54 protein-coding genes, 1 pseudogene and 1 riboswitch (1 of these 56 cut by a window edge) are annotated in these 55,081 nt (G+C 73.2%); of the genes and pseudogenes, 28 read left to right on the top strand and 27 right to left on the bottom strand.

The genetic code is table 11. From position 1 onward, the window contains the following. Positions 1 to 645, top strand: the 3' portion of a protein-coding gene (locus ABD198_RS19190; RefSeq protein ID WP_344003169.1) for a hypothetical protein. The gene continues 147 nt to the left of window position 1, outside the view; the window shows 645 of its 792 coding nt (coding positions 148-792); the start codon falls outside the window, past its left edge; its stop codon occupies positions 643 to 645. Positions 646 to 802: 157 nt separating this feature from the next. Here ABD198_RS19190 and ABD198_RS19185 read toward each other — a convergent pair whose 3' ends face one another. Then, a complete protein-coding gene (locus ABD198_RS19185) occupies positions 803 to 1,642 on the bottom strand; it encodes a GntR family transcriptional regulator (protein ID WP_344003166.1) in 840 nt (279 codons plus the stop codon). 215 nt (positions 1,643 to 1,857) lie between these two features. Between ABD198_RS19185 and ABD198_RS19180 the strand changes: the two genes are divergently transcribed. Together ABD198_RS19180 and ABD198_RS19175 are read left to right on the top strand one after the other, a co-directional pair. Next, entirely contained in the window at positions 1,858 to 2,706 is an 849-nt protein-coding gene (locus ABD198_RS19180; RefSeq protein ID WP_344003163.1) for a (2Fe-2S)-binding protein, read from the top strand. A 242-nt stretch (positions 2,707 to 2,948) separates the two neighbouring features. Next, entirely contained in the window at positions 2,949 to 3,995 is a 1,047-nt protein-coding gene (locus tag ABD198_RS19175; protein ID WP_344003160.1) for a DUF2637 domain-containing protein, read from the top strand. A 118-nt stretch (positions 3,996 to 4,113) separates the two neighbouring features. Here ABD198_RS19175 and ABD198_RS19170 read toward each other — a convergent pair whose 3' ends face one another. Together ABD198_RS19170 and ABD198_RS19165 are read right to left on the bottom strand one after the other, a co-directional pair. Then, positions 4,114 to 4,587, bottom strand: coding sequence for an ATP-binding protein (locus ABD198_RS19170; RefSeq protein WP_344003158.1), 474 nt, complete (start codon positions 4,585 to 4,587; stop codon positions 4,114 to 4,116). A gap of 231 nt (positions 4,588 to 4,818) precedes the next feature. Then, positions 4,819 to 5,448 (bottom strand): hypothetical protein, encoded by a 630-nt coding sequence (locus ABD198_RS19165; RefSeq protein WP_344003155.1) that lies wholly within the window; start codon positions 5,446 to 5,448, stop codon positions 4,819 to 4,821. Positions 5,449 to 5,762: 314 nt separating this feature from the next. Here ABD198_RS19165 and ABD198_RS19160 point away from each other — a divergent pair, with 314 nt between their 5' ends. After that, positions 5,763 to 7,448 (top strand): helix-turn-helix domain-containing protein, encoded by a 1,686-nt coding sequence (locus ABD198_RS19160; RefSeq protein WP_425580508.1) that lies wholly within the window; start codon positions 5,763 to 5,765, stop codon positions 7,446 to 7,448. Positions 7,449 to 7,519: 71 nt separating this feature from the next. Here ABD198_RS19160 and ABD198_RS19155 read toward each other — a convergent pair whose 3' ends face one another. Then, positions 7,520 to 9,262 (bottom strand): pyruvate dehydrogenase, encoded by a 1,743-nt coding sequence (locus ABD198_RS19155; RefSeq protein WP_344003152.1) that lies wholly within the window; start codon positions 9,260 to 9,262, stop codon positions 7,520 to 7,522. A 28-nt stretch (positions 9,263 to 9,290) separates the two neighbouring features. Further along, complete coding sequence (locus ABD198_RS19150) at positions 9,291 to 10,970, bottom strand: protein phosphatase 2C domain-containing protein (RefSeq protein WP_344003149.1); 1,680 nt, start codon at positions 10,968 to 10,970, stop codon at positions 9,291 to 9,293. 153 nt (positions 10,971 to 11,123) lie between these two features. Between ABD198_RS19150 and ABD198_RS19145 the strand changes: the two genes are divergently transcribed. Continuing rightward, positions 11,124 to 11,606, top strand: coding sequence for a DUF456 domain-containing protein (locus ABD198_RS19145; RefSeq protein WP_344003146.1), 483 nt, complete (start codon positions 11,124 to 11,126; stop codon positions 11,604 to 11,606). Positions 11,607 to 11,649: 43 nt separating this feature from the next. On the opposite strand, the gene ABD198_RS19140 is transcribed toward ABD198_RS19145, so the two are convergent. From ABD198_RS19140 to ABD198_RS19120, 5 genes are all read right to left on the bottom strand, one after another. Beyond that, positions 11,650 to 12,144, bottom strand: a complete 495-nt coding sequence (locus tag ABD198_RS19140) for a methylated-DNA--[protein]-cysteine S-methyltransferase (protein ID WP_344003143.1) — start codon at positions 12,142 to 12,144, stop codon at positions 11,650 to 11,652. Next, the gene (locus ABD198_RS19135) at positions 12,144 to 13,682 is read right to left on the bottom strand and encodes a bifunctional transcriptional activator/DNA repair enzyme AdaA (RefSeq protein WP_344003140.1); all 1,539 of its coding nucleotides are present in this window, start codon (positions 13,680 to 13,682) and stop codon (positions 12,144 to 12,146) included. Before ABD198_RS19135 ends, ABD198_RS19140 begins: the two co-directional genes overlap by 1 nt. Positions 13,683 to 13,700: 18 nt before the next feature. After that, a complete protein-coding gene (gene rsgA, locus ABD198_RS19130) occupies positions 13,701 to 14,825 on the bottom strand; it encodes a ribosome small subunit-dependent GTPase A (RefSeq protein ID WP_344003137.1) in 1,125 nt (374 codons plus the stop codon). A 327-nt stretch (positions 14,826 to 15,152) separates the two neighbouring features. Then, the gene (locus ABD198_RS19125; RefSeq protein ID WP_344003134.1) at positions 15,153 to 16,652 is read right to left on the bottom strand and encodes a cellulose binding domain-containing protein; all 1,500 of its coding nucleotides are present in this window, start codon (positions 16,650 to 16,652) and stop codon (positions 15,153 to 15,155) included. 358 nt (positions 16,653 to 17,010) lie between these two features. Next, positions 17,011 to 18,366, bottom strand: coding sequence for a radical SAM protein (locus tag ABD198_RS19120; protein WP_344003131.1), 1,356 nt, complete (start codon positions 18,364 to 18,366; stop codon positions 17,011 to 17,013). Positions 18,367 to 18,472: 106 nt separating this feature from the next. Between ABD198_RS19120 and ABD198_RS19115 the strand changes: the two genes are divergently transcribed. Then, positions 18,473 to 19,735, top strand: coding sequence for a D-arabinono-1,4-lactone oxidase (locus ABD198_RS19115; protein WP_344003128.1), 1,263 nt, complete (start codon positions 18,473 to 18,475; stop codon positions 19,733 to 19,735). A gap of 140 nt (positions 19,736 to 19,875) precedes the next feature. Then, on the top strand, positions 19,876 to 20,448 hold the full coding sequence (locus ABD198_RS19110) for a TetR/AcrR family transcriptional regulator (protein ID WP_344003126.1): 573 nt from the start codon (positions 19,876 to 19,878) through the stop codon (positions 20,446 to 20,448). Here the strand turns inward: ABD198_RS19110 and ABD198_RS19105 are convergent. The 4 genes from ABD198_RS19105 to ABD198_RS19090 form a co-directional block, all read right to left on the bottom strand. Continuing rightward, a complete protein-coding gene (locus ABD198_RS19105) occupies positions 20,417 to 21,193 on the bottom strand; it encodes an isocitrate lyase/PEP mutase family protein (RefSeq protein WP_344003123.1) in 777 nt (258 codons plus the stop codon). The genes ABD198_RS19110 and ABD198_RS19105 overlap by 32 nt on opposite strands. Continuing rightward, entirely contained in the window at positions 21,190 to 21,663 is a 474-nt protein-coding gene (locus ABD198_RS19100) for a hypothetical protein (protein ID WP_344003120.1), read from the bottom strand. The genes ABD198_RS19105 and ABD198_RS19100 overlap by 4 nt, the downstream gene beginning before the upstream one ends. 284 nt (positions 21,664 to 21,947) lie before the next feature. Further along, on the bottom strand, positions 21,948 to 22,394 hold the full coding sequence (locus ABD198_RS19095; RefSeq protein ID WP_344003117.1) for a DUF7144 family membrane protein: 447 nt from the start codon (positions 22,392 to 22,394) through the stop codon (positions 21,948 to 21,950). 93 nt (positions 22,395 to 22,487) lie between these two features. Then, positions 22,488 to 22,919, bottom strand: coding sequence for an SHOCT domain-containing protein (locus tag ABD198_RS19090; protein ID WP_344003114.1), 432 nt, complete (start codon positions 22,917 to 22,919; stop codon positions 22,488 to 22,490). Positions 22,920 to 23,196: 277 nt separating this feature from the next. Here ABD198_RS19090 and ABD198_RS19085 point away from each other — a divergent pair, with 277 nt between their 5' ends. Continuing rightward, on the top strand, positions 23,197 to 24,600 hold the full coding sequence (locus ABD198_RS19085; protein WP_344003111.1) for a DUF2252 domain-containing protein: 1,404 nt from the start codon (positions 23,197 to 23,199) through the stop codon (positions 24,598 to 24,600). Positions 24,601 to 24,673: 73 nt separating this feature from the next. Here the strand turns inward: ABD198_RS19085 and ABD198_RS19080 are convergent, their stop codons facing one another. Next, positions 24,674 to 24,871: a hypothetical protein gene (locus tag ABD198_RS19080; RefSeq protein ID WP_344003108.1), complete on the bottom strand. Its 198-nt coding sequence runs from the start codon at positions 24,869 to 24,871 to the stop codon at positions 24,674 to 24,676. A 107-nt stretch (positions 24,872 to 24,978) separates the two neighbouring features. Continuing rightward, on the bottom strand, positions 24,979 to 27,684 hold the full coding sequence (locus ABD198_RS19075) for a winged helix-turn-helix domain-containing protein (RefSeq protein WP_344003105.1): 2,706 nt from the start codon (positions 27,682 to 27,684) through the stop codon (positions 24,979 to 24,981). 168 nt (positions 27,685 to 27,852) lie between these two features. Here ABD198_RS19075 and mmuM point away from each other — a divergent pair, with 168 nt between their 5' ends. Further along, positions 27,853 to 28,767 carry a homocysteine S-methyltransferase gene (gene mmuM, locus ABD198_RS19070; protein WP_344003102.1) on the top strand — a complete coding sequence of 305 codons (915 nt, stop codon included), beginning with the start codon at positions 27,853 to 27,855 and terminating at the stop codon, positions 28,765 to 28,767. Here the strand turns inward: mmuM and ABD198_RS19065 are convergent. Beyond that, complete coding sequence (locus tag ABD198_RS19065) at positions 28,751 to 29,215, bottom strand: ATP-binding protein (protein ID WP_344003099.1); 465 nt, start codon at positions 29,213 to 29,215, stop codon at positions 28,751 to 28,753. The genes mmuM and ABD198_RS19065 overlap by 17 nt on opposite strands. 83 nt (positions 29,216 to 29,298) lie before the next feature. On the opposite strand from ABD198_RS19065, the gene ABD198_RS19060 reads away from it, so the two are divergent. The 3 genes from ABD198_RS19060 to ABD198_RS19050 all read left to right on the top strand — a co-directional run bounded on the left by ABD198_RS19060 (position 29,299) and on the right by ABD198_RS19050 (position 31,106). After that, a complete protein-coding gene (locus ABD198_RS19060; RefSeq protein WP_344003096.1) occupies positions 29,299 to 30,111 on the top strand; it encodes a helix-turn-helix domain-containing protein in 813 nt (270 codons plus the stop codon). Further along, positions 30,108 to 30,404 (top strand): DUF397 domain-containing protein, encoded by a 297-nt coding sequence (locus tag ABD198_RS19055; RefSeq protein ID WP_344003093.1) that lies wholly within the window; start codon positions 30,108 to 30,110, stop codon positions 30,402 to 30,404. The genes ABD198_RS19060 and ABD198_RS19055 overlap by 4 nt, the downstream gene beginning before the upstream one ends. A 114-nt stretch (positions 30,405 to 30,518) precedes the next feature. After that, entirely contained in the window at positions 30,519 to 31,106 is a 588-nt protein-coding gene (locus ABD198_RS19050) for a hypothetical protein (protein ID WP_344003091.1), read from the top strand. Between the two features lie 9 nt (positions 31,107 to 31,115). Here ABD198_RS19050 and ABD198_RS19045 read toward each other — a convergent pair whose 3' ends face one another. Further along, entirely contained in the window at positions 31,116 to 31,529 is a 414-nt protein-coding gene (locus ABD198_RS19045; protein ID WP_344003088.1) for a VOC family protein, read from the bottom strand. A gap of 165 nt (positions 31,530 to 31,694) precedes the next feature. On the opposite strand from ABD198_RS19045, the gene ABD198_RS19040 reads away from it, so the two are divergent. Then, a complete protein-coding gene (locus ABD198_RS19040) occupies positions 31,695 to 32,270 on the top strand; it encodes a dihydrofolate reductase family protein (RefSeq protein ID WP_344003085.1) in 576 nt (191 codons plus the stop codon). Positions 32,271 to 32,325: 55 nt separating this feature from the next. Here ABD198_RS19040 and ABD198_RS19035 read toward each other — a convergent pair whose 3' ends face one another. Next, positions 32,326 to 33,873: a carboxylesterase/lipase family protein gene (locus ABD198_RS19035; RefSeq protein ID WP_344003082.1), complete on the bottom strand. Its 1,548-nt coding sequence runs from the start codon at positions 33,871 to 33,873 to the stop codon at positions 32,326 to 32,328. A 300-nt stretch (positions 33,874 to 34,173) separates the two neighbouring features. Here ABD198_RS19035 and ABD198_RS19030 point away from each other — a divergent pair, with 300 nt between their 5' ends. Beyond that, positions 34,174 to 35,493, top strand: coding sequence for an NAD(P)/FAD-dependent oxidoreductase (locus tag ABD198_RS19030; protein WP_344003079.1), 1,320 nt, complete (start codon positions 34,174 to 34,176; stop codon positions 35,491 to 35,493). Between the two features lie 144 nt (positions 35,494 to 35,637). Here ABD198_RS19030 and ABD198_RS19025 read toward each other — a convergent pair whose 3' ends face one another. Beyond that, positions 35,638 to 36,333: a hypothetical protein gene (locus ABD198_RS19025; protein ID WP_344003076.1), complete on the bottom strand. Its 696-nt coding sequence runs from the start codon at positions 36,331 to 36,333 to the stop codon at positions 35,638 to 35,640. A gap of 81 nt (positions 36,334 to 36,414) precedes the next feature. Here ABD198_RS19025 and ABD198_RS19020 point away from each other — a divergent pair, with 81 nt between their 5' ends. After that, positions 36,415 to 36,810 (top strand): VOC family protein, encoded by a 396-nt coding sequence (locus ABD198_RS19020; RefSeq protein ID WP_344003073.1) that lies wholly within the window; start codon positions 36,415 to 36,417, stop codon positions 36,808 to 36,810. Here ABD198_RS19020 and ABD198_RS19015 read toward each other — a convergent pair. The 4 genes from ABD198_RS19015 to ABD198_RS19000 all read right to left on the bottom strand — a co-directional run bounded on the left by ABD198_RS19015 (position 36,747) and on the right by ABD198_RS19000 (position 40,650). Continuing rightward, a complete protein-coding gene (locus ABD198_RS19015) occupies positions 36,747 to 38,051 on the bottom strand; it encodes an MFS transporter (RefSeq protein ID WP_344003070.1) in 1,305 nt (434 codons plus the stop codon). The genes ABD198_RS19020 and ABD198_RS19015 overlap by 64 nt on opposite strands. 72 nt (positions 38,052 to 38,123) lie before the next feature. Continuing rightward, complete coding sequence (locus ABD198_RS19010) at positions 38,124 to 38,819, bottom strand: helix-turn-helix domain-containing protein (RefSeq protein ID WP_344003067.1); 696 nt, start codon at positions 38,817 to 38,819, stop codon at positions 38,124 to 38,126. A 9-nt stretch (positions 38,820 to 38,828) separates the two neighbouring features. Next, positions 38,829 to 39,701 (bottom strand): endonuclease/exonuclease/phosphatase family protein, encoded by an 873-nt coding sequence (locus ABD198_RS19005; protein ID WP_425580507.1) that lies wholly within the window; start codon positions 39,699 to 39,701, stop codon positions 38,829 to 38,831. Beyond that, complete coding sequence (locus ABD198_RS19000) at positions 39,688 to 40,650, bottom strand: AraC family transcriptional regulator (RefSeq protein WP_344003064.1); 963 nt, start codon at positions 40,648 to 40,650, stop codon at positions 39,688 to 39,690. Before ABD198_RS19000 ends, ABD198_RS19005 begins: the two co-directional genes overlap by 14 nt. 105 nt (positions 40,651 to 40,755) lie before the next feature. Between ABD198_RS19000 and ABD198_RS18995 the strand changes: the two are divergent. Continuing rightward, positions 40,756 to 41,313, top strand: a pseudogene (locus tag ABD198_RS18995) (SDR family oxidoreductase); the annotation flags it as partial. Between the two features lie 130 nt (positions 41,314 to 41,443). Here the strand turns inward: ABD198_RS18995 and ABD198_RS18990 are convergent. Together ABD198_RS18990 and ABD198_RS18985 are read right to left on the bottom strand one after the other, a co-directional pair. Next, the gene (locus tag ABD198_RS18990) at positions 41,444 to 42,202 is read right to left on the bottom strand and encodes a CbtA family protein (protein ID WP_344003061.1); all 759 of its coding nucleotides are present in this window, start codon (positions 42,200 to 42,202) and stop codon (positions 41,444 to 41,446) included. A gap of 19 nt (positions 42,203 to 42,221) precedes the next feature. Then, complete coding sequence (locus ABD198_RS18985; protein ID WP_344003058.1) at positions 42,222 to 42,443, bottom strand: CbtB domain-containing protein; 222 nt, start codon at positions 42,441 to 42,443, stop codon at positions 42,222 to 42,224. Between the two features lie 47 nt (positions 42,444 to 42,490). After that, a riboswitch (adenosylcobalamin (AdoCbl) riboswitch) is annotated at positions 42,491 to 42,607 on the bottom strand. A 161-nt stretch (positions 42,608 to 42,768) separates the two neighbouring features. On the opposite strand from ABD198_RS18985, the gene ABD198_RS18980 reads away from it, so the two are divergent. Further along, positions 42,769 to 43,323 (top strand): histidine phosphatase family protein, encoded by a 555-nt coding sequence (locus ABD198_RS18980; RefSeq protein ID WP_344003055.1) that lies wholly within the window; start codon positions 42,769 to 42,771, stop codon positions 43,321 to 43,323. Positions 43,324 to 43,398: 75 nt separating this feature from the next. On the opposite strand, the gene ABD198_RS18975 is transcribed toward ABD198_RS18980, so the two are convergent. Further along, positions 43,399 to 44,577 (bottom strand): YihY/virulence factor BrkB family protein, encoded by a 1,179-nt coding sequence (locus tag ABD198_RS18975; RefSeq protein ID WP_344003053.1) that lies wholly within the window; start codon positions 44,575 to 44,577, stop codon positions 43,399 to 43,401. 83 nt (positions 44,578 to 44,660) lie between these two features. Here ABD198_RS18975 and ABD198_RS18970 point away from each other — a divergent pair, with 83 nt between their 5' ends. The 11 genes from ABD198_RS18970 to ABD198_RS18920 all read left to right on the top strand — a co-directional run. Further along, positions 44,661 to 46,295, top strand: a complete 1,635-nt coding sequence (locus ABD198_RS18970) for an acyl-CoA dehydrogenase family protein (protein ID WP_344003050.1) — start codon at positions 44,661 to 44,663, stop codon at positions 46,293 to 46,295. A gap of 494 nt (positions 46,296 to 46,789) precedes the next feature. Continuing rightward, on the top strand, positions 46,790 to 48,064 hold the full coding sequence (locus tag ABD198_RS18965) for a GAF domain-containing protein (protein WP_344003211.1): 1,275 nt from the start codon (positions 46,790 to 46,792) through the stop codon (positions 48,062 to 48,064). A gap of 261 nt (positions 48,065 to 48,325) precedes the next feature. After that, a complete protein-coding gene (locus ABD198_RS18960) occupies positions 48,326 to 49,600 on the top strand; it encodes a hypothetical protein (RefSeq protein WP_344003047.1) in 1,275 nt (424 codons plus the stop codon). A gap of 139 nt (positions 49,601 to 49,739) precedes the next feature. Then, positions 49,740 to 50,312, top strand: a complete 573-nt coding sequence (locus ABD198_RS18955) for a GNAT family N-acetyltransferase (RefSeq protein WP_344003044.1) — start codon at positions 49,740 to 49,742, stop codon at positions 50,310 to 50,312. A 127-nt stretch (positions 50,313 to 50,439) separates the two neighbouring features. Then, on the top strand, positions 50,440 to 50,523 hold the full coding sequence (locus ABD198_RS18950; protein WP_310887545.1) for a putative leader peptide: 84 nt from the start codon (positions 50,440 to 50,442) through the stop codon (positions 50,521 to 50,523). 128 nt (positions 50,524 to 50,651) lie between these two features. Then, positions 50,652 to 52,367, top strand: coding sequence for a nitrite/sulfite reductase (locus ABD198_RS18945; RefSeq protein WP_344003041.1), 1,716 nt, complete (start codon positions 50,652 to 50,654; stop codon positions 52,365 to 52,367). Continuing rightward, positions 52,364 to 52,552 (top strand): hypothetical protein, encoded by a 189-nt coding sequence (locus tag ABD198_RS18940; protein ID WP_344003038.1) that lies wholly within the window; start codon positions 52,364 to 52,366, stop codon positions 52,550 to 52,552. Before ABD198_RS18945 ends, ABD198_RS18940 begins: the two co-directional genes overlap by 4 nt. Further along, positions 52,549 to 53,259, top strand: a complete 711-nt coding sequence (locus tag ABD198_RS18935; protein ID WP_344003035.1) for a phosphoadenylyl-sulfate reductase — start codon at positions 52,549 to 52,551, stop codon at positions 53,257 to 53,259. The genes ABD198_RS18940 and ABD198_RS18935 overlap by 4 nt, the downstream gene beginning before the upstream one ends. Positions 53,260 to 53,292: 33 nt before the next feature. Then, the gene (cysC, locus tag ABD198_RS18930) at positions 53,293 to 53,829 is read left to right on the top strand and encodes an adenylyl-sulfate kinase (protein WP_425580509.1); all 537 of its coding nucleotides are present in this window, start codon (positions 53,293 to 53,295) and stop codon (positions 53,827 to 53,829) included. Continuing rightward, positions 53,826 to 54,761, top strand: a complete 936-nt coding sequence (cysD, locus tag ABD198_RS18925; protein WP_344003029.1) for a sulfate adenylyltransferase subunit CysD — start codon at positions 53,826 to 53,828, stop codon at positions 54,759 to 54,761. The genes cysC and cysD overlap by 4 nt, the downstream gene beginning before the upstream one ends. 2 nt (positions 54,762 to 54,763) lie before the next feature. Beyond that, a partial coding sequence (locus ABD198_RS18920) for a GTP-binding protein (RefSeq protein WP_344003026.1) occupies positions 54,764 to 55,081 on the top strand: 318 nt, incomplete at its 3' end.

The raw sequence follows: 55,081 nt of genomic DNA, 5'->3' as shown, positions 1-55,081 counted from the left end.
GAACGGTGCCTGTACACCGAGGCCGGCTGGGAGGAGGCGGAGGACGCGCTGCGCACGGCGGAGGCGATGGCCCACACCGACGACGAGCGGGGGGCAGCCGCTTGTGAACGCGGATACTTGGCCTATGCGGCGACCCTGTTCCAGGTCCGCGACCGGGCCGACGAGGCGCGGGCGGCACTCGGCAGGGCGGCGGCGCTGATCGCGCCGGAGGCGGCGGGGAGGGCGCTGCTGGACTTCCGGCGGGGGCTGATCGCCGAGAACCTGACGCGGTCGCCGCAGGCGGCGCGGGCGGCGTACCGCCGGGCGCACGCGGGGGCTGCGGCGCATGCGGACCCGCTGCTGCTGTCGGCCACCTGGCGGCACCTTGCGGGGCTGGCGTTGCGGGAGGGGGAGTTGGCGGAGGCGCGGCACGGGTTCGCGGAGTCGCTGCGGATCCGGGAGGAGCTCGGGTACCTGGTCGGGACGGCGCCGGCGCTGGTGTCGCTGGCGGAGACGGAGGAGGAGCCGGAGGCGTCCAGGTTGCGGGAGGAGGCGCGGCGGTTGTTCCGGCTGCTGGGGGGTGTGCCGACGTGGCTGGCGGGGCAGTTGGGACGTGCGTCATCGCCGGCGCGGGTGCCTCCGGCGGAGGGGGCGGCGAGCGCGTAGGGGGTGGTTCCGGTGAGGGACCGCGTGCGGGTGCGTGGGGGTTGCTCGCGCAGTTCCCCGCGCCCCTGAGGGAGTTGCGGCCGGGCGGGGTCGAGTCGTGCCGCAGGTTCCCGCGCCCCCTGAGGGAGTTGCAGCCGGCCGGAGTTGTCAGGTGACGTCAGCGGGCGCCGGTGAAGTGTTCTTCCACCAAGGCCCGTATGAGGTCGGCGTCGCCGGCGATCAGGGCGTCGAGCAGGGCCGTGTGTTCGTGCGCGTCGGCTATGAGGTCGGCGCGGCTGTGGGCGCCGGGGGCGGTGCCGACCAGGGGCCACTGGGCGCGGCGGTGCAGGTCCTCGGCGATGCGGACCAGCTGGTCGTTGCAGGCGAGGGACAGCACCGCGCGGTGGAAGGCGCGGTCGGTCTCCGCGTAGGTCGCCCGGCAGCCGGAGCAGGCCGCGCGGACCGTCGCCTCGGCGAGGGGCCGTAGCTCGGCCCACCGCTCGGCCGGGACGGTGCGGGCCAGCCGCAGCATCACCGGGACCTCGATCAGCGCCCGGACCTCCGCCAGCTCGGCCAGCTCCCGGCGGTCCCGCTCGACGACCCGGAAGCCCCGGTTCGGGACGACCTCGACCGCGCCCTCGAGCGCGAGCTGCTGCATGGCCTCGCGCACGGGTGTCGCGGAGACGCCGAACCGCTCGCCGAGCGCGGGCGCCGAGTACACCTCGCCGGGCCGCAGCTCCCCGCTCACCAGCGCGGTGCGCAGCGCGGTGAGGATCTGCTCCCGGACCGAGGTGCGCTGCACCGCGGGCCGGGCGGGCCGCACCGGTGCCGGTTCGCTGTGGGTGTGCTCGCCGCGTACCGCCGTGTCGTGGCCGGGTCCGGCCGACTGCGGCGGCTCGGTCCGGCGTTCGGGCCCGCGCTGCCGGCAGGCCCGGTCAACATCCTCGCGTCCCGGCTGGGCGGGCACCCGCGCGCGGCGTATGCCGGGCTCGGCGGAGCCCTGGGTGCCCTGCTTCACGGGGTCCTCCTGACGGCGACGGAGTAGGCGATGGAATGGACTGGGCGGCGGACGTGTCGGTACTTGGGGTCATTACGGCGGGTTGCTGTCCGTCCGTCAAGCACCCTAAGCGACCGGCCCGCCGGTTCACATCTCACCGAGTTTGGGTAAGGTGAGCCTTACCTTGTCCGGCTCGTGCAACGACTCGGTCCCACGACATGTGAATGGGTGGTCCCATGCCTGTGCCCGGTTCGGCCGTCGCGGACGCCTATGACCGCCTGGCCGCGGCCTTCCCGGCCCTCGCCGTCACCGAGCTCCGTGCGGGCGAGGAGGCGCCGGCCGGCGGCGACTGGGTCTCCGCGTCCGAGCTCGCCGAGGGCGGTGCGGGCCTGGAGAGGTTTCTGCGCTGGGACGACAGCCAGGTGCGGCGCGACTACGGCATGCGGGCCCGCCCCGACGTGGTGGCCGGCTTCGGACTGCACCGCTACGCCTGGCCCGCCTGCCTGCTGATCACCGTGCCGTGGTTCCTGCTGCGCCGGGTGCCGCGCTACCCCGTGACGCATGTCTCCTTCGACCGCACCGCACCCGGCCTCGCCGTCGGCCGCATGGCGGTGCGCCCGGCCGGCTTCGCCTGCCTGCCCGGCGATCCGGCCGCGGACCTGCCCGGCGCCCGCGTCGTCCCGGACGAGGACGCGCTGCGCGCCGAGGTGCGGGCGGCGGTCTCCGAGCACCTCGAACCCGTCCTGACCGGTTTCGGCCCCCGGATGCGGCGGCGCGGCCGGGCCCTGTGGGGCATGGCGACCGACGAGGTCGTGGAGAGCCTGTGGTACGTGGCCCGGCTGCTCGGCGAGGAGGAGCGGGCGAGGCGCGAGCTGGAGTTGCTGCTGCCGGGCACGACCAAGCCGTACGTGGGTGCCGCGGCCTTCCGCCCCACGACCGGTCCGGCGGGTGAGCCCGCGCACACCCGCGACCGGGTGAGCTGCTGCATGTTCTACACGCTGCGCCCCGACGAGGTGTGCGCCACCTGCCCGCGCACCTGTGCGACCCAGCGGACGGCGCCACGGGAGCTGGCGAAGGCCGGCTGACCCTCCGGACGGCTTCCCGCATCACCGCGCCCACCGCAACCACCCGCCGCACGAACCACTCGTACGGTCACAGTTATTCGAACGCAACTGCCGTAGTTCAAGCGGGAGTTCGAGTCTCGAGGCGTCTGGGACGGCCCCTTGCCCCTCCTTGGCGGCCTGTTGCCCCGAAACCCCCTGAGAGCTGTGGGGATTGGGCCACTATGACGGGCGTTACGCCCTATCCCAATGCAAGGGACCCCTAGATGAGACTGACCGACATATCGCTGAACTGGCTGCTTCCGGGCGCCGTGCTGCTCCTGGGCATGCTGGCGGCGGTGGCGGTGCTGGCGCGCGGCAAGCGCTCCTCGGTCAAGGACACGAGCGTGGACGACTCGTGGGAGCGCAGCGAGGAGCGCCGCAGGCGCAAGGAGGCCATCTACGGCACCGTCTCCTATGTCCTGCTGTTCTGCTGTGCGGCAGTGGCCGCGGCGCTCTCCTTCCACGGCCTGGTCGGCTTCGGTGAACAGAACCTCGGCCTGTCGGGCGGCTGGCAGTACCTCGTCCCCTTCGGCCTGGACGGAGCGGCCATGTTCTGCTCGGTGCTCGCCGTGCGCGAGGCCAGCCACGGCGACGCGGCGCTCGGCTCCCGCATACTCGTGTGGACGTTCGCGTTCGCGGCGGCCTGGTTCAACTGGGTGCACGCGCCCCGCGGTGCCGGGCACGCGGGCGCCCCGCACTTCTTCGCGGGCATGTCGCTGTCGGCGGCGGTGCTGTTCGACCGTGCGCTGAAGCAGACCCGGCGGGCGGCCCTGCGCGAACAGGGCCTGGTGCCGCGTCCCTTGCCGCAGATCCGTATCGTGCGCTGGCTGCGGGCTCCCCGGGAGACCTACCGGGCCTGGTCGCTGATGCTGCTGGAAGGCGTGCGCAGTCTCGACGAGGCGGTCGAGGAGGTCCGCGAGGACCAGCGGCAGAAGCAGGACGCCCGCCGGCGCAGGCGGGAGCAGGAGCGGGTGGAGCGGGCCCAGCTGAAGGCCATCAGCCGCGGGCACCGGGGTTTCGTGGGCCGCGGCGGGCGTCAGCTGGAGACGGCGACCGCGACCGTGGAGCGCGACGACGAGGTGGTCACGGCGGAGCCTGCCATATCCGCGCCGGAGCCCCTGCCCATGCGCACGCGGCCCTCCCTCCAGCCGGTGCGCGGCACCACTGACGCGGTGACCGTGGATCTGACGGCGGAGGACGACACACAGGCGCTGCCGCGGCTGGACTCCCTGGAGCGCAAACTCAAGGACCTGGAGCAGCAGTTCGGCTGACCACGTCCGCGCACCGCGGGTTCGCGTTCCGCATCTCTGTGCGCGCGCATCCCTGCTCCGTCCCGTACGGCCCTGCTCCGTCCCGTACGGCCCTGCTCCGTCCCGTACGGCCCGCGTCTCAGGCGGCGTCGGCGCCGAGTTCGAACCAGACGGCCTTGCCCACGGCGTGCGGCCGTACCCCCCACTGATCGGCCAGGGACTCCAGCAGAACGAGGCCCCGGCCGTGCGTACCGTCGCCGGCGCCCGGTACGCACGGCCGGGGCTCGCGTGCCACGAAGTCCCGCACCTCCACGCGCAGTCGGCGCGGCCCGACGGTGGCCGTCAGGACCGCCTCGCGGTCGGTGTGCACCAGGGCGTTGGTGACCAGCTCGCTGGTGAGCAGCTCCGCGATCTCCGAGCGGCCGGGCCGGCCCCAGTGCCGCAGCAGCTCGCGCAGCGCCCGGCGGGACTCCGGCACCGCCCTCAAGTCGGCGCACCCCAGTCTGCGCCGGAGCTGGGCCGCCGGGCCCCGCCTTCCACCGGGCTGGTCCTGCCCCTTTCTCACCGAGGATCCGCCCGTGCCGGGCCTGCCCTCTCGCACCTGACTCGTCATGACCCCCCGTCCGTGTGCCGTTCGGCTCCCCCGGCGTCTCGAACACGTACACGGGAATCCATGCCCCGTCGGCAGGAGGGCACGCATGTCCGGGTGCTCACGGCCGGTTGTTGGCCGAAGTGCGACGGCGACCGGTCTGCGCGGGGTCGTCCTCCCGACCCCCGTGGCGGGAGGACGGCCCCGGCTTCTCGTGGTGGTGGTGGGGGGGGGTGTGCGGGTCGGTGGAGCTCGTCAGTAGAGCTTGTTGACGGCGGTCTTCGTCGTCTTCTTGAAGGCGGCCACCGGCGCGTCCCCGAAGTCGCCCATCTGGCCCCAGCCGACGATCGTCACGGTCCGTCCGTCCCGGCCGACGGACAGCAGGTTGATGTCCATGGCGCCGTAGGAGCTCTTCGTCTGCAGGCCGTAGACCTTGGCGCCCTCCTCGACCTTCAGCGCGCCGTAGTAGCGGCCCTCGGCCTCGATGTCCGGGTACTGCCGCTCCAGCCGGTCCGCGCAGGTGCGGATCTCCTTGGCCAGGCGGTCGGCAAGCGCCTTGCCCTTGGCGGCCGAGCCGGTGACGGTGGTGACCTGCACGGCCTGGGTGTCGAGGTCGGTGTGGAAGAGGCGGTGCCGGTAGTCGTAGGCGGGCACGCCCTCGCCCAGGCAGTAGGCGAGCTGCTCGGGGAAGCCGTCGGTGACGGGGCCGGCGGTCCAGCCGGAGGACGGGTGCGGCGGCAGCTGGGACGCCGAGAGGAACCGCGGCTCCTTGCTCTTGGCCGAGGCGGCTCCGGCCGGTGCGGTCAGCGCGGTGAGCGCGGCACCGGCGGCGAGCGCCGCGACGGCAACGGTGGCGAGAGCCCTGGCCCGGTTGCGGTTGGTCATACGTGTCCCCGTACGGAGTGCGTGGATGGATGGAAATGACCGCGGCGCGAGGTGCGGGGACCGTAGGGTCCCCGTGGTGCGCGGGCCGGGGGCACCGCGACGGACCGGATGGTCCGTCCGGCGGCCGCCGGTGCGGTGCGGTCCGGTGCCATGAGCATCGGACGTCCCGTGCGGCCGGTGCAAGCACCGGTGGCGTTCCGGCGGGCATGGAACCATCCCAGCCCGTCTGACGTGCAGATATATGGGGTGCCTGGGATGCCGTCCCAGGCGCTGAGGCCCCGCGAACGAGTGAACATGAGGCGACGAGAGGCAGGGTGACGGTGTCGGCACAGGGCGGCGGCCAGGACGAGGTGGCCGGCTTCGCGGCGCTGCTCCGGGAGCTGAAGGAACGGACGGACCGCAGCTACGGCTCGCTGGCCCGCCGCCTCGGCATGAACACCTCCACCCTGCACCGCTACTGCTCCGGCGAGGCGGTCCCCGTCGACTTCGCCCCCATCGAACGCTTCGCCGCGCTGTGCGGGGCGAGCGCCGAGGAACGCCTCGAACTCCACCGCCGCTGGCTCCAGGCCACGGCGGCCCGCCGGCGCCCCCGGGGCAACGGCAGGTCGGCGACCGCCGCTCCGCAAGGTTCGGGCGGTGCGGACACGGCCGAGGCGAACGACCGACAGCGCCCGGACACGGAGTCGAAACCGGCCGGCGGGCCGGCCCACGCTGCGCCGGAGGCAGACGCACCGGCCACGGACCGAGCGGAGAGGGCAACCGACCTGGCGGAGGAGGCAACCGACCTGGCGGAGGAGGCAACGGACCGCCCGGAGCCGGCACCCGACGCCCCCTCAGAGCAGACGAGCACCCGTCCCCCAGCGGGCCCCGAAATCTCCACTACCGACCCCGCAGACGCATCTGCCTCCGACGCACCAACCCCCCACACCGCGAAGGACACCGGACACGTCCTGGACGGCGGTGTGGTGCGCGGCCCTCTCACCCCCGCCACCCGCCGCCCGCCGTCGGAGGCTCCCGCATCGCCGGCCGGCACCGCTCCCGGACGACGCTGGTACCGCCGCAAGCGCATCCTCGTCGCCGCCGCCTGCGCCGTGCTCGCCGTGGTGGGCAGCCTGTCCGCGCTGCCCGACTCCGGAAAGCGCCCGGCCTCCCAGGACGTCCAGGCCACCGGTGAGCCGACGACCGGCGGCGTTGCGACCGGCCCACAGCGCGGCCGGCCGGAATCGCCCTCCTCACCGGCCTCCGGCTCCCCCACCAAGAACTCCTCCGCCGACCCGGACACCAAGGACGGCGAGCGCGGCTCAGGTGCCAAGCCCTCCTCCCCCGGCTCCAAGGACGGCGGGGCCGCCCCGAACGCACCCGGCGCGGACACGGCCGGCCCGCCGCTCGTCTGGACCCTCGACTCCCATGTGTGGGAGGGCGGCTGCGGGCACGACTACGTCATCGGCAAGCCACCGGCCAAGGTCCCGCCGCCGCCCGCCGCGCAGGACGCCCCCGCCTGGGCGGCCGCGCAGGGAGCGGTGCACGGCGGGAAAACGCGGGTGGAGGTGTCCGTCCAGGGCAAGTCCGAGGCGGCGGTCGTGCTGACCGCGCTGCGGGTCCGTGTCGCCGGCCGGTCCAAGCCGGTGGCGGGCAACGCGTACGGCATGGACCAGGGCTGCGGCGGCGCGCTGACGCCCCGCTACTTCGACGTGGACCTCGACAAGGACCGGCCCATCGCCCGCGCGGTCGCCGGGAACGACGCGGGCACCCCGATCCCGGCCGTGCGCCTGCCCTACCGGGTCTCCTCCAAGGAGCCGGAGGTACTGCTGGTCACCGCCCGCACCGGCACCTGCGACTGCCGCTGGTATCTGGAGCTGGACTGGTCCTCCCAGGGCCGCACCGGCACCGTCCGCATCGACGACCGCGGCCGCCCCTTCCGCACATCCGCCATCACCGGCCTCCCCCACTACGAGTACGACACCCTGAACCGCCGCTGGCGTCTGCGTGAGGACTCCTAAGGCCTTTCGTTTGGATCAGCCTGCGGGAATCGCCGGCGCCTTGTCAGCACCGGTGAGCGGGACGACAGGCCCTAAGGCCGGGGCACGTTGCGCAAATTGGAGCGGGCCATCTGGAGCATGCGGCCTACTCCGCCGTCGAGGACGATCTTGGAGGCGGAGAGAGCGAAGCCGGTGACCATGTCGCGGCTGATCTTGGGTGGGATGGACAGGGCGTTGGGGTCGGTGACGATGTCGACGAGGGCCGGGCCCTTGTGCTTGAACGCGGACTTCAGGGCCCCGGCGAGGTCCTTGGGCTTCTCCACCCGGAGTCCGAAGGCGCCGCAGGCCCGGGCGACGGCGGCGAAGTCCGGGTTCTTGTTGGCGGTGCCGTGGGACGGCAGCCCGGCGACCAGCATCTCCAGCTCGACCATGCTGAGGGAGGAGTTGTTGAAGAGGATCACCTTCACCGGCAGGTCGTGCTGGACGAGGGTGAGGAAGTCGCCCATGAGCATGGCGAATCCGCCGTCGCCGGACATCGACACGACCTGACGGCTCCGGTCGGTGAACTGCGCCCCGATCGCCATGGGCAGCGCGTTCGCCATCGAGCCGTGGGAGAAGGAACCGATCACCCGGCGGCGGCCGTTGGGCGAGATGTAGCGGGCGGCCCAGACGTTGCACATGCCGGTGTCGACGGTGAAGACGGCGTCGTCGTCGGCGAGTTCGTCGAGGACGTAGGCCGCGTACTCGGGGTGGATCGGCACATGCTTCTCCACTTTGCGCGTGTACGCCTTCACCACCCCCTCCAGCGCCTCCGCGTGCTTCTTCAGCATCCGGTCGAGGAAGCGCCGGTCGTCCTTGACGCGGACCCGGGGGATCAGACAGCGCAGCGTCTCCCGTACGTCACCCCATACCGCGAGGTCCAGGCGTGAGCGGCGGCCGAGGTTCTCGGGCCGGATGTCGACCTGGACGATCGGGATGTCGTCGGGGAGGAAGGCGTTGTAGGGGAAGTCGGTGCCGAGGAGGATCAGCAGGTCGCACTCGTGGGTGGCCTCGTAGGCGGCGCCGTATCCGAGCAGACCGCTCATTCCGACGTCGAAGGGATTGTTGTACTGGATCCACTCCTTGCCTCTGAGGGCGTGGCCCACGGGGGACTTGATGCGCTGGGCGAGTTCCATGACCTCGGCGTGTGCGCCCTTGGTGCCGCTGCCGCAGAAGAGGGTGACCTTCTCGGCCGCGTCGATCATGTCGACCAGCCGGTCGATCTCGGCGTCGCCGGGGCGGACGGTCGGCCGGGCGGGGACGAGGGCGGACGTCGCGGCCTGCTCCGGTGCGGGCTGGTCGGCGATGTCGCCGGGCATGGAGACGACGGCGACACCGGAGCGGCCGATGGCGTGCTGGATGGCGGTCTGCAGCAGCCGGGGCATCTGCCGCGGGCTGGAGATCAGCTCGCAGTACTGGCTGCACTCCCGGAACAGCTGGTCGGGGTGGGTCTCCTGGAAGTAGCCGAGCCCGATCTCGCTGGACGGGATGTGGGAGGCCAGGGCGAGGACCGGCGCCATGGAACGGTTGGCGTCGAACAGGCCGTTGATGAGGTGCAGATTGCCGGGCCCGCAGGAGCCCGCGCAGGCGGCGAGCCGCCCGGTGATCTGCGCCTCCGCGCCGGCGGCGAAGGCGGCGGTCTCCTCGTGCCGGACGTGGATCCAGTCGATGGCGGGGTTACGGCGGACGGCGTCGACGACGGGGTTGAGGCTGTCGCCGACCACCCCGTACAGGCGTTTGACGCCCGCGCGGGTGAGGATGTCGACGAACTGTTCCGCGACGTTCTGTTTGGCCATGGAATCCATGAATTCACATGGCGGACGCTCACGCCTCCCAGACGGCCACAGCCGTACGGTCGTCGGCGTAACCCTTGACCCGCACCTGGGTGTCGGCCAGGAACGCGGCGAGGCCGGGCGGTTCGGGGCGGGACCACCGGCCGGCCAGGTGGGCGCGCAGTTCCTCCTCGCCGCGCAGGGGTTCGGCGAACCCGGGGCCGCACATCAGCAGGGTGTCACCCGGACGGGCTATCGAGGTGCGGAAGCGGAAGGGCTCCCGCGGTGGTTCGGGGGCCGGTTCGTAGGACCGGCCCGGGGGTGTCGGGATGCCGAGGTCCATGGTGAGGCGGTCGCCCTCGGCGGTCTCGGAGGGCGGCGAGCCGAAACCCACCACGGGCCCGCCCTTGACCTTGACCTCGCTGACCTGCGGTTCGATGTCCTGCCAGATCCCGTCCCGGAGCCGGAACAGCCCGCCGGGCCCTACGCCGAAGAAGACCCGGGTGCGGCACTCGGGGTCGGCGGGCAGGAGCAGGCAGCGCAGAGTCGCCGCGTACTCCTCCGGTTCGAGCCCCTGTTCGGCGGCACCGGCGCGGAGCCGGCCGAGGCTGCGGTCGGTGAGCCGTTGCAGCCCGGACTTCAGGTCGCCGCGCCGGGCGGCTCTTATGTCCTCGACGAGCCGGGGGTGACTGCGGCCCACGGCCCTGCCGATCCACCGGCAGGCCTCGGCGGCGGCGCGATGCGCGAGCGGCGCGGTCCGGGCACCGGTCGCGACGGCGACGAGCAGCAGCGCGTGCTCGCCGTTGCCGAAACGGGCGGTGAGCAGGGCGTCCCGGCGGGGCTCGCCCCGGTACCGGGCGGAGTCCCCGCGCACGGAGGCCGCCCGTAAGGTGCACGCCCCGTACCGGGCGCCGTCCAGGACGGTGTCCGGTACGAGGTCGTCCAGCCGCTCGGGATCGGCGGCGGGCAGCGCGGTGGGCTCGGGGTCGTAGGTGGGCGGCCGGGAACCGACGTAGGCGCGGGCGGGGGGTGGCGCCGGCGCCGCGCCTGGGGGCTGGGCGTCGCGGGGGTCGGTGCGCGGGTCGGTGCGCGGGTCGGTACGGGGGTCGGTGTCGGTTCGAGGGGGCGTTCGGGGGTCGGTGCCGGGTTCGGCGCCGGAGGGGGCAGGGTGGGGCGCGTCCTGGGGTGAGGGCTGCGGTGCCTCGGTGGGCGGTGACGGGGGCGGCGCCTGGACGGGCGGGGCGTCAACCGCGTCAACCGTGTCGGCCGCGTCAGCCGTCTCGGACGTGTCGTGGGGCAGCCCCAGGGCCTGCTCACCGGCTGACGAGGCATCGCGGGGCGGGGCGTCGGACGGAGCGTCGGGCGGAGTGGAACCCGGTGGTGCGTCGGCCGGTGCCGCCGGTGCCGCCGGGGGCGCCGGGTCGGAGGGGCCGGAGGAGGGAGGCGCAGGGGGAGCGGAGGTGAGAGGGACGGTGGGGTGGGTGGTGGTGGAGGTGGGGGACAAGGGTTCCCAGGGGGTGCACGGCGGGGGCAGCGGTGGCGTGCTCTGCGGGGGCGACGGGGCCGCCTGCTGCGGGGGCGGGGGGCCGTTCAGGGTGACCTTCGCCGAGGCGAAGCGGTCGTCCAGGGAGTCGGGGGCCGGTGTGGCGCCCGTGTCGCCCGTGGAGTCGTCGTACAGCTGCGCCCACCAGTCGTCCTCGGGGCCGGTGGGCCTTCCCCCCTGCTGGCTCATGCCCTCAATTGTCCACCGCACAGCCCCGATGAAAACGGGGCATCCGGAAAATCCCCGCCCCTCCCCCGGCCAGGGCCCACACGCCGGGTGACGGCCGGTACAGCTGTTCGTCGCGGTTCTGCGCCGCCCCTCACCCTCCTGCACCCTGGACAGATGGGAGCGTGGGAACTCCTGCTGGCCGGACTGGTGATCCTGTTCGGTCTGTGCGGAGTGCTGCTGCCCGGAGTGCCGGGGTCGTGGCTGGTCTGGGCGGCGGTCATGTGGTGGGCGCTGAAGGACCCGCGGCCGGTCGCCTGGTGGGTGCTGGTGGGCGCCACGGCGGTCCTGCTGCTCTCCCAGGTGATCCGCTGGGCGCTGCCGCCCCGGCGCCTGCGGCCCACCGGCGACGACGCCCGGATGATGACGTACGCCGGGGTCGGCTCACTGACCGGGTTCGTGCTGCTGCCGGTGGTGGGCGCGATCCCCGGGTTCCTCGCCGGGATCTACCTCTGCGAGCGGATCCGTCTGGGCCGCCACGGCGAGGCGATGGCGTCGCTGCGCACCACGATGCGGGCGGGCGGCTGGAGCGTGCTGACGGAGCTGTTCACCTGCCAGCTGATCACCGCGGCCTGGCTGGGTGTGGTCTTCTGGGGCTGACGGCGGTGAGGGCGGCAGCGGGGGCGGAGGCGGGGATCCGCTCTCAGACCGCCCCCTGCAGCACCCCCTCGTGCGTCAGCAGCCGCGCCTTGTTCTCCAGGCCGCCCGCGTACCCGGTGAGGGAGCCGTCGGCGCCGATCACGCGATGGCAGGGGCGGACGATCAGCAGCGGGTTCGCCCCGATCGCACCGCCGACCGCCCGCACGGCGGCCCTCGGCGCGCCGACCCGCGCCGCGATCTCGCCGTAGGAGGTGGTGGCCCCGTAGGGGATGGCGTCGAGGGCGGCCCAGACCTTCTCCCGGAAGGGCGTGCCGGTGGTGCGCAGCGGCAGCCGGAACTCCTTGAGGTCGCCGGCGAAGTAGGCGCCGAGCTGCTCCTCGGCCTCGCGGAAGGGGCCGGAGTCCAGCCGCCCGCCGGGCGGCACGGCCGGGGCGTTCCTCTGCCCGGGCAGGGACAGCGAGGTCAGCTCGCCTTCGGGACCGGCGGTGAGGAGAAGCGGCCCGAGGGGACTGTCGAGGGTCGTCCAGTAGGTGGTCATCAGTGCTCCGGTGCGGTGGTCGCGGGGTCGGTGGTCGCGTGTTCGATGGCCGTGCGATCGGCCGCCGCGGACTCGGTGGCTGCGGGCTCGGCTGCCGCGCGCAGGTGGCGGAAGGCGTAGGAGCGCCAGGGGCGCCAGCGGTCGGGGACGTCCCGGCCGGGGGGCGGCACGTCGGGGTCGCCGAGGGCGCGCATACGGATCTCGGCGATGGTGGGGCCGTCCATGCCGGGCAGGGCGCGCAGGGCGGCCACGGCGGCGTCCCGGTCCGCGCCGGGGTCGAGGCGCAGGGCGCCGTCGGCGAGGGCGGCGGTGAGGGCGCCCAGGGGGCCGTCCGGTTCCGCGCCGGCCAGGACGGCAGACTCCGGGAACAGGTGGGTGAGGCCCCCGCAGGGGGCGTCCAGCGCCTTGCCGTACCGCTGGACCAGCCGTGCGGCCTCCTCGCGGCCCACCAGTGCCCGTACGGCCAGTTCCTCCGGGTCGGCGGCTCCGGGCGAGCGCACGCCGGGCCGGGCGGCGACCAGCGGGGCGAGGTCGGGATCGGCGCCGAGGCGTTCGTCGACGGCGTACGGGTCGGCGTCCAGGTCGAACAGGCGGCGCAGGCGCTGCACGGCCGTGGTGAGGTCGCGCGGGTCCGTGAGGTGGATGCGGGCCTCGAGCCAGCCTCCGGGCCGGGAGCCGGACGGGGCGCGTCGGTTCCGGTCCGCCCCGCGGGGCTCCTCGACGGCGGCGATGCCGGTGCCGCAGGGCAGGCGCAGCGTGCGCCGGTAGGTGCGGGCCCCCCGCTCTCCGCTCACCTCCTCGACGCCGGGTACGGCCTCCCGTTCCAGCAGGTCGAAGACGGGACCCGCGCGGTAGGGGCCGCGGTGGGCGAGGCGCAGCGGGACACCGGCCCCGGGAGTCGCCCGCCGCGTCGTCCGGCCGGGGCTTCTCGGCGCTGCTGCCCGCAGTTCGCTGGGCGTGGCCGCGTAGACGGCCCGGATGGTGTCGTTGAACTGCCGCACGCTGGCGAATCCGGCGGCGAAGGCGATCTCGGTGATCGGCAGGCCGGTGGTCTGCAGCAGGACCCGCGCGGTGTGCGCGCGCTGCGCCCGTGCCAGCGCGACCGGCCCGGCGCCCAGCTCGGCGGTGAGCTGCCGCTGCACCTGGCGGGGGCTGTAGCCGAGCCGCGCGGCGAGTCCGGCGACGCCCTCGCGGTCCACCACGCCGTCGGCGATCAGCCGCATGGCGCGGCCGACGACGTCGGCGCGCACGTTCCACTCGGGGGATCCGGGGACGGCGTCCGGCCGGCACCGCCGGCAGGCCCGGAATCCGGCGCTCTGCGCGGCGGCGGCGGTCGGGAAGAAGCGCACATTGCGCCGTCGCGGGGTGACCGCGGGGCAGCTGGGCCGGCAGTAGATGCCGGTCGTCTCGACGGCGAAGAAGAACACGCCGTCGAAACGCCCGTCGCGGCTGCGCACCGCCTCGTACCTGCTGGTTTCGTCCGTCACAGGGTCCAGTTTCCGCCATGCGGGAGCCCGCGGCTGGCGGAAATCGGACATGGACGTGGACTCGTCCGGCTATCGCCGGTGACCACCCCGCTTGAACTCCATCGCCGCCCTGGCCTGCGCGCCCTTGCGCTTCCAGTCCTTGCGGATCTCCGCGCGGAGCCGGGCGTCGGACTGGGCGACGATGCGCTGGTTCTCGCGGAGCAGCTTGCGGTAGCTCTCCAGGCGGCGGTGCGGCAGCTCGCCCTCGGCGATGGCCTCCTGGACGGCACAGCCCGGCTCGCTCTCGTGGGCGCAGTCGTGGAAGCGGCAGCCCTCGGCGAGCTCCTCGATCTCGGCGAACACCTGGCCGACGCCGGTGGTGGCGTCGTACAGGCCCACGCCGCGCAGTCCCGGCGTGTCGATGAGGACGCCGCCGCCGGGCAGAACGAGCAGGTTGCGGGTGGTCGTGGTGTGCCGGCCCTTGCCGTCCACGTCACGGACGGCCCGGACGTCCATGACCTCCTCGCCGAGCAGCGCGTTGGCGAGGGTGGACTTGCCCGCGCCGGACTGGCCGAGCAGCACGGAGGTGCCGCCGGAGGCGACCGCGGCGAGGACGTCCAGGCCCTCCCCGGTCTGGGCGCTGACGGCGAACACGGGCACGCCGGGCGCGCTGGTCTCGACGTCCTGCACCAGATGGGACCGGGTGACCGGGTCCGGCACCAGATCGGCCTTGGTGAGGACGACCAGCGGCTGCGCCCCGGACTCCCAGGCGAGGGCGAGGAAGCGTTCCACCCGTCCCAGGTCGAGTTCGGCGGCGAGGGAGACGGCGACCACCGCGTGGTCGACGTTGGCGGCGAGGATCTGCCCCTCGGACCGCTTGGAGGAGGTGGAGCGCACGAAGGCGGTGCGGCGCGGCAGGTACGCCCGCACGTAGCGCGGGTTGCCCTCAGGCTCGACGGCGACCCAGTCGCCGGTGCAGACGACCCGCATCGGGTCGTGCGGGATGACGAAGGCCGTGTCGGCGCGCACGGTCCCGTCGGCGGTGACGACGTCGCACTGGCCCCGGTCGACGCGGACCACGCGCCCGGGCAGCATCCCCTGCGCGTCGTACGGGGCGAACGCCTCGGCCCACGCCTCGTCCCAGCCGTACGGAGCGAGCGCGGTGGCAGTGACGGTGGTGGTCGCGGTGGAACTGGAGCTGGAGCTGGAAGTCAACGGGTGACCCTTCACAAGGGTGGCCCCGGCGGCCGTGCCGCGTGCGGGCACGGAGGAGGAAAGAGTGAGTCAGCCGGCGGCCACGGAGGTGGACTTGACGGTTTCCTGGATGCGGGCAGCGCCCGGCACAGTGACGGCCATCTGTCGCCACCTCCTCACTCGCACACGCGTCGCCCTCGCGACGCTCCGGTACGGCAGCCCGAACGGGTGCCATGTGATCCGCGCTCACGGTAGTCCGCGACGGGCCCTGCCCGTCAAACGCTTTTTCCGGCGGGCGTTTTCGGTCGGCCGCCCGAAGGTCCCTCCGGCCGACCGCAGGTCAGCCGTTCAGTCGGCCAGGTCGCACGGCCGGCCGTTCAACGAGAAGCCGGGCGGCGGGTTGTTGTCGCCGTTCCACGCTCCGATGAAGCCGAAGGTGATCTTGCCGTCGGCCGGGATGGAGCGGTTGTAGTGGGGGGCGGTGGCCGTGACGTGATCGTCGCGCTGGGTCACACCGGCGTCCCACATCTGCCGGATGCGCTGTCCGTCGCGGAAGGTGAAGTCGACGCGCCAGGAGTCGACGGGGACGCGGGTGACGACCGTGACCTCGGCCTGGAAGCCGTCGGGCCACTGGTACACCAGGTCGTACTCGGCCCGGCAGGCGGCGGGGCCGGCGCTGCCGGTCGCGCCGGGTGCGGAGGTGGCGGAGGAGGTGCCCTGCGGTTCGGGCTCGGGGTCGCGTTTGTCCGGGGGCGCGGCGGAGCTGCGGGTGGGGGCCGGTTTGCCGGTGCGGGGCGCAGAGGGGCGGGGGTTGGTGGCGGCGGTGGTCGACGAGGCGTCGGGGGTGCCGGGCGGCAGGGAGACGCCGGGGCCGGACGCGGGGCGTTCCCCGGCCCCGGGGTGGGCGACGCGTTCGCCCGCCGGGTCGCCGCCGAAGGGCATCAGGGAGACGGCGAGGGCCAGGGCGGAGACGACGAGCGCGGCGCCCAGCAGTCCGCCCCGGGCGAGGAGCTTGCGTTCGGAGGAGGTGTCGTCGTGGTCGGCGCCGGAGGTGTGCGGGGCGTCGAGCCGTGCGTCGGCCGCCCGGCGGCGGCGCTCCAGGTAGGCGGGGCCGCCCCAGCCGAGGACGCCTTCGGCGAGGGCCTCGGCAGGTCCCGCCGGGGAGGTGCTCAGGCAGGCGGCGGCCTCGGCGCAGCGCGGGCAGGAGGCCAGGTGGCGGGTGAGGTCGTCGGGGGTGTCGGCGGCGGGTGAGCGGGTGACGGCGTCGAGGAGCCGGGCGTAGCTGCGGCACTCGGCGTCCGTCGGGGAGTCGAGCTGGGCGCGGTGGCAGCGGTTGCGGAACTGGTCGCGGACGCGGTCGAGTTCACCGGCGGCGGTGTCGGGGTCGAGGCCGAGCCGGCGGGCGGCGACGGGCAGCGGCAGGGCCTCCACGTCGGCCAGCCACAGCAGTTCGGCGTCGGCCTGCGGCAGGTCGCGCAATCCGCGCAGGGCGAGCGGCCGGGTGAGGGGCGGGCCGGTGTAGCGGGCGGCCTGCTCGGAGGCGAGCCACTGGCGCAGGCCGGGGTCGAGCCGGTCGCCCTGCCCGGTGTCCGCCCAGTCGGCCGCGGTGGTGCGCACGGCGGTCAGCAGCAGGGCGAGGCGCGGGAGCCGGGCGGAGCGGCGGCCGCGGGCCGTGCCGGTCTCGGCGGCGCGGATCTCACGGACGCCGCGGGCGAAGGCCTCGTGGGCGAGCTGGGCGGCGGCGGAGGGTCCGGTGGTGCACAACTCGGCGTAGGACAGCACCGCGTCCCAGTACTCGGAGAACAGCGCCTTCTCGGCGTCGTCCTGAGGGGTCGGCAGGTCGGGCATGGGTCTCCTGCATCTGCGGTCCGCGCTATCGAGCCCAACTCGCCACATCGGTGGCCAAGTTGGGCAACCTGGGGCGGTGGCCGCCGAGCCTTTCACGTTCCCGGCGCACCTGACAAGCGCCGGCCGCGGTGCGGGCGCGGCGGCGCATGCGAACCCCTCACGGGACCATACGCAAGGAAGGCCGGAACGTCTCGGTTCCGGCCCTCACTGATTCCTCAGAACTTCCTGAGGAATCAGAACTCCCTGATGAATCAGGCGAATCGCACCCCGGCGCCGGGCGGCGCGCACCTCTGCGCCGGGCGGCACGCCTCCGAGCCGTGCGGCTCACGCCTCGGCGCGCGCAACTGCGCCGCGCGGCTCACACCTCGGCGGGCGCCTCCGCCGTGTCCCCGGCCGTGTCCCCGGCCGTCTCCTCGGCGGGCAGGCTGTCCATGAAGGAGCTGACGGAGAACACCGCGCGGCCGGGTCCGGGCGGGCCGTAGCCGGGGGGCGAGGTCAGGCCGAAGTCCTCCATGGTCTGCCGGTAGGCCTGGAGGAGCCGGATGTGGTACTCCAGCGGCGCGCCCTGCGGGTTGGCCTTGCCGAGCGGGGTGGTCGGCTCCGGGCACCAGGTGGTGAAGCGGGGCGTGATGCCGTGCGACATGAAGAAGCGCAGGCCCTCGGTGGTGGAGGCGATGGCCTCGTCGACCGTCTTGAAGCCGAAGGGCTCGGCCATCTCCACGCCGGCGACGAAGTTGGGGATGACGTTGCGCGCGCCGAAGACCTCGGCGGAGTCCAGGATCCGCTTGTGCCACTCGTCGCGGCCGACGTACCGCTCCTTGCCGGGGCAGTACATCTTGAACAGGTACTCGTCCCACACCTCGTAGTTGGGGTGGTAGATCTGCACGCCGTAGTCCTTGAAGCGCTGCACGTCCGCCTTGGGCAGCGCCTGGGCGACGACCTTGCCGATCCAGCGGCCGGGGAAGCGCTCCTCGATGGCCTTGGCGTAGTGGCCGTAGAAGTCGGCCTCGTCGCGGCCGGCGACCTTGGAGGTGATGGCGCCGCCGGTGAGGGTGTAGGCGGTGGACGCCTTGGCGGTGTCGTAGCGGTCGATGATCTCCAGGGCCTCGAGGATCTCCTCGACGTCCTTGACGCCCGTGTAGGGGCGGCCGGCCGCCTTGTGCTGGCGCCAGTTGTGGTTGATGTCGCAGTACTGGCACTCCTCCTTGGCGCCGAAGTACTGGCAGACCCGGAAGACGGTCAGGTAGATCAGGTAGCCCCACTGGATGGTGGGGGCGACCTCCATGACGGACTTCCCGTTGGACAGGGTGTGCCGGTAGTACTCGGGCATGGGCGGCACGCCGACGTCGGCGATGCGCTTCCCGTCGAGGTAGAGGCCGAGCATGCCGTCCTCACCGGCGGCGACCCGGTAGGGCGAGGCGGGGTTCACCCGGACGGAGACGACGGTGCGGCGCAGGTCGTAGGGGCCTCCGGTGAGGATGATCTCCTCCGGCGGGCGGCGCAGCGCGGCCTCGCCCAGCTCGGGCAGGGTGCCGTGGTCGAAGGAGAAGATGAAGTAGGACTTCGGCTTGACCTCGCCGCTCTCGTTGTCGCTGAGGGCGGACGGGTCGAAGGCCACGCCGCCGCGGAGCAGGTCCTCCTTGAAGACGGCCTCCCGCGGCACATGCGGGAACCGCTCCATAAGATCCTCGACCAGCTCGGTCCGGCTGCCCATCCCGTCATCTCCTCCCGGTGCGGACGTACGACTCCTCACGGTATGCCCCCTGCGGCTCGGCTTCCCGCCCGGGGGGTCCTCAGACGCGCCGGGTAGGTTCCGCGGTATGACGGACATCACGGTGACCAACTGGGCCGGCAACATCACCTACGCGGCCAAGGCGCTGCACCGGCCGCATTCCCTGCCCGAGCTGCTGGCGCTGGTGGCGGACAGCGAGCGGCTGCGGGTGCTGGGCAGCGGCCACTCGTTCAACGAGATCGCCGAGCCGGGCGCCGAGGGCGTCCTGCTGTCGCTGACGGACCTGCCGCCCGAGCTGGACGTCGACACGGCGGCGCGCACGGTGCGGGTGGGCGGCGGCGTCCGGTACGCCCAGCTTGCCCGGCAGGTGCACGCGCGGGGGCTGGCGCTGGCGAACATGGCGTCGCTGCCGCACATCTCGGTCGCCGGTTCGGTGGCGACCGGCACGCACGGTTCCGGGGCCCGGAACGGGCCGCTGGCCTGCTCGGTGCGCGAGGTGGAGCTGGTGACGGCGGACGGGTCGACGGTGACCGTGCGGCGGGGCGAGGAGCGGTTCGGGGGCGCGGTGACCTCGCTCGGGGCACTGGGCGTGGTGACGGCGCTCACCCTCGATCTGGAGCCGGCCTACGAGGTCGAGCAGCACGTCTTCACCGAGCTGCCGCTCGAAGGGCTGGACGCGGGGGCGTTCGAGGCGGTGATGACGGCGGCGTACAGCGTGAGCCTGTTCACGGACTGGCGAGAGCCGGGATTCCGGCAGGTGTGGCTGAAGCGCCGCACCGACCAGCCGCTGCCTGACTTCCCGTACGCGACTCCGGCGACGGAGAAGATGCACCCCGTTCCGGGCATGCCCGCCGTCAACTGCACCGAGCAGTTCGGGGTGCCGGGCCCCTGGCACGAGCGGCTGCCGCACTTCCGCGCCGAGTTCACCCCCAGCAGCGGGGCCGAACTCCAGTCGGAGTACCTGATGCCGCGCCGGCACGCCCTGGACGCCCTGCGCGCGCTGGACGGGATACGGCAGGTCCTGGCACCGGTGCTGCAGACCTGCGAGATCCGGCTGGTCGCCGCCGACGACCAGTGGCTCAGCCCGTCCTACGGCCGGGACACCGTGGCCGCGCACTTCACCTGGATCGAGGACAGCGCGGCGGTGCTGCCCGTGGTACGCCGCCTGGAGCAGGCCCTCGCCCCCTTCGAGGCGCGGCCGCACTGGGGCAAGGTGTTCACCACCCCGGCGGCACAGCTGCGCGCCCTCTACCCCCGCCTGGACGAGTTCCGGCGGCTGGCCGAAACCCTGGACCCGGCAGGCAAGTTCCGCAACGCCTTCGTCCGCGAGGTGCTCACGGCGGCCCGGTGAGGCGGGTACGAGAAGCCTGACCTCGGCAGACCGCCCCTCACCGGCTCCCCCGCATCCATTAGGTTGCTCCCTGCACACACCGGCTCTCTCAACTCTCCCGCCCCTCTCGCCCCTCTCGACTCTCTCGATCGGAGGCCCCCTTGCCCCGTGCCGGGCTCAGCACCGACCGTCTGGTCGCGGCGGCGGCCGACCTCGCCGACGAGGCAGGATTCGACCAGGTCACCCTGTCCGCGCTGGCCCGGCGCTTCGGCGTCAAGGACGCGAGCCTGTACGCCCATGTGCGGGGCCTGGACGACCTGCGCACCCGCCTGGCGCTGCGGGCCGGCGGCGAGCTGATCGACCGGATCGCGGAGGCGGTGGCCGGGCGCACGGGCAAGGACGCCCTGGCCGCCTTCGCGGGCGCCTACCGCGAGTACGCCCTCACCCACCCCGGCCGCTACGCGGCGACCCAGATCCGCCTGGACCCGACCCGCATCGCCGGCTCCCCCGCCGTGCGCCGCACCGCCGAGGTCACCTACGGCCTGCTGCGCGCCTACGGCCTTCAGGAGCCGGACCTCACCGACGCGGTCCGCCTGCTGCGCAGCACCTTCCACGGCTTCTGCGCCCTGGAGGCCACCGGCTCCTTCACGGCCCCTCGCGACCTGGAGGCTTCCTGGAACCAGGCGATCGAGGCCCTCCACATCACCCTGACGAACTGGCCGCGGGCGCGCTGAGCCGCTGGATCTCCTCGTACGAGGGTGTGGTGCCCGCCGCTGTGCGGCCCGAGCGGACGGCGGTGGCCGCCTCCAGGGCCGCGCCGAGGGCCCGCCGGTAGAGGAGGGAGCCGAGGCTGACGCGCCGCACGCCGAGCCCGGCCAGATGCTGGAGGGAGGGGCCGTCGGGTGAGTGGAGGACGTTGAGGGGGACGTCCAGCTGCCGGAGGAGGCGGGTGATCTCCCCGGGGTCGGTGAGTCCGGGCACGAACACGCCGTGCGCTCCTGCCTCTTGGTAGGCCGTGAGGCGGCTCAGGGTCTCGTCCGGGTCGCCGTTCCCGAGCCAGTGGGTGTCGGTGCGGGCGTTGACGAACAGGTCCGGGGCGGCGGCGCGGACCGACTCGATCTTGGCGGCGTGCCGGTCGGCGGGGCCGAGCCCGTCCTCCAGGTTGATGCCGACGGCGCCCACGGCGGCCAGTTCGCGGGCGAACTCGGCCACCTCGTCCGGGTCGTCGCTGAATCCGTCCTCGGCGTCCACGGAGAGCAGGAACGGCTCGGAGCCGAGGGTGAGGGCGAGGCTGAGCGTCTGCTCGCGGGTGGCGCCCGCCCCGTCGGGCAGTCCGGCGGCCGCGGCGACGGCGAGGCTGGTGGTGCCGATGGCCGGGAAGCCGTGGGCGGCGAGGATCGCGGCGGAGGCGTGGTCCCAGGCGTTGGGCAGCAGCAGGGGCCGGCCCGACCGGTGCAGTGCGGCGAAGGCGGCGGTCATGAGAGGTCTCCCACGGCGTCGGCGTAGTAGACGGATTCCTGGACGTGGTGGGCGAGTTGCCGGAAGCTCCAGCCGTCGCCGGGCGAGTGGTCGAGCTGGTCGTCGGTGAGGGCGTCGAGGCGGACGGCCCAGACGCGGGCCAGCCGGAGCAGGCGGCTGCGGGCCTCGTCGAGGTCGTGCGGGGTGAAGGGCGCGAGGTCGGCGGCGGTGGTGACGGCGGAGGCGTGCCAGTCGTCGGGGCGGGGCCGCTCACCGGCGAGGCGGGCCTCCATCTCGGCCAGGTGGTCGATCATGTGATCGGCGACGCGCCGGATCGCCTTGTGCGGGGTGTACGTACGGCCGTCGACGTGCACCGGTTCGCCGTCCCACCGAATCCAGGTGGCAGCCAGGGCGAGAACGTGGTCGACCATGCCGGTGACGGCGGCGGAGGGAGCCGCCGGGGAATTCGTGCGGGGCGTGCTGTCGCTCATGCGGCCACGCTAGGAGCGCGACGCTTCGGCGCCGGCCGAAGTGGTCCCGAGCTGCCCGAAGTCCCGGGCACGGCGTGAGCCTGGGGCACCCCGGTTCCGGTCGGGGTGCCCCAGGGTTTCATCCCACCCCGATTCGGTGCTCGGGCGCCAGAGGCCATGAGCAGTCAGACCGGTTGGGGACGGAAGGGGAACATGGCGTCACCCTCCGGCCGGACGGCGAGCCACCTGCACATCACCGGCCCCCGTTCCGACGTCCTCCTCCCCTCGACGTCGCACGCCTGCCGTCAGGCCGCATCCGTACCGGTGTCCGACCTGGACAGGCACAGCGCCCAGATGATGAAGCCCGAGAAGGCGATCATCACCACGGACCACACCGGGTAGTACGGCAGGGACAGGAAGTTGGCGATGATGACGAGCCCGGCGATGGTCACCCCGGCGACGCGGGCCCACATGCTGTCCTGGAACAGCCCGAAGGCGATCAGCACGGCGAGCACGCCGAGCACCAGGTGGATCCAGCCCCAGGCGGTGAGGTCGAACTCGAAGACGTAGTTGCCGGTGGTGACGAAGACCTCGTCCTCGGCGATGCCCATGATGCCGCGCAGGACGCCGAGCACCCCTGCGATGGCGAGCGTGATTCCGGCGAAGACCGTCAGGCCCTCGGCCCACTGCCGTTTGGCCGAGGGCACATGGGCGCCGGTGGTGCTGCCGTGGGTCGGATGTGTGGCTGCCATTGGCCGCTGCCTCTCTTACGTGCCGTGACCGCTGAGCTTCTGTTGCATGACGTGACCGCTAGCTCTGCTACGTGCCGTGACCGCTGAGCTCTGCTACGTGCCGTGACCGCTGAGGACCATTTCCTTGGCCCTGCGGTACTCCTCGTCCGTGATGTCGCCGCGGGCCTTGATCTCGGACAGCCGGGCGAGTTCGTCGACCCGGCCGGCCGAGCCGCCCGTACCCTTCGCGGCCTCACGGATGTAGCCGTCGAAGGCCTCCTGCTGCGCCCGCGCCTGTGCCGCCTCGCGGCGCCCCATGTTCTTGCCGCGGGCGACGACGTAGACGAAGACGCCCAGGAAGGGCAGCAGGATGGTGAACACCAGCCAGCCGGCCTTGGCGCCGCCGCTCAGGTCGTCGTCGCGGAAGATGTCGAGGACGACCCGGAAGAGCAGCACGAACCACATCACCCACAGGAAGAAGATCAGGATCGTCCAGAAGGCGCTCAGCAACGGAAAGTCGTACGCGAGATAGGTAGCCGCACTCATCGCTGTCCTCCGTTCCGGCCCTTCCACGACCTGCACCGGAGGGCCGATGTCAGCGTGGGCAGGGCGAGGCGCCCGCTGCCTCACCCGGCACGGGTGAAACACGGCCCGCCGTCCGGCCCGCACCGGCCGCCGCATCACCCACGGCAGGTGATCCGGCGCCCCGGCAGGCGCGATGGGATGGGATGGAGTGAGATGGTTGGGATGGGGAGCGGAGCGGGACGGACGGGTGGGGCACCCGCCGCGCCCGCCCGCTCCGTCCACCAGGTGGGAGGCAGCGATGACCGTGCCCGGTCCGTTCAGCGCTTCCCTGTCCCCGGCCGAGCGGGCGGCTCATGGCCGCAAGGCCCGCAACCGCGCGCCGCGGTCGGCCCACGGCTGGTACGAGGCGGCCCAGGACCGGCCCGACCCGGTCGGCCTGATCGAGGGACAGTCGGCGACCCGGCTGTCCGAGCTGGTCCCCATCCGCTACGGCCGGATGCTGGAGTCCCCGTTCCGCTTCTACCGGGGCGCCGCGGCCGTCATGGCCTCGGACCTGGCGCCGCTTCCCGGCACCGGTCTGACGGTCCAGCTGTGCGGGGACGCCCATCTGCTCAACTTCCGGCTGCTGGCCTCCCCGGAGCGGCACCTGGTGTTCGACATCAACGACTTCGACGAGACCCTTCCCGGCCCCTTCGAGTGGGACGTCAAGCGGCTGGCTGCCAGCTTCGCCATCGCGGGCCGCGCCAACGGCTTCTCGGCCGCGGAGCAGAACGACGCGGTCGGGACGTGCGTGCGAACGTACCGGCGGCGGATGCGGGAGCTGGCCGGCATGCGGATCCTCGACATCTGGTACGCGCAGGACGACGCCGACCATCTGCGCGAGCTGCTCGCCTCCTCGCAGAACCGCGAGGCCGCGCGGCGTGCCGACGAGGCCGCCGCACGCGCCCGCACCCGCACCCACCTGCAGGCCTTCAAGAAGCTCACCCGGGTCACGGCGGACGGCCGCCGCATCACGCCGGACCCGCCGCTGATCACGCCGCTGCGTGATCTGCTGGACGAACCCGTGACCGAGGAGAAGGTGCTGCACGAGGTCCTGGAGACCTACGCACGGTCGCTGTCGTCGGAGCGCCGGCATCTGCTGCGCAGGTACCACCTGGTCGACGTGGCCCGGAAGGTCGTCGGTGTCGGCAGTGTCGGCACGCGCTGCTGGATCGTGCTGCTGCTCGGCCGGGACGACGACGATCCCCTGCTGCTGCAGGCCAAGGAGGCGCAGGAGTCGGTGCTGTCGCCGTACACCGGCGGCGACCGCTGGGAGAACCAGGGCCGCCGGGTGGTGGCGGGCCAGCGGCTGATCCAGACGACCAGCGACATCCTGCTGGGCTGGACCCACGCCGTCGGCCTGGACGGCCGCCCCCGCGACTTCTATGTGCGGCAGCTGCGCGACTGGAAGGGCATCGCACGCCCCGAGACCATGGATCCGGGCCTGCTGGGCCTGTTCGCGCAGGTGTGCGGGGCCTGTCTGGCGCGGGCGCACGCCCGGTCCGGCGACCCGATCGCCATCGCCGCGTATCTGGGCGGAAGTGACCGCTTCGACCGGGCGCTCACCCTGTTCGCCCAGGCGTACGCCGACCAGAACGAGCGGGATCACGAGGCGTTGGGCGCGGCCGTCCGCGCGGGCCGGGTGCGCGCCAAAAGCGCGTGACGGACCGGCGTGGTTCGTTACGGACCTACGTGGTTCGCGAGGGACCTACGTGGTTCGCAAGTGGCCGGGCGCCTCACTCCGGCATCTGGCGGATCTCCAGCACCCGCAGCCCGAGGGACTGGCAGCGGGCCAGCAGCCCGTACAGGTGGGCGTCGTCGACGACGTGCCCGAACAGCAGGGTCTGGCCGGACATCTCCACATGGTCGAGTTCCGGGAAGACGTTGATCAGCGGTTCCGAGAGTTGCCCGTCGACACGGATCTCATAGCGCATGAGCTGCTCTCCGGAGGGCTGAGGCCGGCGGCTCGTGCCCGTACGCTGCGATACTCCGCCGGCCAGGGCGCGTGCGGCTCACCCCGTGCAGGTGATATGCCCGCCGCTCACAGCAGCTTCAGCTCGCGCGCCCGGCGCACCGCCTCACCGCGCCGGCTGACCTGGAGCTTGCGGTAGATGCTCTTCAGGTGGGTCTTGACCGTGTTCACCGAGACATACAGGTCGGCGGCGATCTCCTCGGTCGACATCATCAGCGCCAGCCGGCGCAGCACATCCCGCTCGCGTCCGCTGAGCTTCTCCACGGGCCGGGGCGGTGGCCGGTGCCCGGGCCGGGTGCCCCGGCCGCCGGGCCCGGTGTGCCGGTCCGTCCGGTCGATGAGCCAGCCCTCCGCCAGCCTGCGCAGCTCCGGGGTGCGCAGATGGGGTCCGATCCACGGTTCCGCCTCGACGAAGGGGCGCCGCAGCCGTTCGCCGCGGGCCTCGCGCAGGGCGCGGGCGAGCAGCCGTGTCGTGGTGGTCAGGTCGCCCGCCTGGTCCGCGGCCCGGGCGCGGGTCAGGGCCGCCCGTACCGTCACCGCCGGTCCGGCGCGCCCCGCGGGCCGCGCCCGGTCGAGCAGCTGGGCCGCCGCCCCGGGCCGCCCGGCGCCCAACTCGATGCCGGCGGCGCCCACCACGCACGCGGGCTGGTCCTCGGGCAGCCGCTGCACCAGTTCGACCGCGGTGTCCGCCCGGCCCTCGGCCAGATGCGCGGCGGCCGCGACGACCGCTCGCTGCCCCTCCGCCCAGGGCGAGGGGACGGCTGCCGGGATCTCACAGTCCGCCGCCTTGAGCGCGCCCTTGGCGTCGCCCTGCGCCAGGTGCAGCCGGGCGCTGACGATGGCCCGGCCCGCCTCCGTCACCGGGTCCCGCAGGGCCGGACGCGACACGACCGCCGCGTCGAGCAGGGACTGCGCCTGGCCGAGTTCGTCGCGTTCCAGGGCGACGGCCGCGAGGACCAGGCGTTCGACTCCGGCCCCGGCGGGCTGGGGCAGGCCGAAGCGCTCCGTCTCGGCGAGCGCCTCCCGCGCCTTGCGCTCCGCGCCGCTGAGCCGGCCGTCGAGGAAGTCCATCAGGGCCAGGCGGCTCAGGGAGTCCTCACGCGGCAGCGCGGTGGCCGCCTGGGCGCCGGATCCGGCCACCTCGGACAGGGCGGCCCGCGCCTCCTCGAACCGGCCGGCCCACAGCTGTGCGGAGCCGAGATGCGTCAGCAGCAGGGCGTCGAGTTCGGGATGGCGGGCCAGCTTCCTGCCGGGCACCTGCCTGCGCAGTCTCCCGGCCCTCTCGGCGGCCGTCTCGGCCTTCGCGGGGGACCCCGCGAGCCGGGCGGCCAGCGCCTCCAGCAGTGCGCAGCTCAGCCGGGCAGCCGCAGCGGTCTCGTCGTCGTCCTCGGTGCCGCTGCCGCGCGGCTGAAGGGCGTGCTCCGCGCGCCGCAGATGGGTCAGGCCGCTGTCCAGCTCGCCGCGGGACAGATCGCGTGCCGCCCGCACCAGTTCCGGAGCCGGGCCGCGCGGCTCCTGCCCCATCCGGGAGAACAGCCCGGTCACCGCGTCGGAGCGCAGGCCGGTGAAGAACTGACCGATGGCGAGGTCGTCGACGAGGGCCTCGGCGGTGAACTCCCAGTCGCCGGCCGCGGCCCCGTGGCCGAGCGCCTCGGCGAGCGAGCCGGACCGCCGCAGGGCCTGCGCCGCCCGCCGGTGCAGCCGGGGCTCCAGACCGGGCCGGCGCATCCGCAGGTGGGCGCGGAGGATCTCCGCGAAGAGCGGGTGCAGCCGGTACATGCCGTGCCCCAGGTGCTCGACGAAGGCGTTGTCCCGGCTCAGCCGGGCCAGGATGGCGGCGCCGTCGGTGCGCCGGGTGAGCGCGTCCGCCAGGCCGGGGCCGAAGCGGTCGAGCAGGCTGACCCGCAGCAGCAGGTCCTGCGTCTCGGGGTCCTGCCGTTTGAGCACCTCGGCCAGGAGGAAGTCCGCGATGGTGCTGCGGTCGGCCTCGAAGTTCTTCAGGTACATCTCCGGGTCCGGGCTCTGCGCCGCCGCCAGCGCGCACAGCCTGAGGCCGGCCGCCCAGCCCCGCGTTCTCTCCACCAGGGCGCGCACGGTGGCCGGCGGCAGCCGCAGCCCGTGCCGGGCCATCAGCTCGGCCGCCTCGGGCGGGGTGAAGGCCAGCTCCGCGTCCCTGATCTCCGTCAGCTCGCCGCCCGCCCGGTACCGGTACAGCGGCAGCAGCGGCTCGCTGCGGGTGACGAGAACCAGGCGCAGCCCCGGCCCGGCGTGGTGCAGCACGAACTCCAGCTGCTCGGCGATCTCCGGGGAGGTGACCCGGTCGAACTCGTCGAGCACCACCATCAGGGGCCGCTCGCGGGCGCTGAGCGCGGCGGCCAGCCGGGCCGGCAGGGCCGGGCTCACCCGCTGCGCGTCCGCCGGAACGCCCACCTCGGTGCCGAGCGCAACCCCGGCCGCCCGCAGGGCCTGCAGCAGATACGCCCAGAACATGCCCGGTGCGTCCCCGGCGATGTCGGTGGTGAGCCAGACGACGGGCATCCCCTCCCGGTGCCTGACCCAGTCGGCGACCAGCAGCGTCTTCCCCGCGCCCGCGGCCCCGTTGACCATGGTCAGCGGGGTGTTCCCGGCCTGGTCCAGATGCCGGGTGAGCCGCTCCCGCCGCAGGAACGTCACCGGGCAGGCGGGCACGCTGAAGCGGGTGCGCAGGAACGGATCACCGTGCGGATCGGCGGCGGGGTGCGCCGGTGGCGGCCCCTCCCCCTGGAACCCCGTCATGGCCCTCACCGCCGACGCGTCAGTTTCATCCAATGCTGCTTCCAGCATCCCGCCGAGGCCCTGGAGGCGCACGGCGGGGAGCCGTGACCGGCGTCCCGGCCCGCACGGTCCGGCGCCGGTTACCGTCGGCCCGGCCCGCACGGTCCGCCGTCGGTTACCGTCGGCCGTATGCACCAGGCCCGCGACCTCACCGCAGCGCTCGCGTCCGGCACGCTCGTCCTCGACGGCGGCATGTCCAACCAGCTCGCCTCCGCAGGCCACGACCTCTCCGACGAGCTGTGGTCCGCCCGCCTGCTGGCCGACGCCCCCGAGGCGATCACCGAGGCGCACCTCGCCTACTTCGAGGCGGGCGCCGATGTGGCGATCACCGCGAGCTACCAGGCGACCTTCGAGGGCTTCGCCAGGCGCGGCGTCGACCGCGACCGGGCGGCCGAACTGCTGGCCCTGAGCGTGGAGTCGGCCCGCGAGGCCGCCCGCCGCGCCCGGGCCTCCCGCCCCTTGTGGGTGGCCGCCTCGGTCGGCCCGTACGGGGCGATGCTGGCGGACGGCTCCGAGTACCGGGGCCGCTACGGCCTGACCGTCGCCGAGCTGGAGCGCTTCCACCGCCCCCGCATGGAGACCCTGGCCGCGGCCCGCCCCGACGTCCTGGCCCTGGAGACCGTCCCCGACACGGACGAGGCCGAGGCGCTGCTGCGCGCCCTGCGCGGCCTCGGCGTACCCGCCTGGCTGTCCTACTCCGCCGCCGGCGACCGCACCCGGGCCGGCCAGCGGCTGGAGGACGCGTTCGCCCTGGCGGCCGGGGCGGACGAGGTGATCGCCGTGGGCGTCAACTGCTGCACCCCCGAGGACGCGGACCACGCGGTGGCGCTCGCCGCGCGCATCACCGGCAAGCCGGTCGTGGTCTACCCCAACAGCGGCGAGCGGTGGGACGCCGGGGCGCGCGGCTGGACCGGCCGCCCCACCTTCAGCGCGGACCGGGTGACCCGGTGGCAGGAGTCCGGGGCGCGGCTGATCGGGGGCTGCTGCCGGGTGGGCCCGGAGACGATCAGGTCCGTCGCCGAGGTGCTCAGGGCGGCGGCGTAGCGAACTCGCACCATACGATCTTGCCAGGGTGCCGCTCCCCCACGCCCCACTTGTCCGCCAGCTCCGCCACCAGCAGCAGGCCCCGCCCGCCTTCCCCCGGGCACCCGTCCCGCGGCTCCGGCACCGCCGGTACGCCACCCCCGCTGTCGTGCACCTCCACCCGTAAGACGCCCCCGTCGTCGCCGTAGGCAAGCAGCCGCAGCAGGAAGCCCCGGCCCGGCGGTACCCCGTGCAGCAGGGCGTTGGTGGCCAGCTCACTGACACACAGCAGCACATCGTCCGTGCGCCCGCGCACGTCCCACGCGGTGAGAGCGCTGCGCGCGAACGCGCGTGCGTCGGGCACGGACCGGCGCTCACGGCGGAAGAAGCGCTCGCGTACGCACGGGAGTTGAGGCGCGGGTGATGTTTCCTGATTCACGGGACGAGAGTCACGCTCCGTGCTCACCATGGAACAGTCCGCGCACCCGTACAGCCGGTTTGTACGGGTGCGCGTGGGTGAACGTACGGATGCGGGTGGGGAGTTCAGACCGCATGAGCACACGCAAGAACGCCTCGGCGATGAAGATGGTCGGGGCCCTCCTCGCCCTCTACCGCCAGGCCGCCGGTTACACCCAGAGGTCGCTGGGCGAGGAGTTCGGCATCAGCGAGCAGCAGGTCGCGTCGATCGAGCAGGGCAGGCGCCCGCTGAAGCCGGACGTCGCCGAGAAGCTGGACGAATTCCTCGGCACGAAGGGCGCGTTGTCGGTCGCGGTGAGCCGGATGCCGGAGGTGGATCTGGTTCCGCTGTGGGCCGAGGAGTACTTGGATCGAGAGCGGGAGGCTATCGCCATCTCGTCGTACGAGAACCAGGTGCTGCCGGGACTGCTGCAGACGGAGGCGTACGCGAGGGCGGTGTTCCGCAGTCGGATCCCCGCACTCCGGGAGGCCGACATCGAACGGCACGTTGCAGCACGCGTGGAGCGACAGGCCATCTTTCAGAGCCCGGAGCCACCGACCACGTGTTTCGTGATCTGGGAGGCGGTACTGCGAGACCGCTTGGGCGGAGAACAGGTTCATCACGAGCAACTGCGACACCTGCGGGAGCACTCCGAACACCCCGGACTCACCTTGCAGGTCCTGCCCCTGGGCCGGACTACTCACGCTGCTCTGGACGGGCCGTTCGTCCTCCTGGAGACGCCTGAACATCAGCGGCTCGCTTACACAGAGACCCAGCGAGGCAGTCAGCTGATCGCGAATCCGGACGAGGTAGCGATCCTTACGCAGAGGTGTGCGATGCTGCGTTCACAGGCCCTCACCCCCGAGGACACGAGGAACCTGCTGGACCGTCTCCTGGGAGAGCAATGAGCAGCACCGCACTTCAGTGGTTCAAGTCGACTTACAGCGGCGACGAGGGCGGCAACTGCATCGAAGTCGCCTATAGCTGGCGCAAGTCCAGCTACAGCGGCAGCGACGGCGGCAACTGCGTCGAAGTCGCCTACGACTGGCGGAAGTCCAGCCACAGCGGCAGCGAAGGCGGCGCCTGCGTGGAAGTCGCCACCCACCCCGCCGCCATCCACATCCGCGACTCCAAGACCCCGGACGCTCCTTACCTCACCGTCACGCCGGAGGCCTGGTCCGCGTTTCTGCCGCTGCTCTGAACTCGACGCGAGGGGAGCGAAGTTGTGGCACGGCCGTGCTGGTTCTGCGGAGTCGACACCCCCGCGTCGAGGCATGACCGGGTCCTGGGCCTGCACAAGGGCCAGGAGACCACCATGACCCCGCTGATCATCGTCCTGCGCTCCACCTGGCAGCAGACGACCGCGACCGTGCCGCGCTGCGCCCGCTGCCACACCGGACACCAGATCGAGCAGACCGCGGCGGTACTGGGCCTGGCCGCGCTGATCGCCTACGCCGCCAGCGGCCAGCTGGACCGTCTCCTCGGCATCCTGTCGGCAACGGCCCCGCAGCGGACCGTCGCGGCGATCTGGGCGGTCGTGGCCTGCCTGCCGCTCCTCGTCTGGATCGCGATACGGCAGGGTCGGCTGCCGTGGTCGCAGCTCGCTCCCCGCCGCATGGGCTACGCCCGCCACCACCCGGAGTTCCTCCGGCTCCGGGAGGAGGGCTGGAAGCCCAGGTCCGGCCCCTTCCCGCACTGGAAGAACCCGCCGAGCCCCCATCCCCAGCCGGAGGTGTCACGGTTCCGGCAGCTGACCGGACGTGTCCTGAACCTGGCCGGTGCCGCCTGCGCCGTGGCCGTCCCCGTCAGCTACTTCCAGGGCTACGAGGAACTGGCCGGGGGCTTCATCCTGGCGACGCTGGCGCTGCTCACCCTGGCCTCGAAGGTCAGGTTCGAGGAGTGACCACCGGCCTCAGGAGAAATCCGCGGCGGTCAGCCCGTCCGGGTGACCCGCAGGCCACTCCACCAGCTCGATCCGGTAGCCGTCGGGGTCGGTGAGCCATGCCGTCTTCGGCCCCTCGGGCCCGCCTGGGTGCTCGACGGGCCCCGGCTCAAGACCGGCAGCGGTCAGCCGCTCCAGGGTGGCGTCGAGATCCTCCGTCTGGATCGCCAGATGGTCGACGCCGTTGCTCGCCTCGACCCGTCCCTCACCCGGACGGTGGACCAGTTCGAGCGAGGCCGCCGGTTCGCCGGGGAAGGCCAGGAGCACCAGATGGCTGCCGTCGCCGGGGTCGACCCGGCCCAGTTCGCCGTAGCCCAGCGCGGTGTAGAAGCCGAGCGAGCGGTCCAGGTCGGTGACGCGGAAGGCGACGAAGAGCGTCTTCATGAGGTCTCCTCCGAGCGGCCCACCCCGCACTCCGGGCGGCGGGAGATGTCATCGGCGTCCGGCGTGCCGACCGGCCGGGGGTGCGGGCGCGGAGAACGATGAGTTTCGCTCCCGCCCGCAGTCACCCCACACACGGACACGTATCCGCGGCAGGAAGGAAGCACGATGGCGACGCTGATGGTGGACTTCATCATCTCCCTCGACGGCTACGGCGGCGCCGAGGGCTGGCCCGGCTTCTGGGGCATGGAGGGGCCCGAGTACCTCGCCTGGCTGGAGGACCCCTCCGAGCTGGCGCACACCACCCTGATGGGGGCGACGACGTACCGGCTGATGTCCTCCTTCGCCGAGCAGATGCCGGACGAGGCGGGGATGGCGCAGCTGGCGGAGATGCCGAAGGTGGTGTTCTCCTCCACCCTTCAGGAGCCGCTGAGCTGGGCGAACACCGAGCTGGTCAAGGGAGACGCGGTCGGGGCCGTGCGGGAGATGAAGAAGACCGGCGAGCGGGACCTGCGCACCCTGGGCAGCGTCAGCCTGTGCCGGTCGCTGCTGCGGGCGGGCCTGGTGGACCGCTTCCGCGTGGTGCTGTTCCCGGTGATCACCGGGGCCACGGGACGGAGCCGGATCTTCGACGAGTACCCCGACGTCAGGCTCGACCTGGTCGACCACCGCCTGTTCGACGGGCGGCTGCAGCTGCTCGAGTACGCCCCGACCGTGCTCGATGCCCCGCCGGGCACGGGGTGAGTGATCGGGCACGGGGTGAGTGATCGGGTTCGGGGTGAGTGATCACGGTGAGTGCTCACGTCGTGGGGTGCCGGCGCAGCGCCCCGCTGCGCCGCAGCCTGCTGATCACCGACCGCAGCTCGGGGGCGGGCTCCTCGACCCGCTCGGTGGTCGACCAGAGCCGGAGCTCGGCGTCGCGGGGGCCGAGGACGGTGCGGGCCGGGCCCTCGCCGAAGAGCCGTACGGGATGGCGGGCGTCCCACCGCTCCCAGCCGGGGTCGCCGTCGGTGACGAACCGCACCCAGGCGCCGTGCATCTCCCTCGCCAGCTCGCGCGGCGCCCCCTCGCCCGCCAGCTTCCGGGCCTCCGGCACGTCCCCGCTGTCGAAGACGAAGCCCAGCTCCAGGGCGTGGCAGGCGCCGAGCTCGGGCAGGTTGGACGGCCAGGCGAACTCGTAGACGTAGCTGGGCTCCGTGCGGCCGTCGGCGAGGCGGTGCAGCGGGAGGCGCAGCAGGTGGTCGGTGACCATCTGGCCGACGGTCTCGGCGGTGGTGGCGTCCGGGCGGAGCGCGCGGTAGCCGCGCGGGACCTCGCTGCCGCAGCGGCAGCGGGCCATGGCGCCGGCGACGGCGACCGCGCCGAGGCGGTTCACCCGTTCGACGAGGCCGCCGGGGACCAGCCACAGCCGGTACTCGTCGCTGGTCCAGCCCATCAGCAGGTCGACGCCGGGCGCGGCGCCGTCCGTGAGCGCCTCCAGCGGGTGGCGGGGCACCAGGTCGCCGTCCACGACGATGCCGAAGGCCGGGCCGCCGAGGACGGGGCTGCTGAGCCGTCCCACCTCGGCCTGGACGCGCAGCAGCTGGTCGCGGTCGACGGTGGCGAAGGCCTCGGCGGTGGCCGGGACCTTCAGGCGGCCGGCGATGCGGCGCACCATGCGGCGGACCTTGTCCCGGGGGGACGCCTCCGGGGGGCCGCTCTGCAGGACGGCGCGGCGCACCAGGCCCTGGGCCTGCGGCGCCGCGATGAGCGCGCCGATGCTGATGGCCCCGGCGGACTGTCCGGCCAGGGTGACGCGGTCCGGGTCGCCGCCGAAGGCGGTGATCGCCTCGTGCACCCAGCGCAGGGCGGCGAGCTGGTCGCGCAGGCCCGGGTTGGCGGGGGTGTCCGGGAAGAGGCCGTAGCCCTCGACGCCGAGGCGGTAGTTGGCCGACACGCAGACCACGCCGTCGCGGGCGAAGGTGCTGCCGTCGTAGACGGGGACGGCGGAGGAGCCGCGGGTCAGGGCGCCGCCGTGCAGCCAGACGAGGACGGGCAGGCGGGCGCCGGGTGAGGGGTCGGGGGTCCAGACGTTGAGGTTGAGGCAGTCGTCGCCGGGGATGTCCGGGTCGGCGAGATACTGGGCGAAGGCCTCGGAGTAGGGCGGTTTCGGGGCCGTGGGGCCGAAGGCGCCGGCGTCGCGCACACCGTCCCAGGGCTCCGGCGGGACGGGCGGCCGGAAGCGGCGCGGGCCGAACGGGGGTGCCGCGTAGGGGATGCCGCGGAACACGGCGACGTCCTGCTCCCACCGGCCGCGTACGGCGCCGTGGGGCGTCCTGACAACGGGGTTCTCACGGTCTGCCGTCATCTGCCCACCGCCCTTCGCCGCACCGTGCTCAGCGGCCCGGTGCAACCCACCAGTAACACAAGAGCACCACAACGCTCATGAGTATTCCTGCGCAGGAACGCGCGGCTTCACGCCGGAAACGGCGGAGTCGGGCAGATCGCCGCCCTTCCCGCGCCCCGCTCCCCCTGCGTTCCGGGCATGACGGGAAACGGTCGATCATGGCCGACGAACGATCTTGAGGTCTGCAGTCGGGGTGCACTAGGTTCCCGCCCGTCGCCGATTCGCGATTCGCGATTCGCCCACCGTCCTGGGAGCACCCGAGTGGACTTACGCTTACGCCGCCCCCGAGCCCTGGTCATCGGCGGCAGCATTGCCGGCATGCTCGCGGCGGCCGCCGTGAGGGAGTACGCCGATCACGTCGAGATCGTCGAGGCGCACGAGCTGCCGGACGGGCCGCAGCCTCGCGCCGGCGTCCCGCAGGCCCGTCACATCCACTTCCTGCAGACCGGCGGAGCCGAGGCCGTCGAAGCTCTCCTCCCCGGAACCATCGACCGGCTGCTCGCCGCGGGTGCCCATCGCATCCCCGTGACCACCGGCATGCTCGTCCACTCGCCCGAGGGCTGGTACCGGCGCTGGCAACGCGCCACCCACTACCTGTTCACGGCCACCCGGGACCTGTTCGACTCCGTCGTCCGCGAACAGGTCCTCCAGGACACCCGCATCACCGCCCGCCCCCACAGCCAGGTCATCGGCCCGCTGGGCGGCCCGGGCAGGATCACCGGCATTCGCATCCGGCGCCCTGACGGCAGGGAGTCCGAGGAGCACGCCGACCTGGTCGTCGACGCCTCCGGCCGGGCCTCGCGCACACCGCACTGGCTGGCCGCTCTGGGCATCACCGGCCTCACCGAGGAACGCATCGACTCCGGACTGACGTACGCCAGCCGCCTGTACCGAGCCCCGGCCGGCCTCCGGAACTGGCCCGTGGTCGCGGTGCAGGCCGACCCGGGCGGGCCGTCACCCGCAAATGCCGGGGGAATCCTGCCGGTTGAGGGCGACCGCTGGCACGTCAGCCTCATGGGCGCCCCGGGCGGCCGGCCCACCGGCGACCCGGAGGCCTTCGAGCAGTTCGCCCGCACCCTGCGCCACCCCGTCTTCGCCCGCCTCCTCGAACGCGCGGAGCCGCTGACCGGCGTGAGCGTCACGCACAGCACCGCCAACCGCCGCTACCGCTACGAGCGTCTGAAGCCCTGGCCACGAGGGCTGGTCGTCCTCGGGGACGCGGCGGCGGCCTGCAACCCCGCCTACGGCCACGGCATGTCCGTCGCCGCACAGAGCGCCCTTGCCCGCGTGACACCCTGTCAGCCGCCGGTCCGCGTACGGACGTTCATGCTCGCGCCCAGCGCGCGATCGCCCGCTGCATCGACCCCGCCTGGTCTCTGTCCGTCGGACAGGACATCCACTTCCCCACCACCAAGGGCGCGCACCCCACCCCCGTCGACCGCCTCCTCCGCCGCTACGTCAGCCGCCTCTCCCGCACGGCAACAGGCTCCTTCCACGCGGCCACGGCCCTCAACGACGTCCTGTCCCTGCAAGCCCCGCCCACGTCCCTGCTCCGCCCCTCAGTTCTGCTCTCTGCCCTGACGGGCCCACTCCGCCCACCCCTGCAAGGCCCACCGCTCAGCCCGGCGGAACGCGGCTTGCTGGAGGACTTGGAGACGTCGGGGCCCTGGTCCAGAGACGCACCGGCCCGCGACCGAGCCAGGTGAGCTCTGCGGTCGGCAGGTGTCACCCGCCGGCGTTCACGTCGTTGCGGGGTGCCCCGTCGCCGGTGGAGGGGAGATCGCCGGGTTCGACCGGGGTGGTGGGTGAAGCGGGCGAGCCCGGCTGCTCCGCGCCGCCCTGGGCGGGCGGCAGCAGTTCCGTCGCCTCTTCGTCCTCGGTCGGACGGTGCGTGTCACGGGCGGCCTTGCGCAGTACCTCCCGGGGCACCCCGGCGTCCGCGGCCAGCCGCACCACATGTCCGTCCTTGGAGAGCAGATACACCTGCTGTCCGTCCTCCGCGGCCCGGTACCAGGCATCCTCCAGCTCACCGTCCCGTTGGCAGGCGGGCTGTGCCGGGGCGTCGCACCCTGCGGCGGACAGCGAGCCGCGGTCGACGGACAAGCGGATCTGCCGCCCGCCCTGGCGGGAGACGTACGTCGCGGAGAATCCGTCGCCGCGGAAGACCCCCACCGACTGCTGGGCGAGCGTGAAGCCGGGTGCCTCGGTGACGTAGACCAGCTCCGGCGCGATGCCGAGCGCGCGGGCCCGCGCGCCGAGTTCCCGTGAGACCTCGGTCTTCGAGTGCGAGGCCTCGGTCTTCGGGCTCGCGGCCGCCTGGGCCGGACCGGCCTGTTCGGCGCCGCAGCCGGTCAGGAGGAGGGGGACGACGGCGATCAGGGCCAGTGGCAGGGCGCGCGAGAAGCGGATCACGGGGGCCATCCTGCCGCACAGGTGTTCGCCGCGCCGTCACTGTCCGATTTCTTCAAGACCGGTGCGCCGGCACCTGCCTACGGTGCACCCATGACTGCACGATTCGATGCCCTGGGACTGGTGGTCTCCGACATGGCCGCCTCGATCGACTTCTACCGCCGGCTCGGCTTCACCTTCCCCGAGGGAGCCGAGCAGCAGGGCCACGCGGAAGCCGAGCTTCCGGGCGGGCTGCGTCTGCTGCTGGACACCGAGGAGGTCGTCCGCTCCTTCCACTCCGGCTGGAAGCCCCCGACGGGCAGCGCGCGTGCCTCCCTCGCCCTGCGCTGCGACAGCCCCGAGGAGGTGGACACCCTGTACAAGGAGCTGACCTCCGAGGGCCACACCGGCGAACTCGCCCCCTGGGACGCCGTCTGGAGCCAGCGCTACGCCGTGGTCCTCGACCCCGACGGCAACGCCGTCGACCTCTTCGCTCCGCTGCCCGGCTGAGCGGGCAGATCCCGCTCGTGCCGGACCGGGCTCGCGGCGAGGATCAGCCAGCAAAGGGCGACGATCCCGGTCGTCCCCCACATCGCCGGGCGGGGTCCGAGCACGTCCGCGAGGAAGCCACCGAGCAGGGCGCCGAGCGGGATTGTGCTGTGGTTGACCACCATGGCAGTGGCCACGACCCGGCCGAGCAGGTGCGGTGGACAGTAGGTCTGCCGGAAGGTGCCGACGACGACGTTGGCCACCGCGATGCCCACTCCGACGAGCAGGGATCCGGTCGCGAACAGCAGCAGCCCGGGCCCCTCCGTGGTCATCGGCAGGAGCAGCGCGAACGGGGCGGTGGCGAGCTGGGCGAGCAGCAGGCCGCGCCCGGTGCCGAACCTGCGGCCGACCCTGGGTGCCACCAGCGCGCCCAGGATTCCGCCGGTGCTGCCGCAGGCCAGCAGCAGCCCCACCGCGGCCGGATCGAGGCCGACCGTGCGGACCAGAAAGACCACCTGGACGGCCTGGTAGCCCATCAGCGCCAGGTTGGTGACGGCACCCCAGGTGACCATCGGCCGAAGATAGCGGTCGTGGCCGACGAAGCGGAGCCCTTCGCTGATCTGCCGGCGCACCGGAACGCGCTGCTCGCCGGGTTCCGGGGCCTGCTCGGTCACGCGGATGCGTCGCAAGCAGACGGCCGAGATCAGGAACGTCGCCGCGTCGGCGGCGAGTGCGGTGACCGCTCCGAACGCCTGCGCCAGCAGGCCCGCGGCTCCGGGCCCGGCGACCTGGCCGGCGGACTCGCCGCCCTGCAGCCGGGCGTTGCCCTCCAGCAGTTCGCGGCCGTCGAGGACGATGCGGATGCAGGCGTGGTAGGCGGCGCTGAAGAACACCGCCGTGGTGCCGCACACCGCGGCGACGGCGAGCAGGTGCCAGAAGGTGAGCCGGCCGAGGAGCGCGACCAGCGGGACGGTCGTCAGGGCCGCGGCGGCGAGCAGATCGCAGGCGATCATCAGGGGGCGTTTGCGCCTGCGGTCCACCCAGGCGCCGGCCGGCAGTCCCACCAGCAGCCAGGGCAGCCACACCGCCGCGGTGATCAGGCCGACGGATGTCGCGTCGGCGTGCAGCACCATGACCGCGATCAGCGGCAGTGCCACCGTGGTGATGCCGTTGCCCAGCCCGCTCACGGTCTCCCCGGCCCAGAGCAGCCGGAAGTCCCGCCGGGCGAACACGCCCCAGCGACGCCGAGGCGAAGTCCGCATATAAGTCCGCATGTCCTGCCCGGTGTTCACCGGTGAATGATGGCGGGTGCCGGCGCGGGCTGTCGTGCGGTTTTACCGCGGCTCGCCGCCGCGGGCGGGGAGCAGTTCGCCCAGCGACAGCCCCGTGAGGGACCGGACCTCGCGGGCGAGGTGGGACTGGTCGGCGTAGCCGGTGCGGGTGGCGGTTTCGGCGTAGGGAGTGCCGGTGCGGGCGAGGTCGAGGGCCCGGTTGAGGCGGAGGATGCGGGCCAGGGTCTTGGGGCCGTAGCCGAAGGCGGCCAGGGAGCGGCGGTGCAACTGGCGCGGGCCCAGGCCGAGTTCGTCGGCGGTGGCGGAGACCGGGCGGCCCGCGTGCAGGGCGGCGACGACGCGGCGCAGCAGCGGGTCGGGAGGGCCGGCCTCGGCGGCCCAGCGCAGGGCGATGTCCTCGAGCCCGGCCTCCGGGGTGGCGGCGGCGTTGACGCGGGCGGTGAGGCGGCGGACCTCCGCGGCGGGGCGCAGCTCGGTGAGGTCGATGCGGCGGTCGCGCAGTTCGTGGGCCGGGACGCGCAGGAGAGCGGGGGCGGTGCCGGGGTGGAAGCGGATGCCGGACCAGGTGGTCGACGGGTCCTCGGTGAGGTGGGCCCGTGTGTCGGGGCCCGCGATCAGCAGGCGGCCCTCGTTCCAGAGCAGGTCCATGCAGCCGTCGGGGAGCACCCGGCCCGTGCCGGCCGGTGTGTTGGTCCACACCACGGCTCCGGGCAGCCGAGAGGTCCGCTCCGCGTACACGCGTTCAGGTTATGCCGTGTCCAGGTCGGCGTGCACCAGGTCGTGGTCGGAGTACCGGGTCTGGTGGACCCCGTGTCCGAGGGCGGTGATGCCGCCGCGCAGGAAGACGTAGTCGAAGCGGGTGAGCCAGTCCGTGGTGGTCTCGCAGGTGCCGGTGCGGGAGGGGTGGCAGGCGGGGTTGGCGTCCTCGGCGAGCTCCCACAGGGAGGTGAGTTCGGGGGCGTCGGGCACGGAGTTGAAGTCGCCGAGGACGATGGCGCGGTCGTGGCGGGAGACGGCTGCGGCGAGTACGCGGATCTGCTCGGCGCGGACCGGCTGCTGACGCCGTTGCGCGAGGTGGGTGTTGATGACGCGGACGGACTGTCCGTCCACGGTGGTGGTGACCGCCAGATAGCCGCGGTCCTCCGAACCGCCGTCGGGGTACTCGGTGTTGACGACGTCCGTCATCGGCGCCGCGGACAGCAGCGCCTGGCCGTAGGCTCCGGGGCGCCAGGGTGCTCCGCCGCAGCGGCTCCAGTCGCGCAGCACCGGGCCGTACTCGACGTGGTAGACGAGCCCGTGCAGGCTGCGCAGATGCTCCCGTATCTGTTCGACGTCCCGTACGCACGCCTCCTGCAGGCCGATCACCTGCGGCGCGAACCGGGCGATCTCGGCGGCGCGGTGGACGTTGCTCTCCTCGCAGGGGTTGCAGATGTTCCAGGTCATGACCCGGTTCGGCACGATGTCCCGGGCGGGCTCGGGCGGCTGGGAGCCGGCGCCGCTGGGCGCGCTGGGGCCGACGAGCAGGGCGCAGACCGCGATCAGGACGACGGTGAACAGCCGCACCTCCCTGCCGGACACCCGCACCTCCCGGCCGGACACCCGCGCCCTACCGCCTGACACTCGCGTCTCCTTCCCGTGCGGCTCCGGTCCGCCATTCCTGGGGGCTGACCCTGTAGACCCGTTTGAACGCCGTGGACAGGGCGAAGGCGGTGCCGTAGCCGACCTGGTGGGCGATCGAGGCGAGGGGGGCGTCGGTGTCGCGGAGACGGTCGGCGGCCAGGGCGAGACGCCAGGCGGTCAGGTACGTCATCGGGGGTTCGCCGACCAGCTCGGTGAAGCGGCGGGCCAGGGCGGCGCGGGAGACGCCGGCCTTCGCGGCGACCGCGGCGACGGTCCAGGGGTGGGCCGGGTCGTCGTGCAGCAGGCGCAGCACGGGGCCCACGACCGGGTCGGCCTGGGCCCGGTACCAGGCGGGCGCCTCGGCGCCGGGGCGGGCGAACCAGGTGCGCAGCGCGTCGATCACCAGCAGGTCGAGGAGTCGGTCCAGGACGACCTCCTGGCCGGGTTCGTCGCGGACGATCTCCCGCATGAGGTACGGGGTGAGGGGGCAGTCCCAGGCGCCGGCGGTGAGCGACAGCAGGGGCGGCAGGGCGTCCAGCAGACGTCCGCCGATCTCGCCGCGCATCTGGTAGGTGCCGATCAGCATCACCGTCGCACCGTCCGGCCGGTCGCCCCAGGTGCGGACGCCGAGGTCCATCACCCCGTTCAGCGGGCGTCCGTCGGGGTAGCGGCACTCCTCGCCGGGGAGGATCAGCGCCTGCGGCGGAGTGCCGGGGGCGTCGGCGCAGGTGTACGGGTCGGGGCCGCGGGCGATCGCGAGGTCCCCGGCGTGCAGGTGCAGGGGCCCGCCCCGGTCCGGGATGATCCGGGCCTCGCCCCGGACCAGCAGCATCACCGACAGCGGGGCCTCGTCCTCGATGCGCACCGCCCAGGGCGGGTCGAAGCAGGCCCGGATCATGAACGCGCCCCGGGCGCGCGGACCTTCCAGCAGGCCGGTGAGTGCGTCCATGGGGTCAGCGTAGACGCGGGCGTATGGGAATGAGCCGTTCGGCCATGGGCGGGGGGACTTGGCGGCGGTTGACTCGGTGCCATGACACAGGAATTCCAGGACGTGATGACAGGGAACGTGAGCAGGACGGCCGGCCTGTCGGTGGTCGTCACCGGCGCCTCGGGGCGCACCGGAAGCCGGGTGGCGCGGGCGGCCGCGGCGGCGGGGCTCGGGGTGCGGGCGGCGTCCCGCGCCACCGGCTTCGACTGGGCCGGCCCGGCGACCTGGGCGGACACCCTGCGCGGGGCGGACGCGGCGTATCTGGTGCACCCCGCAGACGTCGGCGCGCCGGGCACCGCCGAGGCCGTGGGCGAGCTGGCGCGCCGGGCCGTGCGGCTCGGGGTGCGGCGTCTGGTGCTGCTGTCGGCCCGCGGCGAGGACCAGGCGCTGCCCACCGAGGAGGCGCTGCGGGCGTCGGGCGCCGACTGGACGGTGGTGCGCTCGGCGTGGTTCGCGCAGAACTTCAGCGAGGGGCCGCTGGTGGCGGAGCTGCGGGAGCGCGGGGAGCTGGTGTTCCCGGCGGGCGAGGTGCCGGAGCCGTTCGTGGATCTGCGGGACGTCGCGGACGTGGTGGTGGCCGCTCTGACGGATGCGGAGCGGTACGCGGGCCGGGTGCTGACCGTGATGCCCGCGTGAGGTCGAGATCCGGGCGACCACGGCTGGGGTGCCGGCGGAAACGCGCGGACAGGGGCCCGTCCCGGTCGCGCCACCGGTGCGGGCCCCCGTCCGACGTGCCTGTCGGAGCGCGGGTCGGTCAGAGCGGGGTGGGAACGCTCGACGCCGTGGTCCCGGACTCCCCGGCGGCCGGGGAGCGAAGTGCCCGGTCGGCCAGGAAGCCGAAGACCACCCCGAACGACGCCCACAGCAGGGCATGCATGCCGACGGAGGCCATGCGGAACTCCCACAGGGCGCCCGCCGGGAAGTCCTTCGGCACCTCGTTGACCGCCGGCAGGACCGCCATGGCCACCGACATCACGGCGACGAAGGCGGCCGCCGCGGCGACCGTGGCGTTCCAGTTGCCGTACCGCTCGGCGAGACGTCTGCCGAGGATCACGACGGCGATGCCGACGAGCACGGTCAGGGCGATCATGCCGAAGTACAGCGTGGTGCGCTTGCCGATGGTGTCCGGGTCGTTGGCGCCCGGCGGGTTGGCCGGGTACTTCAGGAACGGCACCAGGTAGACGGTGACGAACGCACCCCCGGCGACCAGAGCGGCGGTGGCGCGTGCCCCGAGCCGGCCGATCCGGCCGAGGGCGAAGCAGAACGCCAGCGCCGCGATGCCGCCCACCGCGGTGCCGAAGACCAGCACCGCCGTGGCGAGACCGGCCGTCGACTGCACGGCACGGGTGACGATCTCGGCCTCGTGTTCATGGGCGTGGGCGTCCTGGTAGGCGATGCCCGCGTCGACGGCGGGCTCGCCGATCACATAGGCCAGCCCGAAGGCGAGCAGACCGGCGGCCAGGCCCGCGAGCATCCCGCGGACCAGCAGGGTCCGCACAATCGCAGAGTTCATGTGGCTGTCCCTGGTGCCGTCAGTGGCAAGGGAAGCCGAGGAGGTGCCGGCCGTCGTGCATCCATTCGTGGACGCCCGCGCCGGACAGCAGCGAGGTGGCGCCCTCCTCGGCGCCGACGAAGTACAGCAGGATCAGCATCAGCAGGCCGAAGAACGCAGCCCACGGCAGGATGGCGCGGAGCGGCAGCTTGGCAACGCTGGGCGTGGCGAGCGGGGCAGGGGTGATGGCGGACTGCGCCATGGCGAGGCCTCCTTCGGGAACACGCGTCCCGTGTCGGTGGAGCACGCGACGACGGTGCGAGGGTCTGACTCGCCGGCAGCACACCTCCCGCAGCGGAAGGGGCGCCGGCACACAGTGGCGCGACCGTGCCGGATTTTCACCGGGCTTCCAGACACACCGTCGTCCTGACGAACCATGACGGTACAGAACCGTGGGCAACCAGCCAAGATGGCCTGTCTCACGCGGCACCCGCCCCGGGTCCCTCCGCCACCACACGCACCGCGTCCCCCGGCACCGCGTCCCCCGGCCCACCCGCGCACCGGGTCCCTCGGCTAGCCTCACGCCTGTGACGATCCGGCTGACCGCGGTCACCGCCGCCCTGGGACGAACCGGCCCGCGGGTGCCCCTCGACGGCGACGTCCCGCTGGACGCCCGCGCGCGGCAACAGGCCCGCGCCGCCAGGGCGGTGCTGCCGCCGGCCGACCGCTTTCTGTGCGCCCCGTCCCGCCGGTGCAGGGACACCGCGGAGGCCCTCGGGCTCCGGGCGGCGACGGAACCGGCGCTGCGCGATCTGGAGCTGGGCGGCTGGAAGGGCCGCAGCCTCGACGAACTGGCCGCGGCCGAGCCGGAGGCGCTCGCCGCCTGGACCACGGACCCCACCGCCGCGCCGCACGGCGGCGAATCCGTCGCCGATCTGTGCCGGCGCGTCGCCGGCTGGCTGGACGGCCTTCCGGACGACACCGGGCGGCTGATCGCCGTCGTGGACCAGTCGGTGGCACGGGCCGCCGCGGTGCACGCCCTGATGGCTCCGCCGGAGGCCTTCTGGCGCATCGACGTGCCTCCGCTGACCTGTGTCCGGCTCACCGGCCGTGCCGGACGCTGGAACCTCCGCATGGGATGACCCGTGGTATGCCCCGCCCGGCGGGCCGCAGGAGGCTCAGTCCTCACCTTCCTCGGCCGGCGGGCCGCGCGAGGTTCAGTCCTCCCCCTCCTCGCGGTGCTTCTTCTCCCCCTCCCGCTTCTCCCCGCCCCGCCTCTCCCCGTTCCGGGCGTGGATGTTCTTGGCGGAGTGGCCGCGCAGGCGGGAGGTGACGTCGTCCGGCGGGAGGAAGCGGGACCAGCGCTCGGGGAACTCGGAGGGCATGTCGGGGTCGGACTCGCCGAGCGCGGCGGTGCGGGCGACGTACTCGGCGACCTGGGCCTGGCGCATGCGCTCGTTGGCCTCGCGGGCGGCGGCCGTGGCGGCGGCCGGCCAGACGCGGTCGATGGCGGCGTTGACCGCGGCCCCGACCAGCACCGCGAACGCGGACACACCGATCCACAGCAGCACGGCGACCGGCGCGGCGAGGGAGCCGTAGATGGTGGGGCCCTCGACGGTGTTGGTGAGGTACAGGCGCAGCAGGAAGCTGCCGAACACCCACATGGCGAGGGCCACCAGCGCGCCCGGCACGTCCTCGATCCACGGTGAGCGCACCGGCACGGAGACGTGGTACAGCGTGGTCAGGAAGGCGATGGACAGCAGGATCACGACCGGCCAGTAGAGGACCTGCACCACGGTCGTGGACCACGGCACGATCCGGACCACCGCGTCCGGGCCCGCCACCATCAGCGGCAGCGCCACCGAGCCGATCAGCAGCGCCACGATGAACAGCATGAAGGCCAGCAGGCGGGTCTTGACGATGCCGCGCACCCCGTCGAGGCCGTACATGACGGTGATGGTGTCGATGAAGACGTTCACCGCGCGGGAGCCCGACCACAGGGCGAACAGGAAGCCGACGGAGATGATGTCGGGCCGGCCGCCCTCTATCACGTCGCGCAGGATCGGCTCGGCGATCTGGGTCACGCCCCGGTCCGACAGGACGGTGCGGGAGGCGTCGAGCAGATTGCGCTGCAGGCTCTGGATGGTCTCGGCGCCGGTCCAGGCGTCGACGTAGCCGAGCAGTCCGATCACGCTGAGCAGCAGCGGGGGCACCGACAGCAGGGTGAAGAAGGCGGCCTCGGCGGCGAGGCCGAGGATGCGGTACTCGATGCAGGAGTTGACGGTGTCCTTGAGCAGCAGCCAGGCGGTCCGGCGCTTGGAGACGTTCCGGTAGAGGGCCCGGGCCCGGTGGAGACGGCCGGAGGGGGTGTCGGGGTGTTCACTTGCCTGCTGCACGGACCAAAGGTATCCGTCGCGCCACGTCACCCTCATCCGCAGGTCACCGGTGAAGTGGGCGCGGGCCGGGTAGGTTCGCAGACATGGCGCGCACCACCCACACCGTGACCAATCAGCCTCCGCCGCTCGTCCAGTACGACGTCTTCACCGCCGATCGGGCACTGGTGGAGGCCGTGGAGAGGCATCTGGACCCGGCGGTGACGGAGGAGGGCCTGGCCGAGCTGTCGGCGCTGGGCCGCACCTCCGGCTCCGCGCAGGTGCAGGAATGGGCGGCGCAGGCGAACGCCTGCCCGCCGCGGCTGCGCACCCACGACCGGTACGGTCACCGGATCGACGAGGTCGACTTCCATCCGGCCTGGCACCGGCTGCTCGGCAAGGGGGTCGGGGCCGGGCTGACCGCGGCCTGGGGCCGGCCCGGGGGCCATGTGCGGCGGGCGGCGGCGTTCGTGGTGTGGACGCAGGCCGAGGCGGGCAACGGCTGCCCGCTGTCGATGACCCACGCGGCCGTGCCCGCCCTGCGCACGGATCCCGCCCTGGCCGCCGAGTGGGAGCCGCGGCTGACGTCCCGGATCTACGACCGCGGTCTGCGCCCGGCGCGCGAGAAGGCCGGCGTGCTGTTCGGGATGGGCATGACGGAGAAGCAGGGCGGCAGCGACGTCCGCGCCAACACCACGGTGGCGCGGCCGCTCGCCGAGGACGGCACGTACGAGCTGACCGGGCACAAGTGGTTCTGCTCGGCGCCGATGTCGGACGGCTTCCTGGTGCTGGCGCAGGCGCCGGACGGGCTCACCTGCTTCCTGGTGCCGCGGGTGCTGGACGACGGCTCGCGCAATGTGTTCCTCATCCAGCGGCTCAAGGACAAGCTGGGCAACCGGTCCAACGCCTCCGCCGAGGTCGAGTTCGACGGCACCTGGGCGCGCCGGGTCGGCGAGGAGGGCCGCGGGGTGCGCACCATCATCGGGATGGTCGCGGCGACCCGCCTGGACTGCGTCCTCGGCTCGGCGGGCCTGATGCGGCAGGCCGTGGCGCAGGCCATCCACCACTGCACCCACCGGGAGGCGTTCGGGGCGAAGCTGGCCGGCAAGCCGCTGATGCGCAATGTGCTGGCCGACCTCGCCCTGGAGTCGGAGGCGGCGACCACGCTGGCGCTGCGCCTGGCCGCCGCGTACGACGACGGCGGGGAGCAGGAGCGGGCGCTGCTGCGGATCGCGGTGCCGGCGGCGAAGTACTGGGTGACCAAGCGGTGCGCGCCGCTGGTGGTGGAGGCCGCGGAGTGTCTCGGCGGCAACGGCTATGTGGAGGAGTCGGGCCTGCCGCGCCTGGTCCGCGAGTCGCCGCTGAACTCGGTGTGGGAGGGGGCGGGCAATGTGCAGGCCCTGGATGTGCTGCGGGCCCTCACCCGTGAGCCCGCGTCCCTCGACGCGTATCTGCGGGAGGTCGGCCGGGCTCGTGGCGCGGACCACCGTCTGGACGCGGCGATCAGGGATCTGCTGACCGACCTCGCCGATCTGCGGGGTGTGGAGGCCCGGGCGCGGCGGCTGACGGAACGCCTGGCGCTGGTTTTGCAGGGTTCCCTGCTGGTGCGCTTCGCGCCGCCGGAGGTGGCCGACGCGTTCTGCGCCTCCCGTCTGGGCAGCGATGCGGGTCTGGCGTTCGGGACGCTGCCGCACACGCTGGATCTGGCGTCGGTGGTCGACCGGGCCCGCCCGGTGAACTGAACGACCGGTCAGTCGAGTCGGGAGCGGACGGGCCTCGGGGGCCTGTCGTCACGGGTTCCTCAGAGGGCCTTCGTTACGGGTCTTCAGGGGGCCTGTCGATACGGGTCGCGGATCGCCTCGGGGGTTGCGGACGCCTCTGGGGCGCGGGGAGCCGGGCCCGAGCCGTGACGCGCTTCCATGCGCCTGCGCTCGTCGGGCGGCCGCGGGCCCGGCGCGACGGCGCAGGGGAACGGCAGGGGTGATGCTGCGCCGACACGGCACCACCCCTGCCGTACTGGCCCCTTGACGAGCCGTGAACGCCGCTCGGGGACGGCGTCGCTCAAGTTTCAAGCAGCGCGCGGCCTACCGCCAGGGTTGCAAGGGGTTGCAACTTGCTGCTGACTGTGTCCGCGCTGTGCGCTTTCGCCCCGGGCACACGGCAGTATGGACGCACTGCACGGTGGACGGTTCGCAGGTGACGGATCCCAGGGGGAGGACCCGTGGCGCTCTCGCCGATGGACGTGACGCAGCTGGCCGCGGTCGACGCGCCGCGCGCCGCGCGGGTGCTGGACGAGGTCCGCTCCGCCAAGCTGTCCGGGCAGCCGGCCCCCGTGCCGCCCCGCCCGGTGATCGAGCAGTCCTGGGAGCGGATGCTGCGCAGCGGGGTCGACCCGGAGCACGACTTCCGGTCCGGCCTGCTGCCGCGCGAGGAGGTGCAGCGGCGGCGGGAGAGATCGGCGCTGCGGCATGTGCTGCCGGTGCTGCGCGAGGGCCTGCTGCCGGTCGCGGACGTCGCCCGCCACATCATGGTGGTGGCCGACGAGGAGGGCCGGGTGCTGTGGCGGGAGGGCAGTGCGCCGGTGCTGCGCAAGGCCGACGGCCTCGGATTCGAGCTGGGCGCCGACTGGCGGGAGGACGTGGTCGGCACCAACGGTGTGGGCACCCCGGCGGTGGCCCGGCGCCCGGTGCAGGTGTTCGCCTCGGAGCACTTCGTCCGCTCGCACACCAGCTGGACCTGCGCCGGGGCGCCCATCACCGACCCGCGTGACGGGCGGCTGCTCGGTGTGGTGGATGTGAGCGGCCCGCTGGAGACGATGCACCCGGCGACGCTGTCCTGGGTCGGTTCGGTCGCCAAGCTCGCCGAGGCGCGGCTGCGGGAGATGCACCTTCAGTCGCTGGAGCGGCTGCGGGCCGTGGCGGCTCCGGTGCTGGCCCGGATGGAGGGACGGGCGCTGGTGGTGGACCGGCACGGGTGGACGGCCGCGGTGACCGGGATGCCGTACACCGAGCGGGTCTCGCTGCCCAAGTCCCCGTCGGCGGGGACGCGGTGGCTGCCGGCGCTGGGGCGGTGCTCGCTGGAGCCGCTCGCGGGCGGCTGGCTGGTGCGGGCGGCGGACGAGCCGGTGACGGAGGGGCAGGCCCGGATCGTGCTGGACCTGCGGGCGCCGCGCCGCTGGACGGTGGAGGTGTCCGGCGGTGCCGGTTCCTGGACGCGGGAGCTGAGCCCGCGCCACGCGGAGCTGCTGTATCTGCTGGCGGTGCACCGCACGGGCCGCAGCGCGGCCGGTCTCGCCGAGGACGTCTTCGGCGACCGGGCCCGGACTGTGACGGTCCGCGCGGAGATGTCCCGGGTGCGGCGCTATCTGGGCGGCTTCCTGGAGCACCGTCCGTACCGCTTCGCGGACCACGCCGACGTGGAGGTGCTGCTGCCCGACGACCCCCGTGATCTGCTGCCGCACTCGACGTCCCCGGCGCTGGGCAGGGGCTGGAAGGGCACGGCAGGTCCCTGAGGGCCGGGCGGTCCCTGAGGGCCGGGCGGTCCCTGAGGGCAGCGGCGGGCCCCTGAGGTCCGGGCGGGTCCAGAGGGCAGCGGCGGGTTCCCGAGGGCCGGGCGGGACGGGCGGGCCGTTGGTTGCCGTTGTGCATATTTCCAGGGTCTTCGTCCCCTTCGGCGCCCCGCTGCCGTAGCATCCCTACGGGCCGCCACCCCACCTGCGCCCCGGTCAACCCGCGGACCGGCGGACGCAGTTGGCTCGCCTCGGGAGGACGTCATGAAGCATCGGGGCCGACATCGCCGACGCCGGCGCGGCAGAGCGCTGCGTGCCGTACTGGCCGGGACCGCCCTCGCGCTCACCGCGGCCGCCACCATGATCAGCGCCTCGCAGGCCACCGACGTCCGGGACCCGGGCGCGCTGAAACCGCTCACCGGGCCCGCGGACACCGAACCGCTGCGGCTGACCGAGGAACCCGTGCCGCAGCAGTGGCTGGACCGGCTCTCCGACGAGATGGGCCGCCCCGTCGGCGTCACCACCGTGCTGGAGGACAGCGACGGCTCGCTGCGCCAGGGACGGGACTGCCCCGAGCAGGACCGGAAGGCGCTGCCGGTGGAGCCGGCCGCCACCCGCGCGTACTGCTTCGGCGTCGCGGACACCACGGGGCTGCGGCCCGGCGGCGTCACCACCTCCGGTGACGCGGACGACGACGGCTACTGGGGCGCCCACCGGGTGATCCTCTCCGGCTGGACCGAGAACTCCGGGGCGCCGGACGGGAGCAGCCTCGCCCGGGTCGCCGTGGTCGACGCCGACGACCTCAGCTACGCCTGGGCGCTGCTCGCCGTCCCGGCGGAGGGCGGGCGCGACTACCGCCCGCTGGGCTCACCGGTGTCCGGGATGGTCTGGTACCAGGACAAGCTGCTGGTGACGGCCGGGCCCGGAGACGACCGCGTGCTGTACGTGTACGACGTGGGCCGGATCCAGCGGGCCACGGTGGACGGCCCCTGGGTGGGCCGGGTGCCGGGCGGCTGGTCCGCGGCCGGGGCGCGGTACGTCCTGCCCGCCGTGGCCTCCTACCGGGCGGAGCCCGGTGCCGCCGCACCGCGGCCGGGCGGCATCTCCCTGGACCGCAGCACCGCACCGGACAGCCTGGTGACGTACGAGGCGCGGCGGGACGGCGAGGGGACGACCCGGCTGTGGCGCTACGACTTCAGCGGCGACCCGGAGCGGACGGGCCTGCTCGCCACGGACTCGGTGCTGCGCGCGAAGGCGGCGGAGGCGTACGAGACACGGCTTGACGACGTGCACGGTGTGCTGTCGTACCGGTCGGACTGGTATCTGAGCGGGGCCGGCACAGAAGCGGACGAGCGGGGCACGCTGTGGCGGCAGGACACCGAGGGGGCGCGGCCCACCCGGTGCGGGCCGGACGAGACGCTCCGCTGCTGGAGCGGCCCGCCGGCGCCGCTGGCGCTGTGGCAGTCGACCGGCGAGGTCTGGGCCCGGTCCGGCCGGACGCTGTTCGCCTTCCCGCTGACCTCGGTGGACCGCACCTGACCGAGATGGGCCGCACCTGACCCCGGTGAGACCGTGCCTGACCTCGGCGGGCCGCGTCCAGGGCTGACGCGGCCCCTCCCGCCCTCCATGTGGGATCAGGCGTTCGACACGGGTGTGTGCCGGATGGTTCCCTTTCGGCATGACGAGCATCGTTGTGACCACCTGGTCCCTGGAGCAGACCGCGCCCACCGATCTCGTGCCGGCCGCCGAGCCGGACGGGGACGTGCGGATCGTGCGCTCCGAGGTGCCCTCGCCGGAGTTCAGCCGGTTCCTGTACGCCTCGGTGGGCGGCGACATCCGCTGGACGGACCGGCTGGGCTGGACGTACCAGCAGTGGCTGGAGCAGCTGGACCGGCCGGGCGTGGAGACCTGGGTGGCCTACGACCGGGGCACTCCGGCGGGCTATGTGGAGCTCGAGGCGCAGGACGACGGCAATGTGGAGATCGTCTACTTCGGGCTGATCCCCGCCTTCCGCGGGCGGCGCATCGGCGGCCATCTGCTGTCCTACGGCACCGCGCGCGCCTGGGACCTGGCCGAGCGGTGGCCCGGGCTCAAGCCGACCAGGCGGGTGTGGCTGCACACCTGCAGCAAGGACGGCGAGTACGCGATGGACAACTACCTGCGCCGGGGCTTCCGGCTGTTCGACACCAGGACCGAGGAGGAACCGGAGGTCGCCACTCCGGGTCCATGGCCGGGGGCATACCCCGCCTGACCTGCCCCGACAAGACCGCCTGCGCGGCTTGTGACCAAGGACACCCTTGTCTCGTTCTACGGGACAAGGGTGTCCGCATGTTGGACGAAGGTGGACTGTGTCCAGATCGCCATGACACGCTTCCGCCATGCCTGGAACTGGGATCGCCTTGGTGAGTCGGCGTCACGTCGACCTCGGCCGCATGTCCAGCGCCATCTGTCCGGCGCGCTGAGACCACCTCCAGCATCTCCCGGCACCCTCTCCCGCTTTCCCCCGCGCAATGACGCGCGAATCTGCCCGCGCGCCCGAACAGCGCTGGTCAGAGCCGCTTTCCCGCCTGTCCCGAAGGACGTATCAACCATGGCCGCCACCCCGCAGAAGCCTGCCGCCGCGCAGAAGCCTGCCACCGCGACTCCCCGCCGCAAGGCGAGCCGTCACCGCGGTGAGGGCCAGTGGGCCGCGGGGCACTTCACCCCGCTCAACGGCAACGAGCAGGTGAAGAAGGACGACGACGGTCTCAATGTGCGGACACGCATTGAGACGATCTACTCCAAGCGGGGTTTCGACTCCATCGACCCCAGCGATCTGCGCGGCCGGATGCGCTGGTGGGGCCTGTACACCCAGCGCAAGCCCGGGATCGACGGCGGCAAGACCGCGATCCTGGAGCCGGAGGAGCTGGACGACCGCTACTTCATGCTGCGGGTGCGCATCGACGGCGGAGCGCTGACCACGCAGCAGCTGCGGGTCATCGGTGAGATCTCCCAGGAGTTCGCGCGCGGCACCGCCGACATCACCGACCGTCAGAACGTCCAGTACCACTGGATCCGTATCGAGGACGTGCCCGAGATCTGGGACCGGCTGGAGAGCGTCGGCCTGTCCACCGTCACCGCCTGCGGCGACACCCCGCGCGTGATGATCGGCTCGCCGGTCGCCGGTATCGCCGAGGACGAGATCATCGACGGCACGCCGGCGCTGGAGGAGATGAAGCGCCGGGTCCTGGGCAACAAGGCCTATTCGAACCTCCCCCGGAAGTTCAAGACCGCGATCTCCGGCTCGCCGTCGCTGGACGTGGTGCACGAGATCAACGACGTCGCCTTCGTCGGCGTCCGGCACCCCGAGCACGGCCCCGGCTTCGACCTGTGGGTCGGCGGCGGCCTGTCCACCAACCCCAAGCTGGGTGTGCGGCTGGGCGCCTGGGTGCCGCTGGAGGACGTCCCGGACGTCTACGAGGGCGTGCTGTCGATCTTCCGCGACTACGGCTACCGCCGGCTGCGCAACCGGGCGCGGCTGAAGTTCCTGGTCGCCGACTGGGGCGCGGAGAAGTTCCGTCAGGTGCTGGAGGACGAGTACCTCAAGCGCAAGCTGATCGACGGTCCGGCGCCCGAGGAGCCCGTGTCCCGCTGGCGCGACCACATCGGTGTGCACCGGCAGAAGGACGGCCGCTACTACGTCGGTTTCGCCCCGCGCGTCGGGCGGGTGGACGGCACCACCCTCACCAAGATCGCCGACCTGGCGGAGGCACACGGCTCGGGCCGGGTGCGCACCACGGTCGAGCAGAAGATGATCATCCTCGACGTGGCGGAGGACCGGGTCGACTCGCTGCTGGACGCCCTGGAGGCGCTGGACCTCAGCGCCAAGCCGTCCCCGTTCCGGCGCGGCACCATGGCCTGCACCGGCATCGAGTTCTGCAAGCTCGCCATCGTCGAGACCAAGGCGCGCGGCGCCTCGCTCATCGACGAACTGGAGCGCCGCCTGCCGGACTTCGACGAGCCGCTCACCATCAACCTCAACGGCTGCCCCAACGCCTGCGCCCGTATCCAGGTGGCGGACATCGGTCTCAAGGGCCAGCTGGTCCTCAACGACCAGGGCGAGCACGTCGAGGGCTACCAGGTGCACCTCGGCGGCGCGCTCGGCCTGCAGCCGGGCTTCGGCCGCAAGGTGCGCGGCCTGAAGGTCACCGCGGCGGAGCTGCCGGACTACATCGAGCGGGTCCTCAAGCGCTTCCAGGCGGAGCGCGAGGAGGGCGAGCGGTTCGCCTCCTGGGTGAGCCGCGCCTCCGAGGAGGCCCTGTCATGAGCGAGCGCGCGGCGCCCTTCTACTGCCCGTACTGCGGCGACGAGGACCTGCGGCCCAGCGAGGCCGCCGACGGGGGCCATGGCGCCTGGGAGTGCGGGGCCTGCAACCGAGCCTTTCGGCTGAAGTTCCTCGGGCTGCTGAGCCGGGGTCTTGGGCGATCCGACACGGGAGGGGACCGGATATGACGGCCGTTCAGGAAGAGCGCGGTGCCGAGGAGCTGAAAGCGCTCGCCGAGCAGGCGGGCCGGGACCTGGAGGACGCCTCCGCGCTGGAGATCCTCCAGTGGGCCGCCGAGACGTTCGGCAAGCGCTTCTGCGTGACCTCCTCCATGGAGGACGCGGTGGTCGCCCACCTCGCCTCGCGCGCCCTGCCCGGCGTCGACGTGGTGTTCCTCGACACCGGCTACCACTTCCCCGAGACCATCGGCACCCGGGACGCGGTCGCGGCCGTGATGGACGTCAACGTCATCACGCTGACCCCGCGGCAGACCGTCGCCGAGCAGGACGCCGAGTACGGCCCCAAACTGCACGACCGGGACCCCGACCTGTGCTGCAAGCTGCGCAAGGTGCAGCCGCTGGAGGAGGGCCTGAAGGGTTATCAGGCATGGGCGACCGGCCTGCGCCGCGACGAGTCCCCGACCCGGGCGAACACCCCGGTCGTCGGCTGGGACGAGAAGCGGCAGAAGGTCAAGATCTCCCCCATCGCCCGCTGGACCCAGGACGACGTGGACGCCTACGTCGCCGAGCACGGCGTACTGACCAACCCGCTGCTGATGGACGGCTACGCCTCCGTCGGCTGCGCGCCCTGCACCCGCCGGGTGCTGGAGGGCGAGGACCCTCGCGCCGGACGCTGGGCGGGCCGCGCCAAGACCGAGTGCGGACTGCACGGCTGACCCATGACGACCACCGAGCTTCAGGAGAACCACGTGACGACCGGAGCCACCGTCTGGCTCACGGGTCTGCCGAGCGCCGGCAAGACCACCATCGCGTACGAGCTGGCCGGCCGGCTGCGCGAACAGGGCCGCCGCGTCGAGGTGCTCGACGGCGACGAGATCCGCGAGTTCCTCTCCGCGGGCCTCGGCTTCAGCCGCGAGGACCGGCACACCAATGTGCAGCGCATCGGCTTCGTCGCCGAACTGCTCGCCCGCAACGGCGTCGTGGCGCTGGTCCCAGTGATCGCGCCGTACGCGGACAGCCGGGACGCGGTGCGCAAGCGCCACGAGGCGAACGGGACGCCGTACGTGGAGGTGCATGTGGCGACCCCGGTCGAGGTGTGCTCCGTCCGCGACGTCAAGGGCCTGTACGCCAAGCAGGCCGCCGGTGAACTCACCGGCCTGACCGGAGTGGACGACCCCTACGAGGAGCCCGAGACACCCGACCTGCGCATCGAGTCGCAGCACCAGACGGTGCAGGAGTCCGCGGCGTCGGTGTACGCGCTGCTGAGCGAGAGGGGACTGGCATGACGACCGTCGCTACGGTCACCGAGGACACCGAGAGCCCGTATGCGCTCTCCCACCTGGACGCGCTGGAGTCCGAGGCGGTGCACATCTTCCGCGAGGTGGCGGGCGAGTTCGAGAACCCGGTGATCCTCTTCTCCGGCGGCAAGGACTCCATCGTCATGCTGCACCTGGCGCGGAAGGCGTTCGCCCCGGCGGCGGTGCCGTTCTCGCTGCTGCACGTGGACACCGGGCACAACTTCCCCGAGGTCATCGACTACCGGGACCGCACCGTCGCCAGGCACGGCCTGCGCCTGCATGTGGCCTCCGTGCAGGACTACATCGACCGGGGTGTGCTCAAGGAGCGCCCGGACGGCACCCGCAACCCGCTGCAGACGCTGCCGCTGACGGAGAAGATCCAGAGCGAGAAGTTCGACGCCGTCTTCGGCGGCGGCCGCCGCGACGAGGAGAAGGCCCGCGCCAAGGAGCGGGTGTTCTCGCTGCGGGACGAGTTCTCCCAGTGGGACCCGCGCCGGCAGCGCCCGGAGCTGTGGAACCTGTACAACGGCCGGCACGCCCCCGGCGAGCATGTGCGCGTGTTCCCGCTGTCCAACTGGACCGAGCTGGACGTGTGGCAGTACATCGCCCGCGAGCACATCGAACTGCCGGAGATCTACTTCGCGCACGAGCGTGAGGTGTTCAAGCGCAACGGGATGTGGCTGACCGCGGGCGAGTGGGGCGGCCCGGAGGAGGGCGAGGTCGTCGAGAAGCGGCTGGTGCGCTACCGGACCGTGGGCGACATGTCCTGCACCGGCGCGGTGGACTCCGACGCCGACACGATCGAGAAGGTGATCACCGAGATCGCCGCCTCCCGGCTGACCGAACGCGGCGCCACCCGCGCCGACGACAAGCTGTCCGAGGCCGCGATGGAGGACCGCAAGCGCGAGGGGTACTTCTAGACATGAGCACCACCACGACCGAGGCTCTCTCGGCCACCACTCTGCTGCGGTTCGCCACCGCCGGGTCCGTCGACGACGGCAAGTCCACGCTGGTCGGGCGGCTGCTGCACGACTCCAAGTCGGTCCTCGCCGACCAGCTGGAGGCCGTGGAGCGCGCCTCCCTCAGCCGCGGCCAGGAGGGCCCCGACCTCGCACTGCTCACCGACGGCCTGCGCGCCGAGCGGGAGCAGGGCATCACCATCGACGTCGCCTACCGCTACTTCGCCACCCCCCGCCGCCGGTTCATCCTCGCCGACACCCCCGGCCATGTGCAGTACACC

The organism is Streptomyces thermocarboxydovorans, assembly GCF_039524635.1.
Taxonomy (GTDB): domain Bacteria; phylum Actinomycetota; class Actinomycetes; order Streptomycetales; family Streptomycetaceae; genus Streptomyces; species Streptomyces thermocarboxydovorans.
The sequence above is the reverse complement of the archived record's forward strand: the minus strand, read 5'-3'. Positions and strand labels throughout refer to the sequence as shown.

Coding starts and splice junctions, on each gene's coding strand:
- ABD198_RS19015 (WP_344003070.1), bottom strand. CDS start 38,051: ATGCGGACTTCGCCTCGGCGTCGCTGGGGCGTGTTCGCCCGGCGGGAC.
- ABD198_RS19095 (WP_344003117.1), bottom strand. CDS start 22,394: ATGGCAGCCACACATCCGACCCACGGCAGCACCACCGGCGCCCATGTG.
- mmuM (WP_344003102.1), top strand. CDS start 27,853: ATGCACCAGGCCCGCGACCTCACCGCAGCGCTCGCGTCCGGCACGCTC.
- ABD198_RS18955 (WP_344003044.1), top strand. CDS start 49,740: ATGACGAGCATCGTTGTGACCACCTGGTCCCTGGAGCAGACCGCGCCC.
- ABD198_RS19035 (WP_344003082.1), bottom strand. CDS start 33,873: ATGACGGCAGACCGTGAGAACCCCGTTGTCAGGACGCCCCACGGCGCC.
- ABD198_RS18960 (WP_344003047.1), top strand. CDS start 48,326: ATGAAGCATCGGGGCCGACATCGCCGACGCCGGCGCGGCAGAGCGCTG.
- ABD198_RS18990 (WP_344003061.1), bottom strand. CDS start 42,202: ATGAACTCTGCGATTGTGCGGACCCTGCTGGTCCGCGGGATGCTCGCG.
- ABD198_RS19125 (WP_344003134.1), bottom strand. CDS start 16,652: ATGCCCGACCTGCCGACCCCTCAGGACGACGCCGAGAAGGCGCTGTTC.
- ABD198_RS19060 (WP_344003096.1), top strand. CDS start 29,299: ATGAGCACACGCAAGAACGCCTCGGCGATGAAGATGGTCGGGGCCCTC.
- ABD198_RS19000 (WP_344003064.1), bottom strand. CDS start 40,650: ATGGACGCACTCACCGGCCTGCTGGAAGGTCCGCGCGCCCGGGGCGCG.
- ABD198_RS19100 (WP_344003120.1), bottom strand. CDS start 21,663: ATGAGCGACAGCACGCCCCGCACGAATTCCCCGGCGGCTCCCTCCGCC.
- ABD198_RS19090 (WP_344003114.1), bottom strand. CDS start 22,919: ATGAGTGCGGCTACCTATCTCGCGTACGACTTTCCGTTGCTGAGCGCC.
- ABD198_RS19175 (WP_344003160.1), top strand. CDS start 2,949: ATGAGACTGACCGACATATCGCTGAACTGGCTGCTTCCGGGCGCCGTG.
- ABD198_RS19085 (WP_344003111.1), top strand. CDS start 23,197: ATGACCGTGCCCGGTCCGTTCAGCGCTTCCCTGTCCCCGGCCGAGCGG.
- ABD198_RS19145 (WP_344003146.1), top strand. CDS start 11,124: ATGGGAGCGTGGGAACTCCTGCTGGCCGGACTGGTGATCCTGTTCGGT.
- ABD198_RS18950 (WP_310887545.1), top strand. CDS start 50,440: ATGCCTGGAACTGGGATCGCCTTGGTGAGTCGGCGTCACGTCGACCTC.
- ABD198_RS19165 (WP_344003155.1), bottom strand. CDS start 5,448: ATGACCAACCGCAACCGGGCCAGGGCTCTCGCCACCGTTGCCGTCGCG.
- ABD198_RS19115 (WP_344003128.1), top strand. CDS start 18,473: ATGACGGACATCACGGTGACCAACTGGGCCGGCAACATCACCTACGCG.
- ABD198_RS18935 (WP_344003035.1), top strand. CDS start 52,549: ATGACGGCCGTTCAGGAAGAGCGCGGTGCCGAGGAGCTGAAAGCGCTC.
- ABD198_RS19045 (WP_344003088.1), bottom strand. CDS start 31,529: ATGAAGACGCTCTTCGTCGCCTTCCGCGTCACCGACCTGGACCGCTCG.
- ABD198_RS19075 (WP_344003105.1), bottom strand. CDS start 27,684: ATGACGGGGTTCCAGGGGGAGGGGCCGCCACCGGCGCACCCCGCCGCC.
- ABD198_RS18985 (WP_344003058.1), bottom strand. CDS start 42,443: ATGGCGCAGTCCGCCATCACCCCTGCCCCGCTCGCCACGCCCAGCGTT.
- ABD198_RS19105 (WP_344003123.1), bottom strand. CDS start 21,193: ATGACCGCCGCCTTCGCCGCACTGCACCGGTCGGGCCGGCCCCTGCTG.
- ABD198_RS19040 (WP_344003085.1), top strand. CDS start 31,695: ATGGCGACGCTGATGGTGGACTTCATCATCTCCCTCGACGGCTACGGC.
- ABD198_RS19050 (WP_344003091.1), top strand. CDS start 30,519: ATGACCCCGCTGATCATCGTCCTGCGCTCCACCTGGCAGCAGACGACC.
- ABD198_RS19155 (WP_344003152.1), bottom strand. CDS start 9,262: ATGGCCAAACAGAACGTCGCGGAACAGTTCGTCGACATCCTCACCCGC.
- ABD198_RS19140 (WP_344003143.1), bottom strand. CDS start 12,144: ATGACCACCTACTGGACGACCCTCGACAGTCCCCTCGGGCCGCTTCTC.
- ABD198_RS18965 (WP_344003211.1), top strand. CDS start 46,790: ATGGACGTGACGCAGCTGGCCGCGGTCGACGCGCCGCGCGCCGCGCGG.
- ABD198_RS19020 (WP_344003073.1), top strand. CDS start 36,415: ATGACTGCACGATTCGATGCCCTGGGACTGGTGGTCTCCGACATGGCC.
- ABD198_RS19025 (WP_344003076.1), bottom strand. CDS start 36,333: ATGGCCCCCGTGATCCGCTTCTCGCGCGCCCTGCCACTGGCCCTGATC.
- ABD198_RS19170 (WP_344003158.1), bottom strand. CDS start 4,587: ATGACGAGTCAGGTGCGAGAGGGCAGGCCCGGCACGGGCGGATCCTCG.
- cysD (WP_344003029.1), top strand. CDS start 53,826: ATGACGACCGTCGCTACGGTCACCGAGGACACCGAGAGCCCGTATGCG.
- ABD198_RS19150 (WP_344003149.1), bottom strand. CDS start 10,970: ATGAGCCAGCAGGGGGGAAGGCCCACCGGCCCCGAGGACGACTGGTGG.
- ABD198_RS18945 (WP_344003041.1), top strand. CDS start 50,652: ATGGCCGCCACCCCGCAGAAGCCTGCCGCCGCGCAGAAGCCTGCCACC.
- ABD198_RS19135 (WP_344003140.1), bottom strand. CDS start 13,682: ATGTCCGATTTCCGCCAGCCGCGGGCTCCCGCATGGCGGAAACTGGAC.
- ABD198_RS19120 (WP_344003131.1), bottom strand. CDS start 18,366: ATGGGCAGCCGGACCGAGCTGGTCGAGGATCTTATGGAGCGGTTCCCG.
- ABD198_RS19055 (WP_344003093.1), top strand. CDS start 30,108: ATGAGCAGCACCGCACTTCAGTGGTTCAAGTCGACTTACAGCGGCGAC.
- ABD198_RS19065 (WP_344003099.1), bottom strand. CDS start 29,215: ATGGTGAGCACGGAGCGTGACTCTCGTCCCGTGAATCAGGAAACATCA.
- ABD198_RS19080 (WP_344003108.1), bottom strand. CDS start 24,871: ATGCGCTATGAGATCCGTGTCGACGGGCAACTCTCGGAACCGCTGATC.
- ABD198_RS19180 (WP_344003163.1), top strand. CDS start 1,858: ATGCCTGTGCCCGGTTCGGCCGTCGCGGACGCCTATGACCGCCTGGCC.
- ABD198_RS18940 (WP_344003038.1), top strand. CDS start 52,364: ATGAGCGAGCGCGCGGCGCCCTTCTACTGCCCGTACTGCGGCGACGAG.
- ABD198_RS18970 (WP_344003050.1), top strand. CDS start 44,661: ATGGCGCGCACCACCCACACCGTGACCAATCAGCCTCCGCCGCTCGTC.